Raw genomic sequence first — 56312 nt, 5'->3', positions numbered from 1 at the left:
TGCACCGCCGCCTTCCACAGCTGCCCTGGAAAGCAGTGAAGTTAACTCCAGAGTTCTTGCCTTCATCACTTCCATATTTCCCCCTGAAGTAAAAAAGATATGCCCTAAAATATCATTCAATATCGTTTTCGCTCCTACTTCATCACCATTTTTCACCTTTGTCATCAATTCTTTTTCTTTTTCATAGGGGTAATGACTATGACTTTTTTCTTCCTCTTTCATGTCTTGTAAGCTAAGATTGATATGGGATTGTTGATGCATTCTTTGGTTTCTTTCATATAGTACAAAGCGGTCTTGATCCATCAAACTTAAGGTTACTAAAAAAAGAAGCTTACTTAGATATTTTACTTTTTCAGGCATCACAATAGGGATATCTTCTATATACTTGCGTACACTCTCTCGGTCTTGTTCTTGCAAATCATATTTCCTCATGATTCCTTCCAGAATCATATCATCAGGTTCGTCCAATAGAATGGGACCTGCGATTAAAGCCCCTCGAAGTACCCGATTATAAATTACTGGCGCGGTATAATGAATCAAACCGGCAGGGCAATGAAAAACATAACCCTCTCCAATTTTTTCTGCCTGTTTACTGGCGAATAGGTGAACCTGTGTGCAATGACATCCCTCCTTTGAAGCAGGCGTGAGGTGTGTACAAAGGGTAGGCATTCCCCCACAGGTTTCCAAGATTTTCCCCTGTTCATCTATCATGAAAAGATTGATCCCCGTTGCATAATAATAAGCCTCTAATGTTTCTTTCAACTGTTTAGGGTTCACACCCCTGTCTTCGTCAAAGCTTCTACGTAGATTCACCATTTCCCACCCCATAAAAAAACATATTATTTACAAATAAATCCTGAAAATGCATATCCGTCGAGAGCTCGATATAACTTGTCTTCTTAAGAATTTCTTCTATTCTGTCTCTATTTTTCCTATTTATCAGATAAGCTGCTGCACCACCTAAGGCACTATTGCCTACAGATACAATCTTATCTTTTAATTCTTTTGGAATCAGACCAATGGTAATAGCACTATCAATATTTACGCCACCACCAAAGCCTCCAGCAATGTATACGCGTTCAATCTCTTCGGGGACAATCTCCATTCGCTGCATTAAGATTTCTATGCCTGATCGCAGCGCTGATTTTGCCAGTTGAACTTCTCGAACATCTTTTTGTGTAAAAACAATCGCCTGGTCTTCCACAGTTCTCGCCACTTCAACGACGCCATCCTCATAGCACTCTGAAAATCTTCCTGTCTCATCTATTATACCATTTTTACAGCAGGAAGCCACAATGTCTATTACCCCAGATCCACAGATTCCTATTGGCGGAAGGTCTCCAATCGTACGATAGGATAACTTATCCTTGTCTATCTCTACCCTTGAAATAGCACCTCTGATACTGCCAGTACCATATTGAATATTTCCGCCTTCAAGGGCCGGTCCTGCTGCAGTAGAGAGAGACAAGATTTTATCTTTATTGCCAATAGCCATCTCCCCATTGGTGCCAATATCAATCAACAATGTAGTCTCCTTCTCTTCATGGAATCCACAATAAAGCATTCCAGCAATAATATCTGCACCCACATAAGTCGATACTCCCGGCAATATAATTACCTTACATTCTAAAGACAATTGACCAAATATTTCACTAAAATGAAACTCATGCAGTGCTGTTGTAATTGACTGGAAAGGATGTACAGCTAACGATGTGCAAGATAACCCCAACAGCAGATGAAGCATTGTCGTATTACCCACAATGGCAATCTTAACAATCCTTTCTAAATTAACGGATGTAGTTTGGCAGAGATCATAAATACCCTTTAAAATATCCTCCTGTATACACTTAGAGAGCTTATCCAAATTTCCTTCGTTGCTATACTGGATTCTAGAGATCACGTCTTCTCCATATCCCCGCTGCCTATTTAATAAACTGTGGTTTCCTAAAACCTCGCCCGATATCAGCTCAATCATTTGCATTGCAATCGTTGTTGTGCCAATATCAATTGCAATACCATAAGCCGTTGCTTCTTCGTCTATAAATATATCTATAATACATTGCTCTTCTAAGATACACTCTATTACCGTCTTATGTCCATCTCTAACTGTATTTGGGATAGATTGTTTCTGGTCCATCAAATGAACCAATTTCATTAGACTTCTCTTTGAGTAAGTATAATCTCCGCCAAGTTTTTCATTGAATAGCGTTACTAAGCTTTTATTCTTTTGAAAATCTGACGGCACTATAGCTATCCTAAAACTTTGTATCCAACTATTTTTCTCCATCGGCTTGCCTGAGTAGTCTGATACAATTCTAAATTGATCTTCATTGGCAGCTTCAATGAATACACTGCAGTTTTCTGTGGGATATGCTTGGCATGCCAGCCGATAACCTTTTTCTAATTCATCCTGACTAAAGTACAACTGGTCCTCTGCAGCAGCCGGAATATTCCCCTCTTTAATCTGAACCTTGCATTTTCCACAGACACCCGTTCCTCCACATGGTGCTTTTACAAAAATATCGTGTCTTTGCATCCCACGTAAAAGGTTTTCTCCCTTGTCTATTTCAATGGAATATTCATTCTCATCCTGAACAATCTGTATGTAGAGTTTCTCTGCTTCTCTAAATTTACATGCTGTTTTGCTACAATCTATACATGAGTGATCTGCTTTTCTGAGGGGAAGCTCTGCCGATGCACCATAAAGAAAAGTCATGGATTTTACAGGCTTCAACATATAGGCTTCCGTAATTAATAGGTCTAAAGCAGCACCTTTTTCTTGAAAAAGAGAAAGGATGTCTTTTTGTACACTTAGTGAGGCGTCCTTTTCCCCAGGCTCTATCCTTCCTGTTAATCCTAAGCCAAGACTTTCAGCCTCATCACAAACTTGGCTGTAGAGTTGATTGCTAAAATTAAAGATCAGCTCATCTGCCATAACATCTAACAACATGCCCTCCAGATAATCTCCTTGATGAAAATATCTGCTAATCTCTTCACTGATCGCCTCTCCCAATGTTAAGAAGCAGTAAGCAACATGTGTGTACTTTGAGACTGCTTTTACTTCTGGAAAGGCTTTCTTTTCTTGGAAGCAATAGCCGCCCTCTGGTTTTACAATCTCTTTTAAAACATCCTCCAGTTTCGTATATGATGAACAAAGGATATCATAGGTAGATCCCTTTTCCCTGCAATCCATGGCTCTTAGCACTCTATCTCTTTGCATCACCCAGGAAAACTTATTGATTGTCCTCATGTCAATCACCCTTCTCTGCTTCTTTTAAATATGTTATAGCATATATACTATTTATTCGTCAAATACACAATTAACTTGAGTGCTGCAGTAAAATTATACTGCACTACCCAAGTTAATTGAAAGCTTGCTACAATTCGAAGCTGTTATTCCTTAGACCAAGAATCAATCGTCCAATAAACCGCTTCTGAAAGCTTGTATGTACCCCATACAATACTCATCTCTATCTAATAATGCCTCCGTGGCTACAATCATTTTCATCATTTCTCGATTGCCGGGATCCAGGATTGCCCCATCCAGTCCGGCCATCATGCAAAGGGCTAAAAAGGTGCGGTTTAATAGTCCTCTTTTTGGCAATCCAAAGGATACATTGCTCAGTCCGCACATAAAATGTATGCCAGGATATTCCTTTTTGATTCCTTGTATGGTCTCAATCGCTACTACACCCATATCTGTAGAGGTGCCAATCGGCTGAATCAGCGGATCGATATAGATATCCTCCACAGCCACACCATCCTCCATCAGTCGCTTTACCAGGCCGCATCCAATCTGAATTCTTGTAGCTGCATCATGGGGCATCCCATGGGCATCATCTATTAACAAAGCGATAATTCCCGCTTTGTATTCTTTCACCAATGGAATAATTCCTTGATATCTTCCTTCTTCTGCAGTAATTGAATTAATCAGGGGCTTTCCCCGATGTACTTTCAATCCTGAAGCAATGGCAAGGGGATCAGGACTATCGATACAGCAAGGCAGATCCACAGCCTCCTGCACAGTCTCTACAAGCCAGGCTAAGGCTTCAACCTCCTCCGATACCAACGTTCCACAGTTTACATCTATGTAGTGAGCGCCTTTTTCAGCTTGCTCCCTGGCTCTCTGCTGAATAAAAGCTGCATCTCTATTTCTTACTGCCTCTGTTACTCCCTTTAAACTGGTATTAATCTTTTCACCAACAATAATCATGGTTACCCTCCTTTGTCCTGGACATCTATTTGTTTTATGCCAAGGCAAATTGTTTTGCTAATTCGGCTGCTGATCCTGCATCCGGTGTATAGCCGTCTGCCCCGATTTCCTTAGCAAATTCTGCATTCACCGGAGCACCGCCTACCATAATTTTTACCTGGTCTCTTAATCCTGCTTCTGCAACTGCGTCAATGACTGTTTTTAATTCCGGCATGGTTGTAGTCAATAGGGCTGAAAGCGCAAGGATTTTAGGTTTATATGTTTGAACCGCCTCAACAAACTTTTCTTTGGATACATCTATACCCACATCGATTACTTCTAGACCTGCACCTACCATCATCATACCCACGAGGTTTTTTCCAATATCATGAACATCTCCCTTTACGGTACCCAATACTACTATCCCCACAGGTTTTGTGCCACTTTCAACTAACTTTGGCTGAAGAACATTTAATCCTGCATGCATGGCTCTAGCTGCAATCAATACCTCCGGAACGTATACTTCATTGTTCTTAAATTTCTTTCCAATTACTGACATTCCTGCTAGCAATCCGTCATTCAATATTTCCGCCGGTGCTAATCCTTGATCTAAAGCCTCTTGCGTTTTTTCTCCTACCAGTTTTGCATTTCCCTTTTGCAAGACTTCGGAAATCGTTTGTAATACCTCCATGTTCATTCCTCCATTATAGAAAATTTCAATACAAGTTAAATACTTTTCTCTACTCGACAGCAGACGTCTTATCTTTCTATGGATAGTATAACTTATTTTTTTGCAGAGGACTTGTAATATATATATTTTTTTTGGTATTTTATTTGTTTGTTTTTTATATTCTGAATAATTTTAATTATGCATCAAGTGAATTATCCTTTATCTTTCATATGCTGCTTCGTTCCAAAAAGCTTTTGGTAATTATCATATCTCCATATTTTCAGGGTAAACTAAAGAAAACAATATAGGAGGAACTTATGTGGACGAACCTAATATGAAAACCCTCAATGAAGTCCTTCAAGGTGAATATATGGCCTTTCACGCCTTTGAAGACGTTGCGGATAAAATAGAAGATCCCGCCCTTCGCAGTCAGCTTTATCATATGCAGTCTATTCATCAAGAAAATGTTCTTAAAATTTCCAAACGAATGGAGGAACTCGGTGGCCACCCTCGTGAAAACAGAGGTTTTTCTGGCCTAATCGCAGATGTAATGCTACGCTTAGATACTACACTCCATCATGAACCTCAGTATATTCTCAGAAAGCTTTATGACGGAGAGGATAAAGGCATCGCTGTTGTTGAAAAAATTATAACTGGAGACTTGGATCAGAAAAGTGCCCAACTGGTACAGGAAATTTTGTCAACCGATCATAATAATTTAAAAAACTTGCAAAGTTTAATTCGGAATGCAACGAAATAAAGCCTCGCAAGGAGGCTTTTTATTGTATAGGTTCACTATTTCCTGTTTTGCTTCTTTTTTCTTCGAGTCTTCGATCAATTAATCTCTCTACGGTAATCTTTGCAACAGCAATGACGGGAACTCCTAAAAACATTCCAATAACGCCATACAAACTTCCGCCTAAGATAATTGAAAAGATAATCCACAAGGGCCTTACCCCTACACTATCGCCTAAGATTTTAGGGCCTAATACCATGCCGTCAAATTGTTGTAGAATAAAGATAAACAGAGCAATCCATAAGGCTTTAATAGGGTTATTCAGGGAAGCAATTAAAAAGGCAATCGGTACACCAATCAGCGGGCCAAAATATGGAATCATATTCGTAATCCCTACAATAATACTAATGAGCACAGCATATCGGCTTTTCGCAAATAAGAGTCCTACATAGCAAATACATCCTATAATAAAGGAATCTATGGATTTTCCTACGATAAATTTAACAAATATCTCATCTGCTTCCTTACAAAATTTAATAAGTTTATCAATATGCCTGTCATCAAATAAAGCTCTTAGAAACCTCTGTGTACCATGAATTAAGCTATCTTTATCGATCAAGAAATAAAAAGAAATCATTAGTGCTAGAATTAGGGTCAGTATGCTAGAGGTAAAAGTTACAATACTGGCCACAATATTATTGAGGCTGTTTTGCAAAATCACTGCCAGCCGATTAAAGATACTGTTGATGTTGTCTTCAATGGCGCCTACAATATTGTAGACGTCATTAGCATATACTTGGTTCACCCATTCTACAATTCGGCTTTCATTGTTATAAATAAAAGTAGGCAATTTTGCAATTAAATCCATTATGTTAAGCAGAATTCCCGGAACCACATGGGTGATGGTTAAGGAGATCAGCCCAATTAGAATAATATATACCGTTATCGTACTGAACAATCTATTATATTTGTATACCTTTTTATCCTCAAATATGGGCCCATAAATCTTTCTCTCAAACCATTTTACAATGGGATTGAGTATATAGGCAATAAATATTCCAATTAAAAATGGATTAAGCACTTTTCGAATTGACGCGATCCGTTCTCCGAAGGATTGATAGATCGTACCGATGTTATCAATAAGCTTATAAAATAATATAGCAGCAAAGAGAACAAACAGCAGTTGTAATGAGTTTTTTACATACCTTTTGTATTGTTGCATATTCATCTGTTTATCATCCTAACCTTTTCTGTTCTAGTATGATCTTATTATACATAATACAGCACAAATTTTCTATAGATCTATAAAAAAATCCCCCGAACATATTTGTTTGAGGGAGCTTGCATTCTGTAAATATTATCTCTTTGAGAATTTGCACATTATCATTTATCAGCCTCACACTTCATTTGTTAGTTACATGTTCCTTTCCAATACATTTTAATAGCCTTTTATACACTTCAATCTTTCAAGATATTAACCACTCTTTACACTAATTTAACTATTGAATATACTTTTCACAATTTAATAATGTAACCTAACAGTTGAATGATGCGACATACAGGGGAACACCATAGGGAGTGTTCCATGCATCACATACCGACAGGCTGTTATTTCCTGTAGGGGAGAACATTGTTCTCCCGATGCATATCATTAGCGGGCGCACACTGTGCTCCCCTACATTGTCTCCAACATAAGGATAGCGGCAGGGGCAGACCTGTGTGTCTGACCAAAGAGACGGCAAAATTAACGGGTGGACACATAGGTCCACACTCCACCAATATGACGCATCATTCCTAAAATCCGACATGCTTTGAAGTCGTTTGTAAGAATATACTATCATGTATTAAGACTTTCGCTAAATCTATCTTTAATGAAAGACCTAGGTATTTTATTAAGTTCACAACTTACAAATTTTACATTTGGCTACCAGGTATTTATATGTAATTTTGATTCTAATTGGATTTCTTTTTGGGGAATAATTTTGGCATGAGAAGCCTTATAACCGAATGGGATAATTGCTGCTACTTCCAGCTGTTGTGGAATACTGAAAATCTTTTTTATCCCAGGTGTATTTTTAGGAATAAAAGTAACTCCGAAAACGTCATCTTCAGCTAGACTTAGCAGTATATTTTCTATACAACACCATACTGAAGCCAGGCAGTTTAAATCATATATTTTCTTGCTTTCACTTACTTGCGTCTTTGGTTTATAGACAACAATTAATAATTCCGGTGCTGTTAATATCATTCTTTTTTGTTTTGGTATTGCATCTAAATACATATCTTTTGCAAGATTTTCATAATCTTTAAAAGCTTGCTCTAATTCATTGGTTATTTCCTCTATCATCTCTTCCGTTCTAGTTAAAGCCAGCCTATGTCTGTCCTCCCTTACCAAGATAAAATCCCACTCTTTAAGATGATTATAACTTGGTGCTTTCAATCCAGTTCGCAAAGCTTTTTCAATAATTTTAAAGGGTACTTTATTTTGAGAAAAATCTCTTACAGTTCTTCTTCGGTTTATAACTTCTGACAATTCCATATCACAATCCCCCCATCATCATTATAGAAGTTAGGATAATTTTCCAAACTCAATATATTTCCATCATACAGAACATATGTTTTCCTGTCAAGTTTTTCTCTAAGATAGAGCAAAGTACAGGGTTCTCTTTACGTACAAAAAATAAACAATCCCTCAAACATTTTTGTTTGAGGGATCTGTACCCGGTAAGCATTATCTCTTTGAGAACTGAGGTGCACGTCTTGCTTTCTTTAAACCGTACTTCTTTCTTTCCTTCATTCTTGGATCTCTTGTTAAGAAACCTGCCTTTTTTAACACGCCTCTTAATTCTGCTTCTGCTTTTAACAGCGCTCTTGAGATACCATGTCTTAAAGCACCAGCTTGGCCTGTAAATCCGCCACCCTGTACCTTTGCAATAACATCGTACTTACCATCTGTTTGTGTTAATACCATCGGCATTCTGATGTCTCTTTTTAATGTTTCATAGTCACAGTAATTATCTATATCTCTGCCGTTAATTGTTACTTTTCCTTCACCCGGCACTAATCTAACTCTTGCAATAGAAGTTTTTCTTCTACCTGTTCCGTAATATTGTACTCTAGCCATGATCTTTCCTCCCTTCCTCTACAGCTTATATATCCAGTACTTCCGGTTGTTGAGCTTGATGATTATGCTCAGCACCAGCATATACTTTTAGTTTAGTGAACATTTGTCTTCCTAGACTGTTCTTCGGAAGCATCCCTTTGATCGCCAGCTTTAATGCTTGCTCAGGTTTCTTTGCCATTAATTCTCTAGCCGTTACTTCCTTTAATCCGCCAGGATGTCCAGTATGGTGTCTGTACAATTTCTTATCAAGCTTTCTTCCCGTAAATAATACCTTTTCTGCATTCACGATGATTACATAATCACCTGTGTCTACATGGGGAGTAAAAATAGGTTTTCTTTTTCCTCTTAGAATAGATGCAACTTCAGAAGCCAAACGTCCTAGCGGCTTTCCTTCTGCATCAATTACATACCACTTTCTTTCTATTTCTAGTGGCTTTGCCATAAATGATTTCATTAAATTTCCCTCCTAACACTACCATTTCAATACTCGCTTCTATGTTAAAAAACCCGGGGCTAGTGGATTTTTTAATAAGCACACTCTTTAACCATTTTAATACATGCAGCCGTGTGTGTCAAGGAATATTTGACGGATTTTAGTAAAACACCTCTGCTAAATATAATCCTTGGGCTGGAGCTGTGGGACCCGCGCTTTCCCGAATCCCCGATGCTATGATTTTTTGCATCTCTGTAGGCAGTATTTTTTCTTTTCCGACCTCTACTAATGTCCCTGATATAATTCTCACCATATTGTATAAAAAACCGTTTCCCTCAACTTCTATTTTAATTAGGTTCTCATGAAAATATACATCTAGTTTGTATAAGGTTCTAACCGTATCTTGAACGCAACTGCCGGAAGCCATAAATCCTTTAAAATCATGGCTACCTAAAAAGTATTGTGCCGCCTCCTGCATTCTATTTAAATCTAAAGGATGTGCTACAAAATAGGCATAGTTTCGCAGCAAAGGACTGCGCAAGGGTCCATTATAAATCTGATAAATGTATTTTTTCCCTTTTGCGGAATATCTGGCATGAAAATCTTCTTCAACCTCAGATGCCCCCTTAACGGAGATATCTTCAGGCAAAAGGCTGTTTAAAGCTAAGGGGATTTTGTCCATAGGAACCGTAATGTTTGCTTTAAAACTGGCTACCTGCCCTAGGGCATGTACGCCGGTATCGGTTCTTCCTGAACCATGAATCTTTACAGGCCTTTTTAGGACCTTTTCCAATGCCTTTTCAATTTCTTCCTGTATGGTTCTACCATTATTCTGACGCTGCCAGCCACAAAAGTTAGTACCGTCATATTCAATCAAAAGCTTAATATTTCTCATGGGGCTCCACCTACTTAGTTCTACTACATGATCAATCGATCTAAAATAACTACAGCCAGCATCAGCAAGGTAATCAGAGAAGCAATAAAATCTCTTCCATGTAAGGCCAATTCCTTCATTCTGGTTCGATTTTCTCCGCCACGATAGCACCGTGCTTCCATTGCCATAGCTAATTCATCGGCACGCCTAAAAGCACTGATAAAAAGTGGTACGAGCAGTGGCACGAGACTTTTGGCACGATTAATGATATTCCCGCTTTCAAAATCTGCCCCCCTTGCCATCTGTGCTTTCATAATCTTATCTGTCTCTTCTAATAGGGTTGGAATAAACCGCAGGGCAATGGTCATCATCATTGCCAATTCATGGGCTGGCATACCAAACCGTTTAAAAGGGTTCAGTAGTTTCTCTATGCCATCTGTCAGCTGTATAGGAGAGGTTGTCAAAGTCAGCAGAGAGGTTCCAATGATTAAAAGAATTAGCCTCGTACCCATAAACACTGCCTGGCGAATCCCTTCCTTCGTTATATCTAGGGGTCCTAATTGATAAATCACTTCACCCTTTGTCATAAAAACGTTAATGGCAAAGGTAAGAATGATAATCAGAAATAGTGGTTTTAAGCCACGAATCATATATGAAAAAGGCACTTTAGACAGCAGAACAGAAAATCCCAAGAATAATAGAATATATCCATAGGCAGTAAAATTCTTCACTAGAAATAAAGCAACGATATATACAAAAGTAGCCAGTATCTTTACTCTTGGATCCAGTCTGTGTATGATAGATTCTTGAGGATAGTATTGTCCAATTGTGATATCCCTAAGCATATTACTTTCTCCTTAACCAATTGATAATTTCTGTTTTAGCTTCTTCAATCGTTAGCACATCATCTCGTATAGGTTTTCCCATGGCTTTCAGCCTCCGCATGAGATAGGTGATTTGTGGTATGGCAAGTCCAATACTTTCCAATAGTTCTACATGCTGGAATACTTCCCTTGGCCTACCTTGAAGTGCTACAGTGCCCCTGTGCATAACAACGATTTTATCTACTAATCTTGCAATATCTTCCATACTGTGAGAGACCAAGAGAACTGTCATCTTATAACGATTATGCAGTGCTTTGATTTGATCTAATATCTCATCTCTGCCTTTGGGATCCAACCCTGCTGTAGGCTCATCCAGAATCAGTACCTCCGGTCGCATTGCAACGACACCTGCAATGGCCACCCTTCTTCTTTGTCCACCACTTAATTCAAAAGGGGAACGTTCCTTTACATCCTCAAAGGACAGTCCTACCAGTTGAATAGCTTCTCGAACCCTTCGATCTACTTCCTCTTGAGATAAGTCTAGATTAATGGGTCCAAAAGCCACATCCTTATAAATGGTTTCCTCAAAAAGCTGATGTTCCGGATATTGAAATACTAAACCCACCTTCTGTCGAATCTCTCTAAGCTTTACGTCTTTTTTAGTAATTTCAAAGTCATTCACCAGAATTTTACCGGAAGATGCTTTCAACAGTCCATTTAAATGTTGAATCAATGTAGATTTTCCTGAGCCTGTGTGACCAATCAAACCAACAAAATCTCCTTTATCAATTTGGAAACTTACATCATTTAATGCAGTTGTCTCAAATGGAGTATTCGGATTGTAAATATGTGTTAAATTCTCTACAATAATTGACATAAATGCACCACCATCTCGTCAACAGTCAGTATTTCCGCTGGAAGATTGATACCGCTGCTTTTTAATTGAAAAGCCAATTCTGTAACCTGAGGTACATCTAAGCCTAATTTTTTTAAAATCTCGACCTGCTGAAAGACTTCCTTTGGTGTACCTTCCAATACAATATTACCCTCTTCCATGACAATCACGCGATCAGCCTGCACAGCTTCATCCATAAAGTGGGTAATATGCACAATCGTAATTCCTTCCTCACGATTTAGCTGACGGATCGTCTCCATAACTTCCTTTCTGCCTGAAGGATCCAGCATTGCTGTAGGCTCATCCAGTATAATACATTTCGGTTTCATGGCGATAACGCCCGCAATGGCAATTCTCTGTTTCTGGCCACCGGATAGAAGATGGGGTCCTTTTTTACGAAAAGCATCCATACCTACTGCCTTTAAGGCACCATCTACTCTATTACGGATCTCTTTTGGTTCTATGCCTAGGTTCTCAGGACCAAAAGCTACGTCCTCTTCTACAATCGTAGCTACAATTTGATTATCAGGATTCTGAAACACCATCCCTGCGGTTTGCCGGATCGCCCATGTGTTTTTTTCTTCCGTTGTGTCTAAACCGTTCACATATACCTTTCCGCCGCTAGGCAGTAATAAAGCGTTCATGTGCTTGGCCATCGTAGACTTTCCGGAACCATTATGCCCAATAACCACTAAGAATTCTCCCTCATTAACCTGCAAAGATACCTTTTTTAGCGCAGCAACACCTTCATTTTGCTCATTTTTATATTCATAAACCAGATCTTTTATTTCAATAATCTTCTCCATGGTTGTTCCCTCACAACTTTACAAGTATTTTACCTAATATATTATACCTCTAACCTGGCAGAATACCAATAGATTGTTATATTTTTTTATAAACAAAAGGGACTAAGTATGTCACTTAATCCCTATCCTATTAAACCAATTCTAATATAACCATTTCCGCTGCGTCCCCTCTACGAGGCCCCAGCTTCATAATTCTTGTATATCCACCGTTTCTTTCAGCATACTTAGGTGCTACATCATCAAACAGCTTCTTTACAGTTGTTTCGTCATATACAAAGGCCATTACCTGACGTCTTGCATGAAGGTCGCCTCTTTTTGCAAGGCTAATCATCTTTTCTGCAAGCTTACGGGTTTCTTTTGCTCTTGTTACAGTCGTCTCAATACGACCCTCTCTCAACAAACTTGTAACAAGGTTTCTCAACATTGCCATTCTGTGGTCTGTTGTACGGCCTAATTTACGATGTCCTGCCATGTCTTTCCCTCCTTTAAACCCAATTAGTCTTCACTAGGTCTTAAGCCTAATCCAAGTTCAGCAAGTTTTTGCTGTACTTCTTCAAGGGATTTTTTACCCAGATTTCGAACCTTCATCATATCTTCCTCGGATTTTTCTGTAAGTTCCTCTACCGTATTGATACCGGCACGCTTCAGGCAATTGTAGGATCTTACGGACAACTCCAATTCTTCGATCGTCATCTCTAAAACTTTTTCTTTTTTATCCTCTTCTTTTTCAACCATGATTTCTACATTATCAATGTGGTCTGTTAAGGTAATGAACAGGTTTAAATGTTCATTCATAATTTTGGCACCCAAAGAAGCTGCCTCATCAGGCTTAATGCTCCCATCCGTCCATATTTCCAATGTTAGCTTGTCATAGTCAGTAACTTGCCCAACTCTTGTATTTTCTACACTATAGCTTACTTTTCTTACGGGTGTATAGATAGAATCTACAGGAATAACACCGATCGGCATGTTGTCGTTTTTATTATTTTCTGACGGAACATATCCCCGGCCCTTTGCTAAAGAAATTTCCATAAGCAATTTCGCATCGTCTTCAAGAGTTGCAATATGAAGATCTGGATTTAATATTTCTACGTCTGCATCGGAGATGATATCTCCTGCAGTAACGATTCCCGGACCCTGTGCATCAACTCTAACAATTTTAGGTCCATCGGAGTACATTTTCGCTGCCAGTGATTTTAGATTTAAGATGATTTCTGATACATCTTCTTTAACACCGGGTACTGTTGAAAATTCGTGGAGTACTCCCTCTATTTTAACAGAGGTAACTGCAACACCAGGAAGAGAAGAAAGTAAAATTCTCCGCAAGCTGTTTCCCAATGTCGTACCATATCCTCTTTCCAGGGGTTCTACCACAAACTTTCCATAGGTATTCTCAGCATTTAAATCTACACATTCTATCTTAGGCTTTTCGATTTCAATCATATTTTTGACCCTCCTTATCAATTTTATCTCTATACAATATGAGGGTAACTGATTCTATATATTATTATCTTGAATACAACTCTACGATTAAGTGTTCCGCAATTGGAATGTCTATATCTTCTCTAGTAGGTAGCGCAACTACTTTTCCCTCTAAGTTTTCAAAGCTTACTTGTACCCAGTTTGGTACATTCGCTGCAGCTTCTGCTAATTCTTTGAACTTCGCAGAACTAAAGCTCTTTTCTTTTACCTTAATTACATCACCTACAGATACTAAGAATGATGGAATATCAACCTTCTTACCATTTACTGTAAAGTGACCATGTCTTACTAACTGTCTTGCTTCTTTTCTAGAAGATGCAAAACCCATTCTATATACTACATTATCAAGTCTTGTTTCAAGAATTCTTAATAAGTTTTCACCAGTGATTCCAGGCATCTTCTCCGCCTTCTCGAAGTATGCTCTAAATGGTGTTTCTAATAAGCCATAAAATCTCTTTGCTTTTTGCTTTTCACGAAGCTGTAAACCGTAGTTAGACAATTTTTTTCTTCCTTGCCCGTGTTGTCCCGGTGCATAGCCTCTTCTTGCGATTGCACATTTATCTGTATAGCATCTTTCGCCTTTTAAATACAGTTTTTGTCCTTCTCTTCGACATAGTCTACAAGATGGTCCCGTATATCTTGCCATTATTTCTACACCTCCTAATCCTAATTATACTCTTCTACGTTTTGGCGGTCTGCATCCATTATGAGGTACAGGCGTAACGTCTTTAATTAAATTAATTTCTAATCCTGCTGCTTGTAAGGATCTGATTGCTGCTTCTCTTCCGGAACCAGGTCCCTTTACATATACCTCGATTGTTTTCAAACCGTGCTCCATTGCTGATCTTGCAGCAGTCTCTGCAGCCATTTGTGCTGCAAAAGGAGTAGATTTTCTTGAGCCTTTAAATCCTAATCCGCCCGCACTTGCCCAGGAAATTGCATTTCCTTGCAAATCCGTTAAGGTAACAATTGTATTATTAAATGTTGATTGAATATGCGCTTGACCACGTTCGATATTTTTACGTTCCCGTCTTCTTTTACGAACTTTTTTCGCTGCCTTTTTGGCTACCATCGATTCTAACCTCCTTTAACTATTTCTTCTTTTTACGTCCAACAGTTTTTCTTGGACCTTTTCTTGTTCTTGCATTCGTCTTCGTTCTCTGACCTCTAACCGGAAGATTTCTTCTATGACGGATTCCTCTGTAGCATCCGATCTCCTTTAAACGTTTAATGTTTAAAGAGATATCACGTCGTAAATCTCCTTCTACTTTATGATCACTATCGATAATTTGTCTTAGTCTACCTACTTCATCTTCTGTAAGATCTCTAACTCTTGTATCAGGATTTACACCTGCTTTTGCTAAAATACTGTTAGAAGTTTTTCTGCCAATACCAAAGATATATGTCAATCCGATTTCTACTCTTTTCTCTCTTGGTAAGTCAACGCCTGAAATTCTTGCCATTCTACTTTGCACCTCCCAAATCTGTACTTATTTACTATCATGGTTATTGTAAATTTTAAAATCTATAAATTTAGCATTAAGTAATTCGACTACATTTAGTAGTCAAATTCAGCCGCACTTAAATACTAATAATGCCACAACTTATAATTATACTAAATTACAGCAGGAAATACTAGCTTTTTATTAAATTCAGCTAGTTTAACCTTGTTTTTGCTTATGTTTCGGATTTTCGCAGATAATCATGACTCTGCCTTTTCTTTTAATGATTTTGCATTTTTCGCAAATAGGTTTAACTGATGGTCGAACCTTCACTGTTATCCCTCCTTAATCACTTACCACGCCAGGTTATTCTACCTCTAGTCAAATCATAGGGTGATAATTCAAGTGTAACTTTATCACCTGGTAATATTCTAATAAAATTCATTCTTAGCTTACCGGAAATATGTCCTAATATTTCATGTCCGTTTTCCAACTTTACTTTAAACATGGCATTTGGTAGAGCTTCAACAACAGTTCCTTGAACCTCTATGACATCGCTTTTCGCCATTAGGAAATCAAACCTCCTATTCCTGTGACTATCCCAGTCCCAGTTTTTCCAGTTCTCGCCTTAGAAGTAAATTGGTGATTTTTTCACCACTTTTCAATCGATTCTTCACTTCTTCACAGATGATATTATATTTTGCCAGATGCCGAATTTTCTTCTTTTTAGGCTTATCTAGCTTTCTTAGATCTCCATCGGCAACGAGGACGTATTGCTCATCAACAATATCTATGACAATAAAATTTTGATCCTTATCTCTTCCTGCCTTTGACTTCACCACTTGACCCACAACGATTTCAAGTGTAGTATCCATGTTTTTCACCTCTTTTAAGTTGTTAGAGGACTGTTAATAGGATCGGCTCATCCTTCGTGATCGCTACCGTATGCTCATAATGGGCTGACATCTTACCGTCTGCTGTAACAACGGTCCAATTATCTGTCAACGTTCTAACATGATAAGTACCTGCATTCACCATGGGTTCTATGGCCAAGATCATACCTTCAGCCAAACGGGGGCCTTTTCCTGGAAGACCGTAATTCGGTATCTGAGGGTCTTCATGCATATTCTTGCCAATCCCGTGCCCTACAAAATCCCGGACAACTGAAAAGCCGTGGTTTTCTACATAAGACTGTATCGCATGGGATACATCGGAAAGCCGATATCCCTCCCGACAAAACTGCAAGCCTTCATAAAAGCTTTGTCTTGTCACCTGAATCAGTCGCTCTGCTTCTTCACTCACTTTTCCTACTGGGTGTGTTTTTGCAGCATCTCCATAATAGCCATTATAAATCGCCCCGATATCTACACTTATAATATCGCCATCTTTTAACATTTTTAATCCAGGGATTCCATGTACAACCTCTTCATTAATGGAGGCACAAATACTTCCGGGAAACCCGTTATATCCTTTAAATGCTGGCTCTGCATCATATTTTCGTATTTCACGTTCAGCTATTTCATCAAGCTCCCCCGTGGTAATACCTGGTTTGATCGCATCTCGAAGCACTTCATGGACATAGGCAACAATCTTGCCTGCTTCCCGCATATATACAATTTCTTTACTGGATTTTAGTATAATCATGGTACTACGCTCCCAAAGCCGCTATGATCTCTTGAAACACTTTATCAATAGGCTGTTGGCCATCGATCGTAACCAGCGTTCCTTTTCCTTTATAATAGTCAATCAGTGGTTGTGTCTCGTTCAGATATACTTCGATCCTTTTTGTTACGGTTTCTTCGTTATCATCCGCTCTTTGATAGAGTGTGCTTCCGCATTTATCACAAATGTCGGCCTTTGCAGGAGGATTAAACTGGATATGATAGGTTGCGCCGCAGTCTTTACAAATCCTACGCCCTACAGCTCTTTCAATCAAGATTTCCTTATCTACATTTACATTGATTACCTTATCCAATACACTGTTCATTTTATCCAGCACTTTATCCAATGCTTCAGCCTGGTAAACAGTTCTTGGAAATCCATCCAACAAAAATCCGTTCTTGCAGTCTTCTTCTTTTAAGCGGTCTTCAACGATTGCTACTACTAGATCATCAGGTACAAGCAAACCCTGATCCATATATTCTTTTGCCTTTTTTCCCAATTCCGTACCTTCTTTGATATTCTTTCTGAAAATATCTCCAGTAGAAATATGTGGAATGTGATATCTATCAATAATTCCAGCAGCTTGTGTACCTTTACCTGCTCCTGGAGGTCCTAATAATATTACTCTCATGATACCATCTCCTGGTTATTTATTCGGTGTAGGTCATGGGGAAAAATCCCCATGATCATCCTATCTATTTTAAGAATCCTTGATAATGTCTCATCAGCATTTGCGCTTCTACCTGCTTCATTGTCTCTAATGCTACTGAAACAGCAATCAGGATACTAGTTCCTCCGAACAATAAATTGATACTCGTAAATTTAAGAATCAGCGTTGGAAGCACTGCGATGAAAGCAAGGAACACTGCTCCTGCCAAGGTAATTCTTGTTAACACTTTGTTTAAATAATCAGTTGTAGGCTTACCAGGTCTGATACCAGGAATAAAACCACCATGCTTTTTCATATTCTCAGATACTTCTACTGGGTTGAAAGTAATGGCTGTGTAAAAGTAAGTAAAGAATATAATCAGTAGTACTTCTAAAATAGAGTAGATCCAGATTCCCGGATTACCTCCCGGCGATAAATATCTCTCAACAAAAGTTGAGAATCCGCCTCCACGGAAGAAGTAGGTAATGGTTAATGGGAACTGCAGCAGTGATATCGCAAAGATGATTGGAATAACTCCCGCTTGATTTACCTTTAAAGGAATGTGTGTGCTGTGCCCGCCATACATTTTTCTTCCTACTACTCTCTTTGCATACTGTACTGGAATTTTTCTTGTTCCCTGTTGAATAGCAACAACTCCAGCAATGATTAAAATCGATAAAACAACAAAAGTAATAATTGAGAAGATGGATACTTCTCCAATTCTAAATTTTTGATATGTTTGTGCAACGCCTATAGGCATTCTAGAAACAATACCTGCAAAGATAATTAGGGATATACCGTTTCCGATACCCTTTTCGGTGATCTGCTCGCCCAACCACATCAAAAACGCTGTTCCTGCTGTTAGTGTAATAACCACCACGCTGACCGTCACAAAATCCGTTGATATCAACGCCTGGTTAAACAACCCCACACTTACGCCGGTAGCTTGGATTAACGCCAACACAACCGTTCCATATCTTGTATACTGGGCAATCTTCTTTCTTCCCTCTTCGCCTTCTTTTGCCATCGCTTCCAAACTTGGAATTGCAATGGTTAACAGCTGAAGAATAATGGAAGCAGTAATATATGGAGAGATACTAAGTGCGAAAATTGTAAAGTTTCCAAAGGCACCACCGGAAATCAGGTTAAATAACCCGAAGAGTCCGCTTTCGGCCTGATTAAACAGTTGGGAAAGAGCAGCCCGGTTCATTCCAGGTACCGGGATTGTTGATCCCAATCTGAAGATGATCATCATCATGAGGGTGTATAGCATTCTCTTTCTTAAATCAGGAATTTTCCAAGCATTTTTTAGGGTTGTAAACAACTTAGATCACCTCTGCCTTTCCTCCAGCAGCTTGAATCTTCTCCACAGCTGTCTGGCTGAATTTATGAGCTTGAACAGTTATTTTCTTCTCTAGTTGGCCGTCTCCTAGGATCTTCACACCATCCACTACTTTTTTAATGATTCCGTTCTCTAAAAGAAGTTCCGGTGTTACAACCGTTCCATCTTCAAATCTGTTTAATTCGTCAAGATTGATGATCGTCCACACCTTTTTGAATGGGTTATTGAAACCTCTTTTTGGTAATCTTCTATAGAGAGGCATCTGTCCGCCTTCGAATCCCGGTCTAACACCGCCGCCGCTTCTTGCTTTTTGTCCTTTTTCTCCACGGCCGCCTGTCTTACCTTGCCCGGAGGCTGTACCTCTACCGCGTCTTTTTCTGTCTTTCGTTGAACCTTCAGCAGGTCTTAACTCGTGTAGTTTCATGGTTCCACCTCCTTAAACTAAATTTCTTCTACAGATACAAGATGTCTTACTTGATGGATCATTCCTCTAGTTTGAGGATTATCCGGTTGCTCAACAAATTGATTAATCTTTTTTAATCCTAATGCTTCTACCGTTTTTTTATGTTGAGGCTTCACGCCAATTGTACTTCTTATCAATGTTACTTTTAACATATTAGCCAAGGCTTTTCCCCCCTAACCTAATAGTTCCTCTACGGATTTCCCTCTTAACCTGGCAACTTCTTCTATCGTCTTTAGCTGCCTTAAGCCTTCAATCGTAGCATTCACCATATTTCGCGAGTTATTTGTTCCTAATGATTTTGCTCTTACATCTTTAACGCCTGCCAATTCAAGTACTGCACGTACAGGTCCGCCAGCAATAACTCCTGTACCTTCAGCAGCTGGCATGATCAGTACTCTACCTGCTCCAAAATGTCCTTCGATCGGATGCGGGATCGTTGTTCCAACTCTTGGTACGTAGATTAAGTTCTTCTTCGCATCTTGAATTCCTTTTCGAATCGCATCAGGAATTTCCATTGCTTTACCTGTACCAATTCCCACATATCCGTTTTCGTCTCCTACTACAACAAGTGCACTGAATCGGAATGTTCTACCACCTTTTACAACTTTTGTTACACGTCCTATATTTACAACCGTTTCTTTTAAATCCAGTTTACTGGCATCAATAAGTTGACGTCGCATTCATTTCCCTCCTTCTGTTAGAATTGTAAACCAGCTTCTCTTGCACCTTCTGCCAGTTCCTTCACTCTTCCGTGATAGATATATCCGCCTCTATCAAAGACAACCTTGTCGATTCCTTTATCTAATGCACGCTTTGCTACCATCTCTCCAACAAGTTTTGCAGCCTCTTTGTTTCCTGCGCGCTCTACTTTTCCTTTTAAATCTTTATCTAAAGTTGAAGCAGAAACGAGAGTTGAACCTGTCGTATCATCAATGATTTGAGCATACATGTTGCTTAAACTTTTATATATACTTAGTCTTGGACGTTCAGGAGTTCCGAGCACTTTTCTGCGTACTCTGACGTGTCTAACTTTTCGTTTTGAATTCTTGCTCTCCTTCTTAATCACCTTAATTCACTCCTTTCCTACTTCTTACCTGTTTTTCCTTCCTTACGACGAACCACTTCGTCAGAATATCGAATACCTTTGCCCTTATATGGCTCCGGCTCTCTCCACTCTCTGATCTTTGCAGCGTAATTTCCTACTTGCTGCTTGTCGATTCCCTTTACAAGGATCTCTGTTTGTGTTGGAACTTCTGTTGTGATTCCATCTGGATCGATCATCTCTACTGGATGAGAATATCCTAAGGATAAAGTCAATTTATTTCCTGACTTCGCTGCACGGTATCCAACCCCAACGATTTGCAGTTTCTTCTCGAATCCTTTTGTAACACCTTCAACCATATTATTAATCAAAGAACGACTTAATCCGTGTAGGGATCTGTGTACTTTGTTGTTTGTCGGTCTTTCTACTAAAAGGGTATTCTCTTCAATGGTAAGTTTAATATCTTTGCTAATTTGTTGTTGTAATTGTCCCTTTGGTCCTTTTACGGTAACAAGGTTTTTTTCGTCAATCTTTACCTCAGCTCCTTGAGGTATAGTGATTGGCTGCTTACCTATTCTTGACATTGCTGCACCTCCTATGCCCTAAAATGATCTATTACCATACGTAGCAGATAACTTCTCCACCAACACCTAATTTTCTTGCGTCCTTATCGGTCACAATTCCGTTTGAAGTTGAGAGGATTGCTATACCTAATCCGCCTAGTACCTTTGGTATTTCATCTTTCCTTGCATAAACTCGTAAGCCAGGCTTAGAGATTCTTTTTAAACCACTAATTACCTTCTCACTGTTCTTTCCGTATTTTAACTGTATTCTGATGATTCCTTGCTTTCCGTCCTCGATTACATCATATCCCTTAATAAATCCTTCATTGAGTAATATCTCCGCAATCGACTTCTTCATGTTAGAAGCAGGAATATCAACTGTTTCATGCTTCACAGTATTTGCATTTCTTACACGTGTAATCATATCTGCAATTGGATCTGTCATCGTCATGGTATAAATACCTCCTTCCCTTTATTTCTACCAGCTTGCCTTTTTAACTCCTGGTATTTGACCTTTATAGGCTAATTCTCTAAAACAAATACGGCATACTCCGAATTTTCTTAAATAAGCATGTGGTCTTCCGCAAATGCGACATCTATTGTATTCTCTTGTAGAGAATTTTTGTGTTTTTTGTTGCTTATTGATCATTGCTTTTTTAGCCACTATTTTCCCTCCTCACTATCTGGCAAATGGCATCCCCAACAGTCTTAGCAGTTCACGGGCTTCTTCGTCTGTCTTTGCAGTTGTTACAAAGATGATGTCCATTCCACGAATTTTTTCTACTTTATCGTACTCGATCTCAGGGAATATTAATTGCTCTTTGATACCTAATGCATAATTTCCTCTGCCGTCGAAGGAGTTCGGGTCTACACCTCTGAAGTCCCTAACCCTTGGCAGTGAAACATTAAACAATCTATCTGCAAATTCGTACATTTTTTCGCCTCTGAGGGTAACCTTAGCACCTACCGGCATGCCTGCACGCACTTTAAAGTTCGCTACGGATTTTTTGGCTTTCGTTATTATTGGCTTTTGTCCGGCAATAATTCCTAATTCCTGAACTGCTACTTCCAATAATTTTGTATTGTCTTTTGCATCGCCAAGACCCATGTTGATAACGATCTTTTCTACTTTTGGTATTTCCATTACGCTTTCATAATTAAACTTTTCCATCAGCGTTTTTGCTACTTCATTTATATATCGTTCTTTTAGTCTAGCTGTCACCGCTTAAACCTCCCTTCAAGCCTAAATATTATTCGATGGTTTCGCCACTCTTTTTAGAAACTCTAACCTTTGTTCCATTCTCTAATACTTTGTAACCTACTCTTGTAGGCGCTTTTGCTTTTGCATCCCAAAGCATTACATTAGAAGCATGCACTGGTCCTTCTTGATGAATAATTCCGCCCTGTTGAACCTTTGCGCTTGGTTTTTGATGCTTTGTAACCATATTTACGCCTTCAACGATTACTCTATTTTCTTTAGGCATTGCTTGAAGCACTTTGCCTTTTTTACCCTTATCTTTACCTGAAATAACAACTACTGTATCACCTTTTTTAACGTGCATTCATTACACCTCCTCGAACTATAGTACTTCTGGTGCAAGCGAAACGATTTTCATAAAATCTCTTTCTCGCAGTTCTCTTGCTACAGGTCCGAAAATACGAGTTCCAACCGGGTTTTTATCTTCTTTTATGATTACCGCTGCATTTTCATCAAACTTGATGTAGCTTCCATCAATACGTCTTGCGCCATGCTTACTTCTTACCACAACTGCCTTCACAACCTGACCTCTCTTTACAACTCCGCCAGGTGTTGCCTCTTTAACTGAACAAACGATTATATCACCAATGTTGGCATATCTTCTTTTTGATCCGCCTAGTACACGGATACACAGTAATTCTTTCGCACCTGAATTATCAGCAACTCTTAGGCGTGATTCCTGTTGAATCATGGTAATACCTCCTTCCAGTTATACATTACTTCGCTTTTTCAACGATTCGTACGAGTCTCCATCTTTTATCCTTGCTTAGGGGTCTTGTTTCCATTATTCTTACCTTGTCCCCGATTCTACACTCATTATTTTCATCGTGTGCTTTGAATTTTTTCGTTCTTTTTACCGCTTTTCCGTACAGCGGATGACGCACGAAATCTTCTACAGCCACTACGATTGTCTTTTCCATTTTATCGCTTACAACACGACCTACTCTGGTTTTTCTTCTTGCTCTTTCCACGAGTGAAGCCTCCTTCCTGCATCTTTTTTTATGCATTCACTTGTTTTAATTCTTTTTCTCTAAGGATGGTCTGAATACGTGCAATGTCTTTTCTTACAAACTTTACTCTCATTGGATTATCTAATTGGCCAGTAGCTAATTGGAATCTCAAATTGAAAAGTTCACCCTTTAGTTCCGCTAACTTATTATTTAACTCTTGAACAGTCATATCTTGAAGCTTATTAGCTTTCATTAGCTTCACCACCCTTTTCTCCCATCTCTTGACGTGTTACAAATTTACATTTGATGGGTAGCTTGTGCATAGCAAGTCTCATCGCTTCTCTAGCCTTCTCTTCCGGAACGCCTGCAAGCTCAAACATCACTCTGCCTGGTTTCACTACTGCTACCCAATACTCAGGTGACCCTTTTCCGGCACCCATACGTGTTTCAGCAGGCTTTTGTGTAACCGGCTTATGAGGGAATATTTTTATCCAAACTTTTCCCCCTCTTTTGATATATCTCGTCATTGCAATCCTGGCAGCTTCAATTTGGTTTGAGGTAATCCAAGCAGGCTCCATCGCCATTAAGCCAAATTCACCATAGCTGATTGTGTTACCTCTCTGTGCGGTACCTTTCATTCTGCCTCTATGCACTCTACGACGTTTTACTCTTTTCGGCATTAACATCGTCTGTTTCCTCCTTCCCTTCGTCAAGTACTACTTTTCTTCGTTAGATCTTTCTCTTGTGGTAGGTCTGCTATCACGGTTTTGATTATCTCTGTTTCCGCGGTAGTTATTGTCTCTATTTCCACGATAGTTATTGTCTCTTGGTCCCCGATTGTTGTCTCTTGGTCCTCGATTTTCTCTCGCTGGCTTGGCTTCAGGTGCTTGTGCTCTTAAAGCTCTTCTTAGTTCTTTTACTGCGTCACTCGCTTCTGGAAGAATTTCGCCCTTGTAAATCCAAACCTTTACGCCAATCTTACCATAAGTTGTATTTGCTTCTGCAAATCCATAGTCAATATCCGCTCTAAGTGTATGCAGAGGTACATTGCCCTCACTGTATTTCTCATCTCTTGCCATTTCAGCGCCGCCTAGTCTTCCAGAAACTGCAATCTTAATTCCTTTTGCACCAGCACGCATTGTTCTTTGGATTGCTTGCTTCATCGCTCTTCTAAAAGATACTCTTCGTTCTAGAGAGAATGCTACATTTTCTGCAACCAGTGTCGCTTCCATTTCTGCAACCTTGATTTCAGTAATATTCACAAGCACACCTTTGCCTGTTAATTTCTCTAATTCATTCTTAAGAACATCTACACCTTGTCCGCCCTTACCAATTACCATACCAGGTTTCGCAGTAAAGATATTCACCTTTACCTTGTTGTTTGCTGCTCTCTCAATGGTAATTCTTGCAATACCTGATGTATATAGTTTATTCTTTAAGAATTTACGAATCTTATGATCTTCTATTAAAAGGTCTGCAAAGTCACCTTTTTTTGCATACCACTTCGAATCCCAATCTTTAATGATTCCAACCCTTAAGCCGTGTGGATTAACTTTTTGACCCATACATTTCCCTCCTTCTTACGCTCTTTCTTTTAGAACAACTCCTACATGACTCGTTCTTTTTAAGATTTTTACACCCCGGCCCATTGACGCTGCTCTAAATCTCTTTAATGTAGGTCCTTGGTTTGCATAGATATCTGCTACAAATAATTTGTCAGTATCCATTTCGTGGTTATTTTCAGCATTTGCCTTTGCTGATTCGATTACCTTGATTAGTACAGGCGAACCCGCTCTTGGAGTAAACTTTAATATTGCCAATGCCTCATCGACATTTTTTCCTCTAACCATATCACAAATTGGTTTAAATTTTCTTGGAGATATGCGTACATATTTCGCAATTGCTTTTGCTTCCACTTCAGTAACCTCCTTCCGTAAGAATCTACTTCTTCACTCTTGATGACTTTTCTGTATCCGCATGGCCTCTATAGTTTCTTGTCGGTGCAAATTCACCAAGCTTGTGGCCAACCATATCTTCCGTTACATAAACAGGAACGTGTTTTTTTCCATCATGAACAGCAATTGTATGTCCGATCATTTGTGGAAATATTGTGGACGCACGGGACCATGACTTTAATACTTTCTTTTCATTTTTTTCGTTCATTTCTTCTATTCTCTGTAAAAGCTTAGGCTCAACGTAAGGCCCTTTCTTTAAAGATCTACTCATACCGCTTATATCCTCCCTTCGGCATCTTTCTCTGCTAGACATTGAGAACTACGAGGCCAAGGTCTTAACCATATCCATGACCTCCATATCTCTATTACTTCTGATTTCTTCTCTTAACAATAAACTTATCAGATGCTTTGTTTTTCTTTCTTGTCTTATAGCCAAGAGCTGGTTTACCCCATGGCGTAACCGGCGAAGGTCTTCCCACAGGAGATCTTCCTTCTCCACCACCGTGCGGGTGATCGTTCGGGTTCATTACAGAACCTCTAACAGTCGGTCTGATACCCATGTGTCTCTTTCTTCCAGCCTTACCGATTGTGATATTTTCATGATCAAGGTTTCCAACTTGACCGATGGTTGCCTTGCAATTAATGCTTACTAAACGCACTTCACCGGATGGTAGTCTAACCTGTGCGTATTTGTCTTCTTTCGCCATTAGCTGTGCAGAGTTTCCTGCAGATCTTGCTAACTGGCCACCTTTTCCAGGTTTTAACTCGATGTTGTGAATGACTGTACCTACAGGTATGTGTCTCAATTGTAGCGCATTTCCTACTTTAATATCTGAACCTTCGCCAGAGATTACTGTATCTCCAACATTCAATTTATTCGGTGCGATAATGTATCTTTTTTCACCATCCGCATAAGTTAACAATGCAATATTTGCCGTTCTGTTTGGATCATACTCGATGGCCGTTACCTTTGCTGGTACATTATCTTTATCTCTTTTAAAGTCGATTAATCTATATTTTCTTTTTTGTCCGCCGCCTCTGTGACGAATCGTGATTTTTCCTTGTGCATTCCTTCCAGCATTCTTCTTTAAGCTCACTAATAAAGATTTTTCAGGATCCTTTTTGGTGATTTCTTCAAATGTTGAAACTGTCATTTGTCGGACTGCTGGAGAGGTCGGTTTAAACTTCTTGATTCCCATCGTGTTTTCCCTCCTTCTTTGACTTACATGCTTCCTAGTCTATCTTACATGCCTTCGAAGAACTCGATTTCTTTGCTATCTGCCGTTAATGTTACAATAGCTTTCTTCCAATCAGGTCTCTTTCCAACATGCGCACCCATTCTCTTGTATTTACCTGTTACGTTTTGGGTATTCACTTGTTCTACCTTCACGCCAAAGATTTTTTCGATGGCTTTCTTAATCTCTGTTTTGTTTGCTCTCTTGTCTACTTCGAAAGTGTATTTCTTATCTGCCATATCGTCCATGCTTCGTTCTGAGACAACTGGTCGTTTGATGATATCATATGGTGTCATCATTATGCGTACACCTCCTCTACCTTGTGTACCGCATCCTTCGTAATGATAAATTGATCATGTTTTAAGATGTCATATACATTTAGAGTTGACACAAGGGTTGTTGTAATGCCTGGTATATTGTTCGCTGACTTAACTACGTTTTCATTCTTCTCATCCATTACGATAAGTGCTTTCTTTTCTACGTTAAGGTTTTTTAGCACATTTGCCATTTCCTTCGTCTTTGGCGCATTCATTTCTAAAGCATCTAATACAATAATGCTATTATCTTGAACTTTTGCACTTAAAGCAGACTTCATTGCAAGTCTCTTTACTTTCTTAGGTAATGAATATCTATAATCTCTTGGTTTCGGCGCAAATACAACGCCACCACCAACCCATTGCGGAGATCTGATGCTTCCTTGGCGCGCTCTACCAGTTCCTTTTTGTCTCCATGGTTTTCTGCCGCCGCCTCTTACTTCTGCTCTTGTCTTAGCAGACTGAGTACCTTGTCTTTGGTTTGCCAGGTAATTCTTCACAACATCGTGAAGTACATATTGATTAATTTCAACACCGAAAATATTGTCGTTTAATTCGATTTCTCCCACCTGTTGTCCTGTAATATTTAATAAAGCAACCTTTGGCATTTGAGTTCCTCCCTTCTGTAGCCAGTTTATTATTCAGCCTTAACTGTTTGTTTTATTGTAAGCATTCCGCTCTTTGGTCCTGGAATTGCACCTTTGATCAATAAAAGGTTTCTTTCTGTATCAATCTTTGCAATTTCAAGATTTTGAACTGTTACTTGTTCATTCCCCATTCTTCCAGACATCGTTTGTCCTTTGAAAACTCTTCCTGGAGTCGTACCTGCTCCTAAAGAACCGCTTAATCTATGGCTCTTAGAACCATGTGTCATAGGTCCTCTAGATGCATTATGTCTTTTTATTGTACCTTGTGTACCTTTTCCTTTAGAAATACCTGTAACATCTACTTTGTTTCCTTCTGCGAAGATATCCACTTTGATTTCTTGACCGATTTTATAAGCAGCAGGATCTTCTACGATGAATTCTCTCAAAGTTCTTCTGTACTCGGTACCCGCCTTTTCAAAATGACCTTTCAAAGGCTTTGTTACATTTTTTGACTTAATGTCGTCATATCCAACCTGAATCGCATTGTACCCGTCAGTTTCTTGTGTTTTAATTTGGGTTACAACCATAGGGCCAGCTTCAACAACAGTTACCGGAATCACTCTGCCTTCTTCTGTAAAGATTTGCGTCATCCCGATCTTTTTTCCTAAAATTCCTTTCATTTTTCACACCTCCTGATGTTCTTACAGCGGATTACATTTTGTGTAATCATACTAAGCGAGGTTTATTCCTATATGTCAACCTAAATCTTAGTAGATTTTCCTTCTTATAACTTGATTTCGATATCAACGCCTGCTGGTAAATCTAAACGCATCAAAGCATCTACAGTTTTTGGTGTAGGACTTAAGATATCGATCAATCTTTTGTGGGTTCTCATTTCAAATTGTTCTCTAGAATCCTTATACTTGTGTACTGCTCTTAGGATCGTGATGATTTGTTTTTCAGTAGGTAGTGGTACCGGACCTGAAACCTCTGCACCAGTTCTCTTTGCAGTCTCTACAATTTTTTCTGAGGATTGATCTAAGATTTTGTGATCAAATGCCTTTAATCTGATTCTGATTTTTTGTTTACCTTTACTCATTGTTATTTCCCTCCTTTTCATCGCACGCAACAGTCTTTTACGTACGACTAGAATCACTGTACACTCTCCCGGGTGTTCCCACTTTATTTTTGAAATTTTGGGTTGTACAGTTGTTCTGTCGCCCGATTCTTGAACGGACATTCTCCGCGAAAATTTCCCCCAAATCCTTTTTGGCAACCTTTCACTTCATCGCAGTCCTTACAAACACACTAATATAGTATACAGCACTTTCAAACACGAATCAAGTATTGACTTTTTTCCTTTTTTGTGCGTTCTACAACTTTTTTTCTATAAGCAATAAAGGCACATAATGTTTTATGAATAGCCGAGGTCAATGGCCCGGCTATTCATAAAATGAAAACTTTAATTATTCAACGATAGAAGCAACAACACCCGCACCAACTGTTCTTCCACCTTCACGAATCGCAAATCTTAATCCTTCTTCGATGGCAATTGGGTTGATCAATTCGATGATCATTTGTACGTTGTCTCCAGGCATACACATTTCCATTCCTTCCGGTAATCCAATGGATCCTGTGATGTCTGTTGTTCTGAAATAAAACTGTGGTCTGTATCCGTTAAAGAATGGTGTATGTCTTCCACCTTCTTCTTTCTTTAATACGTATACTTCCGCTTTGAACTTCGTATGCGGTTTAATTGATCCAGGCTTCGCTAATACTTGGCCTCTTTCAATGTCATCCCTTTGCACACCTCTTAATAATGCTCCGATGTTATCTCCAGCTTGTGCTTGATCCAATAACTTTCTGAACATCTCTACTCCTGTTACTACTACTTTTCTTGGCGCTTCTGTTAATCCTACGATTTCTACTTCGTCTTGTACTTTTACTACGCCTCTTTCTACTCTTCCTGTTGCAACTGTTCCTCTTCCTGTGATAGAGAATACGTCCTCTACCGGCATTAGGAACGGCTTATCTGTTTCTCTTACCGGTTCTGGAATGTAGCTGTCTACTGCTTCGAATAATTCAAGGATTTTGTCTCCCCATGGTCCTGCCGGATCATTTAATGCATGTAATGCTGATCCTCTGATGATTGGTGTATCATCTCCCGGGAATTCATATTCGCTTAATAATTCTCTTAATTCCATTTCTACCAAGTCTAATAACTCTTCGTCATCTACCATGTCGCACTTGTTTAAGAATACTACAATGTATGGTACCCCTACCTGTCTGGAAAGCAGGATGTGCTCTCTTGTTTGCGGCATCGGTCCATCTGTTGCTGCACATACTAGGATTGCTCCATCCATTTGTGCTGCTCCTGTAATCATGTTCTTTACATAGTCAGCATGTCCTGGACAGTCTACGTGTGCGTAGTGTCTATTTGGTGTCTCATATTCAACGTGTGCTGTTGAGATTGTGATTCCTCTTTCTCTTTCTTCCGGTGCTTTGTCTATTTGGTCGAATGCTACTGCGTTACCAAATCCATATCTCTTGTTTAATGTTAATGTGATCGCTGCTGTTAATGTTGTCTTTCCGTGGTCTACGTGTCCGATTGTTCCAATGTTAACGTGGGGCTTATTTCTCTCAAATTTAGCCTTTGCCATTTTTTTCTCCTCCTCCTGAAAGTTGGCACAGCAGGAAACTGTGCCTTGCTTTTAGTGTGTTATTTTTGAATGCTTATGGACAGCTGCCAGCTGTACCGGCAGCATATACTTTTACTAGTTAATTATTTACCTGCAATAATTTTTTCTGCTAAGCTTGCTGGAATTGGCTCATAGTGGTCAAATGTCATTGTGTAAGTTCCACGACCTTGTGTTTTTGAACGCAGGTCTGTTGCGTAACCAAACATTTCTGACAATGGAACGAAGCCTCTTACAACTTGAGCACCTGCTCTGGCTTCCATTCCTTCAATTCTACCACGTCTGGAGTTAATATCTCCAATAACGTCTCCCATGTACTCTTCAGGTACAACTACTTCAATTCTGAAGTATGGCTCTAGCAGTACAGGTTTTGCTTTCTTCATCGCTTCTTTGAAAGCCATAGATCCGGCTATTTTAAATGCCATCTCTGAGGAGTCTACCTCATGGTAAGATCCATCGTATAGTTCAACCTTAACATCTACTACTGGATATCCTGCTAATACACCATTTTCCATAGCGCCGCGAATACCAGCATCAACGTGTTGAATATACTCTTTTGGAATCGTTCCACCTACTACAGAGTTTACAAATTCATATCCTGCACCAGGTTCTTGTGGGAACATACGAATCTTAACGTGACCATACTGTCCGCGTCCACCAGACTGACGGGCATATTTCATGTCTACATCTGTAGATGTTGAAACTGTTTCTTTATAAGCAACCTGCGGTTTACCTACATTGGCTTCAACTTTGAACTCCCGCAGCATTCTATCTACGATAATCTCTAAGTGAAGTTCTCCCATACCCGCGATAATCGTTTGACCAGTTTCCTGATTTGTCCATGTTCTAAAGGTCGGGTCTTCTTCAGAAAGCTTCTGTAATGCAACACCCATCTTTTCTTGACCAGCTTTTGTCTTTGGCTCAATGGCGATTTCAATAACTGGCTCTGGGAATTCCATAGACTCAAGAATGATTGGTTTGTCTTGGATACATAGTGTATCCCCTGTAGTCGTATCTTTTAGTCCAACAGCAGCGGCAATATCTCCTGCATATACTTGTTCGATATCTTCTCTATGGTTTGCATGCATTTGCAGGATACGACCGATTCTTTCTTTCTTGCCTTTTGTTGAGTTGTATACATAAGAGCCTGATTGCAGCACCCCTGAATAAACTCTAAAGAATGCCAGTTTTCCTACATATGGATCGGTCATGATTTTGAATGCCAAGGCTGAGAATGGTTCGCTATCATCTGCTTTTCTCTCTGATTCTTCTTGGCTATCTGGCAATACACCTTTGATTGCAGGGATATCCAGCGGAGAAGGCATATAGTCAACGACTGCATCCAACAACATTTGAACACCCTTGTTTCTATAAGAAGATCCACAGCAAACAGGTACCATTGCATTGGCAATTGTCTGCTTTCTAATTCCTCTTTTGATCTCTTCGATCGTTAATTCTTCACCTTCCAGATATTTCATCATTAATTCTTCTTCAGCGTCTGCTACAGCCTCTACAAGACCTAGTCTGAACTCATCAGCCTTTGCCTTTAACTCTTCAGGAATTTCTGTGACCTCAACATCTTTTCCTAAATCATCCTTGTACATGTGTGCTTTCATCTCAATAAGATCAATGATTCCTTTAAAGGTATCCTCCGCCCCAACCGGCATTTGGATTGGCACTGCATTCGCCTTTAAGCGGTCTTTCATCATCTCTACGACTCTAAAGAAGTCTGCACCAATGATATCCATCTTGTTTACATAGGCCATTCTTGGAACTCTGTATTTATCCGCTTGTCGCCATACATTTTCTGATTGTGGCTCTACACCACCCTTTGCACAGAAAACTGCTACAGAGCCATCCAGAACACGCAGTGAACGTTCTACTTCAACGGTAAAGTCCACGTGGCCCGGTGTGTCTATGATATTGATTCTATTATTGTTCCATTGTGCAGTAGTCGCAGCAGAAGTGATTGTAATCCCTCTTTCCTGCTCTTGTTCCATCCAGTCCATGGTAGCTGCACCCTCATGAACTTCACCAATTTTATGGGTTCTACCGGTATAATATAAAATTCTCTCGGTAGTTGTTGTTTTCCCTGCATCGATATGCGCCATGATACCGATATTACGGGTTCTCTCTAATGGAAACTGTCTAGGCACAATTCTTCCTCCTTTCTTGTTCCGGAATTGCTACAGAAAATATTGTCCCCAAAATATTCATAATTAAACCAGCATTAACAAGGTTTGCCTGTAACTACCATCTGTAGTGAGCAAACGCCTTGTTTGCTTCTGCCATTTTGTGTGTATCTTCTCTCTTTTTCACAGAAGCACCGGTGTTATTTGCGGCATCCATAAGTTCTTTTGCTAACCTTTCATCCATGGTTTTTTCTCCACGCTTACGCGTATAGTTTACTAACCATCTTAAACCTAATGTCTGTCTTCTATCCGGTCTTACTTCCACCGGTACTTGGTAGTTGGCACCACCTACACGTCTTGCCCTAACTTCTAGTACAGGCATGATGTTGTTGAGTGCCTTCTCAAATATTTCTATAGGCTCTTCACCAGTTTTTTCTCTGATGATTTCAAAAGCATCGTATACGATTCTTTGAGCAGTTCCCCTTTTTCCATCAAGCATAATGTTGTTGATCAGCTTTGTCACAACCTTGCTTCCGTATACAGGATCTGCTAATACTTCTCTTTTTGGTACATGTCCTTTTCTTGGCACTTCGCTTCCCTCCTTAACAGTGATTTCTCTCATCGGTACTCGGCAACCAAGCGTTGCCGTCGTGCGTCAAAAAGCTGGTCTATATAAAACCCAATCCTAGATCAGGACTGGGTACAGCTTCGCTCGACGTTTAATTATTTTTTAGGTCTCTTCGCACCGTACTTAGATCTAGCTTGATTTCTGTTTTTTACACCTGCAGTATCCAGGGTACCTCTTACAATGTGGTATCTAACCCCAGGTAAGTCTTTTACCCTTCCACCTCTAATTAAAACAACGCTGTGTTCTTGAAGGTTGTGGCCGATTCCAGGTATATAGGCAGTTACCTCGATACCATTTGTCAATCTTACCCTTGCAACCTTTCTAAGAGCGGAGTTTGGCTTCTTTGGTGTAACAGTTTTTACTGATGTACATACCCCTCTTTTTTGCGGCGCGCTGATATCAGTAGCTTTTCTGTGAAGTGAGTTGAATCCTTTTTGTAGGGCTGGAGCTGTTGATTTGTATTCAACTTTTTCTCTTCCTTTTCTTACCAATTGGCTAATTGTAGGCATTCTGTGCACCTCCTTCCACGGTTTCATTTGATTTCAAATATATCTTCATAGGATTGATACAGCCTATGCTGTTGTAAAAAACGCTAAACTACTTTAGAATGACTGCGATGGCAGCTCCTACTTCAATGCCGCATGCCTTTCCTAACTTTTTCATAGAATCAACATACACAATTTGAATTTGTGATTCTTTACCTGCCTCTTCGATGGTTCTTGTCACATGACGTTCCGCATCTTTAGCGATAAACAGGGTTTGCGCACGATCTTCCTTGATTGCCTTGAGACCTTGTTTGCTGCCGACAATCAATTTGTTTTGTTTTTTCAATTCATCTAGCATATATAGTATCCTCCTTTATTAAACACCTGAAAGATTATGTGTATACACATAATCTTTCTAGGTATCTAAAAAGTCAACTATTGTGTTATTTTTACACACTCAAATATTTTATCACTATGAAAATCCACTGTCAACCATGAATTCAAGATTTATTTTAATCTTCAATTTTATGATCGATAGCAATATTCTTGTATCTTCTCATACCTGTACCTGCAGGAATGAGTTTACCAATAATTACATTTTCTTTTAATCCGATCAGATGATCTTCCTTGCCCTTAATAGCTGCTTCTGTTAGAACTCTAGTGGTCTCTTGGAAGGATGCTGCAGATAAGAAGGATTCTGTTGCAAGGGAAGCTTTGGTAATTCCTAGCAACACACGCTTTCCAACCGCAGGCTTACCGCCATTATCTTCGACTGCTTTGTTCTCCGCTTCGAATTCATATACATTGCTAAGTCCACCTGGAAGCAAATCCGTATCTCCTGCATCTTCAATTTTTACCCGCGCTACCATCTGACGTACAATTACCTCAATGTGCTTATCGTTAATATCAACCCCTTGCATTCTGTAAACCCGTTGTACTTCCTTTACAAGGTACTGCTGAACACCACTAACGCCTTTGATGCGCAGGATATCATGGGGATTTACAGATCCCTCTGTTATTTCATCTCCTGCCTCGATTCTTTGGCCTTCCTTTACTTTGATCCTAGAACCATAGGCAATAGAGTAGGTTCGCGCTTCACCATATTCGTCCGTAACGGTCACTTCACGATTTTTCTTCGTTTCATTAATGGACACACTGCCATTAATCTCGGAGATGATCGCTAATCCTTTAGGCTTTCTAGCTTCGAAAAGCTCCTCTACCCTTGGTAGACCCTGTGTGATATCGGCTCCAGCAACCCCTCCAGTATGGAAGGTACGCATGGTCAGCTGGGTTCCCGGTTCTCCGATAGATTGTGCTGCAATAATTCCTACAGCCTCTCCTACGTTTACCGCTTCTCCTGTTGCTAAGTTTCTTCCATAGCAGGTTCCACATACACCATGCTTTGTTCTACAGTGTAGTACGGTTCGAATCTTAACTTTGTTAATGCCCGCATCGATGATTTTACTTGCAATATGTTCTGGAATCATTTTGCTGGCTTCAATAAATAATTCTCCTGTTTCTGGATGTCTTATATCTTCTAGGGCATATCTTCCTACAATTCTATCATATAGAGATTCAATCAATTCATTTCCATCTTTGAAGTCTTCAACTGCAATCCCTTCGTTCGTTCCACAGTCAATTTCTCTGATAATTACATCCTGACTAACATCTACAAGTCTTCTTGTTAAGTATCCAGAGTCTGCGGTTCTTAGGGCTGTATCCGCCAGTCCTTTTCTAGCTCCATGGGTAGAAATGAAATATTCTAGTACCGATAAGCCTTCACGGAAGTTAGACTTAATCGGAATTTCAACTGTATGCCCAGTCGCATTGGCCATCAATCCACGCATACCAGCCAGCTGACGAATCTGATTTTTACTACCCCTCGCTCCGGAGTGTGCCATGATAAATACATTGTTTAATTTACCTAGATTTTTCATTAATGCATCTGTAACTTTTTCTGTTGTTTCCTGCCAAGTTTGAATAACTTTTTCATATCGTTCCTCGTCAGAGATCAGTCCTCTGCGATAAGCCTTTTCATATTTGTCAACAATTTCATTGGCCATTGACAAGAATTCTTCTTTTTCTTTAGGGATCTCCATATCAGATACGCTAATGGTGATCGCCCCGATCGTGGAATAATGGAAGCCCATCTGTTTGATATGGTCTAGCATATGGGCTGTCATTGTATTGCCGTGAACCCTAAAGCACTTATCAATAATTTTTCCTAAAGCCTTCTTATCACAAAGGAAATCTATTTCCAAGGCATATTTGTCTTCCGTCCGATCTACAAACCCTAGATTTTGTGGAATCTTCTCATTAAAAATGAATCTTCCTACGGTGCTCTCAACCAGTTTCCCAGAATCATCCAGAGACAGCTTCCTTCGAACCTTTACCTTTGTATGAAGGGTGACGACTTTATTTTCATAGGCCATCAGCATTTCTTCAAAATCTTTAAAGATCATCCCTTCGCCCGGGGCATTCTCCACTTCTACAGTCATATAGTAGCTGCCCAAAATCATATCCTGGGTTGGCGTAGTAATTGGGGCACCATCTTTCGGTGCCAGGATGTTGTTTACGGAAAGCATCAAGAATCTGGCTTCCGCCTGTGCTTCTACTGACAATGGCACGTGCACCGCCATCTGGTCTCCATCGAAGTCAGCATTGTATGCCGTACAAACCAATGGATGCAGCTTGATCGCCTTACCTTCTACCAGTATGGGTTCAAAAGCCTGAATCCCTAGTCTATGCAAGGTCGGGGCACGATTGAGCAACACAGGATGTTCCTTAATGACCTCTTCCAACACATCCCATACCTCTGGCCGCACTCTTTCCACCATTCTTTTTGCACTTTTAATATTATGCGCATACCCGTCGTTTACAAGGCGTTTCATTACGAAAGGCTTAAATAATTCTAGTGCCATTTTCTTAGGCAATCCGCACTGGTAAAACTTTAATTCCGGCCCTACAACAATAACAGAACGTCCAGAATAGTCAACACGCTTACCCAGCAAGTTTTGTCTAAAACGTCCTTGCTTCCCTTTTAACATGTCAGATAGAGACTTTAACGGTCTGTTTCCAGGTCCAGTTACCGGTCTGCCGCGTCTGCCGTTATCAATCAATGCATCTACTGCTTCCTGAAGCATACGTTTCTCATTTCGCACAATAATATCCGGCGCGCCAAGATCTAACAGCCTCTTGAGTCGATTGTTTCGATTGATTACCCTTCTATATAGATCGTTCAGGTCAGAAGTAGCAAATCTACCACCATCCAACTGTACCATCGGTCTTAGATCCGGCGGAATAACAGGGATAACATCCAGGATCATCCACTCAGGATTATTTTCAGACTTTTTGAAAGCTTCGACAACCTCTAGTCTGCGGATCGTTCGGATTCTTTTTTGCCCCGAACTGTCTCGCAGCTTTACACGCAGATCTTTTGAAAGTTTTTCCAATTCTATTTGGTTTAAGATATCTTTAATCGCTTCAGCTCCCATAGCTGCCTTAAATTGATTGCCGAACTTATCACGGTATTCCCGATATTCTTTTTCGCTCAACAGCTGCTTATAGCTTAAGGAGGTTTCTCCCGGATCTGTAACAATATAAGATGCAAAGTAAAGCACTTTTTCTAAAGCACGAGGGGACATATCCAATAATAGTCCCATTCTGCTTGGAATTCCTTTGAAATACCAAATATGAGATACAGGAGCAGCCAATTCGATATGCCCCATTCTCTCCCTTCGAACTTTTGACTTCGTCACTTCAACGCCACATCGATCACATACAACGCCTTTATATCTTACCCGTTTGTACTTTCCGCAGTGACATTCCCAGTCCTTCGTAGGTCCAAAAATCTTTTCACAAAACAACCCTTCTTTTTCAGGTTTCAGTGTACGATAGTTAATGGTCTCCGGTTTCTTTACTTCTCCCTTTGACCAACTTCTAATTTTTTCTGGTGAAGCTAATCCAATCTTTATAGACTCAAAGTTGTTCAATTCAAACAAGGAGTTTCTCTCCCTTCATTTTGGTATATGTCGCGAAATTATTCGTTCATTTCTTAAAAATCGTCATCCTCATACTCGTCGTAGTCGCTGTATTCCTCATGACTTGCGTAATCTTCATCCTGTACTAGATCCTCTGTGTCAAAATCATCAAGAACATCTGCATCCTCTTTTTCTTCAACTGCATCGTCCTCTTCGTAGACACTGTACTCTTCTCCGTCTAGGATTACATTCAGGTCACTGATATCATCCTCCACCGATTCGCGGATTTCGATTTCTGCATCTTCTTCTGTTAGAACCTTAACATCTAATGCCAAACTCTGAAGTTCTTTAATCAATACTTTAAAGGACTCAGGAACGCCTGGTTCAGGAATATTTTCGCCTTTCACAATAGACTCGTACGTCTTTACACGTCCAACCACATCGTCAGATTTTACCGTTAAGATTTCTTGCAATGTATGGGCAGCACCATAAGCTTCCAGTGCCCAAACCTCCATTTCTCCAAAACGCTGTCCACCGAACTGGGCTTTTCCTCCAAGGGGTTGTTGCGTTACCAAAGAATAAGGTCCTGTACTTCTGGCATGAATCTTATCATCTACCAGATGATGAAGCTTTAGCATGTACATATAGCCTACGGTTACACGGTTATCAAAAGGCATACCGGTTCTACCATCATAAAGCACCAATTTCCCATCTTCTGGATAACCACATTCTTTCAGCACTTCGCGGATATCCTGTTCATCAGCACCATCAAATACAGAGGTAGCTACTAACCAGCCTTTCTTTTTTGCAGCTAAACCTAAATGGATTTCCAGCACCTGACCGATATTCATACGTGATGGTACCCCAAGTGGGTTCAATACTACCTGCAGCGGTGTTCCATCTGCAAGGAAAGGCATATCCTCTTCCGGCAGCACTCTTGAAATAACCCCTTTGTTCCCATGCCGCCCTGCCATCTTATCTCCTACATTGATTTTTCTTTTCTTCGCAATATAACATCTTACAAGTATATTTACACCAGGAGGAAGTTCATCTCCATTCTCCCGGGTGAACACTTTTACATCTACAATAATTCCCGATTCTCCGTGAGGCACTCTTAAAGAAGTATCCCTAACTTCTCTTGCCTTTTCCCCGAAAATTGCACGGAGTAGTCGCTCTTCTGCAGTAAGCTCGGTTTCCCCTTTTGGCGTAACCTTCCCCACCAGAATATCTCCAGAATTAACTTCTGCACCAATTCGAATAATCCCTCGTTCGTCTAAATCTCGAAGAGCTTCTTCTCCTACGTTCGGAATATCTCTGGTAATTTCCTCTGGTCCTAGCTTTGTATCTCTGGCTTCTGCTTCGTATTCCTCAATATGAATAGAGGTAAGGGCATCTTCCATAACCAATCTCTCATTTAATAAGATCGCATCCTCATAGTTATAGCCTTCCCAAGTCATGAAACCGATTAGAAGATTTCTTCCTAATGCAATTTCTCCCTTGTCCGTAGAAGGCCCATCGGCAATCGTCTCTCCTTTTTCTACATGCTCGCCTTTTGATACAATCGGCCTTTGGTTAATACAGGTTCCTTGATTGGAACGCTTAAACTTCAGCAGTTTATATTTGTCACGACCCTGACCGTCATCTCTTTTTACAATAATTTCATCAGCCGATACCCGTTCAATAATTCCTGCATTTTTTGCTAAAATTACGGTTCCGGAATCCTTAGCGGCTACGAACTCCATACCTGTTCCAATAATCGGCGCATCGGTTTGAAGTAATGGTACTGCCTGACGCTGCATGTTCGAACCCATAAGGGCACGGTTGGCATCATCATTTTCAAGGAACGGAATCATAGCTGTAGCTACAGAAACCATCTGCTTCGGTGATACATCCATGTAGTCTACTTCATCCTGAGGAACTACGTCGATATCTCCCTTACGCGTTCTTGAAGTTACTCTACGGTTAACAAATCGTCCTTCTTCATCTAGCGGCTCATTGGCCTGTGCAACAATGAATTTATCTTCTTCATCAGCGGTTAGATAGTCAATCTTCTCCGTTACAACCCCTCTTTTTTTATCTACCTTCCGGTATGGAGATTCAATAAAACCATATTCATTGATTCTTGCGTAAGTTGTTAGAGAACCAATCAAACCGATGTTCGGACCTTCAGGGGTTTCAATTGGACACATACGGCCATAGTGGGAATGGTGAACGTCACGCACCTCAAAACCTGCACGTTCCCTTGAAAGACCGCCCGGTCCAAGAGCAGATAATCTTCTCTTATGGGTCAATTCTGCTAAAGGATTGGTTTGATCCATAAATTGAGACAACTGGCTGCTTCCAAAAAACTCTTTTATAGACGCAGCGACCGGCCTAATATTGATTAATGCCTGCGGTGTAATTACATCAATATCTTGAATGGTCATTCTCTCTTTAACAACTCTTTCCATCCTAGATAGACCTATTCTAAATTGGTTTTGCAAAAGCTCGCCTACAGAACGTAATCTTCTGTTTCCGAGGTGATCGATATCATCAATTTCTCCTACTCCGTGGGCTAAACTGAGAACATAACTAATAGAAGCAACGATATCATCAATAATAATATTCTTAGGTGACAATTCCCTGCTTCTTTCTTTTAGCGCTTCTCTTAGTTCGTTTTCTAGTTTATATGTATCCAGGATTTCTCGTAATACAGGATAGTGAACTTTCGTCTCGATATTTAATCCATCTATATTAAAGGATATGTATTCTCTAATATCTACAAAGTGGTTTCCAATTACTTTAACAATTTTTCCGTCGTCGCCGAGAATATTCACTGCTTTAATGCCTGCATTTTCAATCATGATGGCTGTATCTCGATCAATTTTGTGACCTTCTTCTACGTAAATTTCACCAGTACTAGCGTTTACAACAGCTTCCGCTGCTTTAAATCCTGAGATTCGATTGACTAATCCTAGTTTTTTATTAAACTTATAGCGGCCAACCTTTGCTAAGTCATACCGTTTTGGGTCAAAAAACAAGGAATCCAACAAAGATCTTGCACTTTCCACCGTTGGTGGTTCCCCAGGTCTTAGCTTTTTATAAATCTCCAATAAGCCTTCTTCCTGGGATTTTGTATTGTCTTTATCCAATGTATGGATAAGTCTTTCATCCTCTCCCAATAGCTGCAGTATTTCTGCATCAGTACCGAAGCCCAGAGCTCTTAACAATGCTGTCATTGGCTGTTTTCTTGTTCTGTCTACGCGAACAGAAATGACATCATTCGAATCTGTTTCATACTCTAACCATGCGCCACGATTAGGAATTAATGTGGTAGAATAGAGTCGCTTTCCGGTTCTGTCCACTTGTTCTGCATAATAAGGTCCAGGTGAACGTACCAACTGGCTTACAATTACCCGCTCTGCACCGTTTATAATAAAAGTCCCTGTATCGGTCATGAGTGGGAAATCACCCATAAAAACTTCTTGTTCCTTTACCTCGCCTGTTTCTTTATTAATTAGGCGAACTTTTACTTTCAAAGGAGCAGCATAGGTAACATCACGCTCTTTACTTTCTTCCACCTCGTACTTTGGTTCTCCATCAAGAGAATAGTCAATAAACTCTAAAATTAGATTTCCAGTATAGTCCTGGATTGGTGAAATATCTTCAAAAACCTCCCTTAAACCTTCTCTTAAAAACCATTCATAGGATCTTCTTTGAATTTCAATCAAATTTGGCATATCTAATACTTCGTCGATACTGGAATAACTCATTCTGGTTTTTCTTCCGACCTTAATAGGATGTGGCATTTTTTTCACCCCTTGTAGTATTATAAAAAAGTCTTCTTTAAACATTTTGTAGGAAGACTTTTTTGGAACACATAATGAAAATTATGACTTATCCACAACTTGCAGTGGTTCATAATTTTCCATGTGCTGCAAAAAAGCTTCTTTGCCCTTCTGTCCTACTTAATAATAGGCATGAATAAAAGCTTCCGATTATTAAAAAACCTAAAGCCTTTTAAGTGGATCTTTTTTTATACATTGTTGTGGAATTTTTCTTTCTTTTTGTTTATAATAAGAATATATACACGAAAGTCTTACAGGATAAATATGTATATTATAATATCCTCTATACTATTGCCATATTTTTTATTATTTATACAATGGGCCTAAAACTTTTGACTTGTATGGCATTATATAATGCTATCACAATGATTTTTTATTGTCAAGCCTGTTTTTTCTTTATTTTTTGTTATGTTACGAAAACTCTTTTTTACTATATAAATAAGCGCAAGAAGACCGAAAGGTCTTTTTTTATTGTCTTTTTTCACCGCCCCTTTAATTCTGTAGATTAACTAAAATTTAAAAATCAACTAACAGCAACTTAACATTCGTACTCTACACTAAGAGTGACAGTATCCTCTCGTATTATAAAAATATCTTAACACAATACTTTTATAGATTTGTGACTGAGATGAGAATCTTTATTTATCCACCCAGGTCCTCCCCTACCAGGATCCGGAAATAAAACCAGGTTGAAAGTTAAACTTCTCAGTCATACATCTATACTTGAAAGGAGGTATACATAAATTTTTTGTCCATTCATCATTGCTTTTTATCCTTAGTAAAAAGAAATTATAATTTTTGGGGGTGTATTGCGTGTTCAAGATGAAAAACAGAGTTTTACCTATTCTTGCACTACTACTCGTTTTAACTGTTGCATTATCTGCATTTTTACCCAGTGACACATTTGCTCAAGCTTTTAGCAAAACTAACAATACATATAACGGAAAGACGCCAAAATATGTCTTCTTATTTATTGGCGACGGTACCAGCTTTCCGCAGATTGCTGCTGCAGAGATGTATCTAGGTGCTCAGAAAAAAACGACTGCACCACAAACAAAAGCCTTAGACTTTACAAATTTTCCAGCTACTGGTGTAGCAGCTACTTTTGACAGTGATTCTTTTATTCCTGATTCTGCTTCTACCGGTACTTCTATTGCTTCTGGCATTAAAACCGGCAACGGCATTATCAATATGGATCCGCAAAAGCAAACTAGTGTTGAACCTATCACAAGAAAACTTAAGGATAAGGGTTATAAAATCGGAGTTGTTTCCAGCGTATCCATCGATCATGCTACACCTGCAGTTTTCTATGCAAATGAAGCAAGCAGAAACAACTACTATGAAATTGGTTTACAATTAGCCAACAGCAACTTCGACTATTTCGGAGGCGGTGGCTTTAAAGATCCAGAAGGCAAAAACACAAAGATGCCTAATCCTCAAAATATACTTGACGTCGCAAAGAAAAATGGATTTACAGTTGCAAGTACAAAGGATGAGATTCTTCAATTAAATAATAACTCCGGAAAAGTCATCGCCATCAATCCAGAACTGGATGCCGATAAAGCTATGCCTTATGAAATTGACCGAAAAGATGGAGAGTTAAAGCTCTCTGATTACGTTAGAAAAGGCATTGAAGTATTGGATAATAAAAACGGTTTTTTTATGATGGTTGAATCGGGAAAAATCGACTGGGCAAACCACGCCAATGACGCAGCTGCTTCTATCCATGATACTATTGAATTCAATAACGCTGTAATGGAAGCTTACAAGGTATATGAAAAATATCCGAACGATACACTCATTATCGTAACCGGAGATCATGAATGCGGTGGATTAACGATCGGTTTTGCCGGAACAGAATATGAAACCTTCTTTAATAAACTTGAAAAACAGACCCTGTCTTATATCGGTTTTGACAAGATTATCAATGACTATAAAAAGAGTACAAAGCCTGAAAACTACAAATTTGAAGATTTACTGCCACAAATCAAAACTGCATTCGGCTTAACTGCATCTGCTGATGGTACCTCCGGTTTAGTACTGACAGCTTCTGAATACTCACGTTTACAAGAGGCTTTTAAGCGCAGCATGGAAGCAAAAGCAGATAGAAACTATACCGATCATGAAAAAATTATCTACGGTACTTATGAACCATTAACCGTTACATTAACGCATATTCTAAATAACAAAGCAGGATTAAGCTTTACCACATACTCCCATACCGGTCTTCCAGTCCCTGTATATGCAGTAGGACTTGGTCATGAGTTATTTAACGGCTCCTATGACAATACGGATATCTACAAAAAAATGGCAGCCATCACAAAAGCAGACCAGAAATAGCTTCTATTATAGCAAAATGATTTTTAGTAAGCATAACGAGATTATATTTTTGCCAGATAGAGGTCCATTTCGGCCTCTATCTATTTTATCTATCCAGAAAGGAATGAACGCTGCATGCGTAAATATTTCTGCAATTCTGATGCAATATCCGCACTTGTGGTAACTGCCCTTGTCATCCTGCTGGCCTTTGTGCCTACCGGTTTTCCCACCAATCAATATCCTGATAGTGTACGTGCAGCTGCCCTTGTTCTAGATACCAATGATTCAACTATGTACAGTACCGGAATCATACGGCAAGGCGCGCAAATCTGCACCCTTCAGGTTTTAAATGGTCCCTACAAGGGCCAAATAATAGAAGGCACCAACCGGTTTATCGGAAAAATGGAAATGGATAAAGTATTTGTACAGGGCGATAAAGCCCTCGTTGTCCTAGATACCTACCAAGGGAAAATTCAATTCGCAAATATCATTGATCACTACCGCATTAACCTTGAATTAATTCTTTTCGGCGCTTTTGTGCTTCTACTGATCGGATACGCCGGTTGGACAGGTGTAAAGGCTTTACTTTCCTTTGTATTGACCATACTGATGATTTGGAAAGTTCTCATCCCTACCCTTTTAAAGGGCTGGAACCCCATTATTGTATCCATGGGTGTTGTGGTACTGTTAACCTTAGTAATTATTGTACTGGTAGGGGGATACAACCGAAAATCTCTCGTAGCCATTATCGGGTCTTTAGCCGGTACTTTTCTAACGTGTTTCCTAGCCATCATTTTTGGTGCTCAATTTAAGGTACATGGCGCCATCATGCCATTTTCAGAAAGCCTTTTGTACGCTGGCTATGATTATTTAAATTTAACGGATATCTTTATTGCGGCAATCTTCATCGCATCCTCCGGTGCTTTAATGGATTTGGCCATGGATATATCTGCTGCCATGTATGAAATCATACAAAATAATCCTTACATCACCACGAAAGAAGCGATAAAATCCGGCTTGAATATTGGCCGCGCAGTCATCGGCACTATGACTACCACGCTGTTGCTGGCCTACTCTGGCGGCTATATTGCTCTTATGATGGTCTTTATGGCACAGGGAACACCCACCATAAATATATTTAATCTAAAATATGTTTCTGCAGAAATTCTCCATACCATCGTAGGAAGCTTCGGACTTGTTACTGTAGCACCCTTTACAACAATTGTAGCAGGCTTTGTATTTACCCAACCTTCCTTTGTTAATCAATTGAAACAGCAGTTTATACCGCCGCAGCATCAACCAGTTATTACAAAAGCGTCATTACAGAAAGAAATCTAATATCTAATCGTTAATGAATTCATCTGCTTATCGCATTCACAACTTTATTGTCTGAATGACCTAAAAGTTAAACGATAGAAAAAGGTATTGTGATTACTCACAATACCTTTTTCTATCGTTTATTACTTCACTTCTACAGAAGCGCCTACTTCAGTTAATTTTGCTTTGATTTCTTCAGCTTCTTGCTTAGAAACGCCTTCTTTTAATGTCTTAGGAGCGCCATCAACTAAGTCTTTTGCTTCTTTTAATCCTAAGCCTGTTAATTCTCTTACTACTTTAATAACTTTGATCTTTTCAGCACCAGCACTTGCTAATACTACATCGAACTCAGTTTTTTCTTCAACTGGAGCTGCTGCTGCTCCTGGAGCTCCGCCCATCATTACTGGAGCTGCTGCAGATACACCAAACTCTTCTTCACATGCTTTTACTAATTCATTTAATTCTAATACTGTCATGCCTTTAATCGCTTCAATAATTTGATCCTTTGTCATTTTATATACACCTCCGAATTATTTTCCCAAAATGATTATTACGCTTCCGCACCATCTTGCTTATCAGCAATTGCTTGTAATAAGTATGCAAGATTTGATAATGGTGACTTAATGCTTCCAAGGAATTGTGCAAGTAATACTTCTCTTGATGGGATATTGGCAATTGCCTTTACCTTTTCTACATCACAGTATTGACCTTCTACAAGTCCTGCTTTTAACTCAAGTTTCTTATGATCCTTTGCAAAGTCACTTAAAATCTTTGCAGGTGTTACAGGATCATTGTATCCGAATGCGATGGCATTTGGACCTGTTAAGTCGCCTAGCAATGCTTCAAATCCAGTTTCTTGAGCAGCCATTCTTGTCATCGTGTTTTTATATACCTTGTACTCTACGCCGGCTTCTCTCATTTTGCTTCGAAGTTCTGTAACCTCTTCTACTTTTAAACCACGATAGTCAACAATAATCGCTGATTGTGCTTTGCTAAACTTCCCTTTGATTTCTTCTACGATCTGCTTTTTTGCATCCAATTTGCTTGACATTTAGATGTCCACCTCCTCTGCAATTTTACTATTGCTGGGTCCGTTCTGTTAAAAATAACAGAACCTCTCTGCCGTAGACATAGAGAGGTTCAATAATTTCCTTAAATCTATAGAAAATTACCTCGGCAGGCTTTCTTTAAACCCATTGGGTACCTACTGTCTACGGTTTATATTCATATTTCATTTACAACTATGCAATTGTATCATTGTAAACTATATATGTCAATACTGCTTTATTGGTATATTAACCCACTACACGAACAGGATTTATTTTAACACCAGGGCCCATTGTACTCGCAACAACTACACTTCTTAAGTATTGTCCTTTTGCTGCCGCTGGTTTTGCTTTAATGATTGCTTCCAATAAGGTTTGGAAGTTATCTGTTAACTTATCTACACCGAAAGATACTTTACCAATCGGTACGTGGATAATATTTGTTTTATCTAGACGATATTCTACCTTACCGGCTTTAATCTCGTTAATGGCCCTTTCAACTTCAAAGGTAACCGTTCCAGATTTTGGATTCGGCATTAATCCCTTTGGTCCAAGTACTCTACCAAGTCTACCTACGAGTCCCATCATGTCAGGTGTTGCTACAACAACATCGAATTCAAACCAATTCTCGTTTTGAATTTTTTGTACTAAATCTTCTGCACCTACATAATCTGCTCCGGCAACTTCTGCTTCTTTCGCTTTGTCACCTTTTGCAAATACAAGTACTCTTCTCGTTTTTCCTGTACCATGGGGCAATACGATGGCACCTCTTACTTGTTGATCTGCGTGTCTTGAGTCAACGCCCAGTTTCACGTGTACTTCAACAGTTTCATCAAACTTTGCTTTTGCAGTTGTTAATACTAGGTTAAAAGCTTCGTTTGGATCATATAAATGCATTCTGTCAATTGTTTTAAAGCTTTCTTGATATTTCTTACCTCTTTTTGGCATTTGGTTCCCTCCCTGTGGTTTTAACGGTGTTGAGAATACCTCCCACGCGATTTGCTATCTGCGAATTACTCTTCTACAACAATTCCCATACTTCTAGCAGTACCTTTCACCATACTAATGGCCGCTTCGATACTACCAGCATTTAGGTCTGGCATTTTTTGTTCAGCAATTTCTTTTACCTGATTCATTGAAACTTTAGCAACCTTTGTTTTGTTAGGTGTACCAGATCCACTCTCGATTTTTGCTGCTTTCTTTAATAGAACAGCTGCCGGTGGCGTTTTAGTAATAAAGGTAAAAGATCTGTCCTGATAAACAGTAATAACAACTGGTATAATTAAACCAGCTTGATCTGCAGTTCTAGCATTGAATTCTTTACAGAATTGCATTATATTAACACCCTGTTGTCCTAGAGCAGGACCAACTGGTGGTGCTGGAGTAGCTTTTCCTGCAGGAATTTGCAATTTTACTAATCCTGTAACTTTTTTAGCCATGACTACACCTCCTCATTTATCTATGTGTATTCCTATTCTCATACAATTCTATTAAATTGTATGTTTATCTTAAAAAAGCAGTTCTTGCTTTTTAAAAGCAAACTATAACTTCTCTACTTGTACAAAATCAAGTTCTACAGGTGTTTCCCTGCCAAACATAGAAATCAGAACTTTGAGCGTATGTTTTTCCAAATTAATTTCCTTCACATTTCCAATAAAGCTTTCAAAAGGTCCAGATATCACTTTAATCGTATCTCCCACGGCCATATCAATTTCAGGGACAGCTTCCTCAATACCCATGTTTCTAACTTCTTCATCAGACAATGGAATTGGTTTCGATCCCGGACCAACAAAACCAGTTACGCCTCTGGTATTTCTCACAAGATACCAAGACTCATCAGTCATGATCATTTTTACGATAACATAGCCTGGAAAGATTTTCTTCTGTTTAACCTTTTTCTTTCCGTTCTTAATTTCTACCTTGTCTTCTGTGGGCACTGCAACTTCATGAACTACATCTTCCATGCCTCTATTTTCTACAAGCTTTTCGATGTTTGCCTTTACTTTATTTTCATGCCCAGAATAGGTATGCACTACATACCATTTCGCTTTTTCCGACATACTAGAGAGTATCTATAGAATGCTATAGAATACTCTTCCCTCCCTCACTATTTAATGATCCACTTAAGGATCTGTCCAAATGCACTGTCTACGAACCATATTCCTAATGCAGCGACTCCGCATGTAATGAATACAATTCCCGTGTATGAGGTTAGTTCTTTTTTGTTTGGCCAGTTGACTTTTTTCAATTCTGATTTAACACCTTTTAAAAACTTGCCGAAATCTCGTGTTTTTCCCAAATTATTTGTATTCGTTTGTGTTGCCATACTCAATTCACATCCTTATATATTAATATGGAAAACATACATACAAAGGGTAAGGATTACTTTGTTTCTTTGTGAGAAGTATGAGCTTTGCAAAACTTGCAATATTTCTTCATTTCTAATCTGTCCGGGTCATTCTTTTTATTCTTCATTGTGTGATAATTCCTTTGTTTACACTCTGAACAAGCAAGGGTAATTTTTACTCTCATTTCTACACCTCCTAAAACTTGTGTCTATCTCAAGTACCTTTGCAAATCGACGCAGATATCTCATTATAATACCATTACTTAATAAAGCTATCATAATTTTTAGCGGATGTCAATAAGGTTTTTATGTGTTCAAACTTGGAGAAGACAGCATCTACAAGCATTCAGTCTCTGTTTATTGATGATAAACACAGAGAAAAAAATACCAGCTTTTCTTGTATTTTCTTCTCTGTGTTTATATTCACAATTCCAACTTAGTATAACCAGTATTTGTTATGTTTATTACCTTATTCCTTAGATTCCTCTATGAAAATTATGATCATTTAAAAGGACTAGGCTTGGCTTACAAACCTAGTCCCTCTATATCTTTATGAATTATTCAACGATAGAAGCAACAACACCCGCACCAACTGTTCTTCCACCTTCACGAATCGCAAATCTTAATCCTTCTTCGATGGCAATTGGGTTGATCAATTCGATGATCATTTGTACGTTGTCTCCAGGCATACACATTTCCATTCCTTCCGGTAATCCAATGGATCCTGTGATGTCTGTTGTTCTGAAATAAAACTGTGGTCTGTATCCGTTAAAGAATGGTGTATGTCTTCCACCTTCTTCTTTCTTTAATACGTATACTTCCGCTTTGAACTTCGTATGCGGTTTAATTGATCCAGGCTTCGCTAATACTTGGCCTCTTTCAATGTCATCCCTTTGCACACCTCTTAATAATGCTCCGATGTTATCTCCAGCTTGTGCTTGATCCAATAACTTTCTGAACATCTCTACTCCTGTTACTACTACTTTTCTTGGCGCTTCTGTTAATCCTACGATTTCTACTTCGTCTTGTACTTTTACTACGCCTCTTTCTACTCTTCCTGTTGCAACTGTTCCTCTTCCTGTGATAGAGAATACGTCCTCTACCGGCATTAGGAACGGCTTATCTGTTTCTCTTACCGGTTCTGGAATGTAGCTGTCTACTGCTTCGAATAATTCAAGGATTTTGTCTCCCCATGGTCCTGCCGGATCATTTAATGCATGTAATGCTGATCCTCTGATGATTGGTGTATCATCTCCCGGGAATTCATATTCGCTTAATAATTCTCTTAATTCCATTTCTACCAAGTCTAATAACTCTTCGTCATCTACCATGTCGCACTTGTTTAAGAATACTACAATGTATGGTACCCCTACCTGTCTGGAAAGCAGGATGTGCTCTCTTGTTTGCGGCATCGGTCCATCTGTTGCTGCACATACTAGGATTGCTCCATCCATTTGTGCTGCTCCTGTAATCATGTTCTTTACATAGTCAGCATGTCCTGGACAGTCTACGTGTGCGTAGTGTCTATTTGGTGTCTCATATTCAACGTGTGCTGTTGAGATTGTGATTCCTCTTTCTCTTTCTTCCGGTGCTTTGTCTATTTGGTCGAATGCTACTGCGTTACCAAATCCATATCTCTTGTTTAATGTTAATGTGATCGCTGCTGTTAATGTTGTCTTTCCGTGGTCTACGTGTCCGATTGTTCCAATGTTAACGTGGGGCTTATTTCTCTCAAATTTAGCCTTTGCCATTTTTTTCTCCTCCTATACACTCTTAATATTGTACACATGCTTTAAAAGTATATTTTAAAAATAATTCACAGTAAACTCATCCGGGTGTATCTATATGTATGAAATAAATTATGGAGCCCATGAGCGGATTCGAACCGCCGATCTCCGCCTTACCAAGGCGACGCTCTAACCTACTGAGCCACATGGGCATTCACTGTTTAATATTTTACTATCTTCTACTATACATGTCAACTCTTTTTAACAGAAAACATTTTCCAATTTTTAACTGCTGCGTACTTCCAAATATCGCTCTAGCTTACGCTTTACCCGCTGAAGGGCATTGTCAATAGACTTTACATGCCGGTCTAAATCCTCTGCAATTTCCTGATAAGATTTCCCTTGTAAATAAGACATCAATACCTTCCATTCCAAATCACTAAGAATCTCACCAATCTTTGATTCGATATGACCTAGTTCTTCTCTGGATATAATTAATTCTTCAGGATCAGAAATCTTCGCGCCGGACAAGACGTCCAACAACGTTCGATCGGATTCTTCATCGTAAATAGGCTTGTTTAAGGAAACATAAGAGTTCAAAGGAATATGTTTTTGTCGGGTCGCAGTTTTTATTGCTGTAATGATTTGTCTTGTAATGCACAGTTCTGCAAAGGCTCTGAAGGAAGACAGCTTGTCCGAACGAAAATCTCGAATTGCCTTAAATAAACCAATCATCCCTTCTTGGATGATATCCTCTCTGTCTGCACCAATCAAAAAATAAGACCTTGCTTTAGCACGGACAAAGTTCTTGTACTTCTTTATTAGATATTCCTGGGCCTTAGCATCTCCATTTCTTGCATCCTCAACAACTTCTTCATCAATCATACGTTCATAGCTGTCCAATACTTCCTTTTGTGCTCCTATTCCCACCAATATCGCCTCCAGCACTGTATTCAATTTGTGCTTTTCTTTTGTATAGAACAAAAAGCCTTTGCTATCCTGCCAAATATCACAGCACTTCTCTCAGGAGAAACCATGGTTTTTGACTACTCCTTGTATATCAAAAGCACAAAAACTGTATTTTTATTATATCGCAACCAGATTATGTAGTCAAGCTGATTTACTGTTTTCTTCGCCATTTTTCAAGGATTTGAACAGTTTCATCATCTAACCGATCCGCTAAAGCGGAACGATTCTGACGAATTTCCTCTGCTTTTTTTCGAATATTCTTCTTCACCAGGTCCATCTCAATCCGCAGCTCCCTGGCAGAAATCCTGGTAGCACCGCTGCCAAGCACAAACTGTTGCTCTGCCCAATCAGAAGTAGCAACTCGAACCCTATTTCTTTGATTTCGGGTCAACTGTTCTACTTGTCTCTCAATATAGGAGTCTGCCGTTTGATGCTCTTTCGTAAATACCACTTCAACACCGCTAATGGTTTCATTTTTTTGGTTACTCCCCTTTACCAAATGTGCATCAAATACAATAGTCACCCGTTCTCCTACAAAGGATTGATATTCTATCATTTGCTCTATCAGATTTTCCCGAGCCTGCTGCAGATTGGCTCCACTTGCTTCTTTCAACTCTGGCCAAGCATTGATAATATTATACCCATCAACAAAAAGATAATTGCGCAAGAACGATTCACCCTATTTCCTTCGATCTCTTTGCCGCATAACCTCATACATCAGCAGGGAAGCAGCTACAGAGGCATTTAAAGAGCTTAATTGTCCCTTCATTGGTATGCGTACAATAAAATCACATTTTTCTTTTATAAGCCTGCCAATGCCTTGTCCTTCACTACCGATTACCAAGGCTACATTTCCGGTTAAATCCTGCTCATAATAGGTGCTCTGCCCATCCATATCTGCTCCAACTACCCACAATCCCTTTTCCTTTAAATACTCGATGGTCTGTGAAATGTTAGAGACCTTTGCAACAGGGACGTATTCAATAGCACCAGCAGAGGTTTTTGCTACAACTGCCGTCAATCCCACTGCCCTACGTTTTGGTATGATTACACCATGTACACCAGCCGCATTTGCCGTACGGAGAATAGATCCTAGATTATGGGGATCTGTAATCTCATCTAAAATAACAATAAAGGGTGATTCTTCCTTCCGGGCCGCGCTTTCTAATATCTCATCAACTTCTACATATCGATAAGCTGCCACGAAGGCTATAATCCCTTGATGGGCATGGGATTCTGAAATTTGATCGAGCTTTTGTCGCTCCACATATTGTATAGGGATTCCTCGATCCTTTGCCACTCCTACTATTTTTTGAACAGATCCTTGCTCGGCTCCCTTTGCAATGAATATTTTGTCAATTTCTCTTTCTGCTTTTAGTGCTTCTAAGACTGGATTTCTTCCTTCAATCTTATCTGATTGCGTCATTGATTGGCACCTCACTTATTTTTTCTAATAGCTTTCCCATAGGTTTATCTGCTTATGTAAATCTGCAGCCTCGCCTTATGACAATGCTGCAGATTATATAGTTTATCCTAAGCGGAACGGCACAGGGGCCATTCCCTACAACTAGTTCTATCCTATCAATAAAAAGTTCATCTTCCCGATTCTAAATCTATATATCCTATAGGCTTTTAAAGAATTCTCTTACCTCAAGGGTTTTTCCACAGGTCATACTGCCTTCAGGACATGGATCATTCAGGCAGTTCGGGCCGCTATACTTAAACAGGCTAGGGGCTACTGCTTTTACCAGTTTTAACATTTCTGTAGCCAGCTGGCGAATTTCCCACTGTGCTCTTTCGCAGCATCGATGATGGAAAAAGTTCATCAGGGTTCTAGCGTTCATCGTATAAACAATTTTTGTTTCACAAGCATTTGGGAATACATATCGTGCATCCTCAATAGACATCTTTTCTGCTGCCATTTTTGCCTGTTTTTCTGTTTTTCCTTCCTGGATCAACTGGTCAAAATGTTTTTTATAGAGGAGCTCTACTAATTCATTATAATGCTTCTGATCTGCTTCCATTGCCTGAATGAATTTTTCCTTCGCCTCAGGGATTTCTGCGATACTTGGTGGGATAATATACTCAAATTGTTCCAGCTTTACATATCGCTGCGACTGCTGGGAAAAAGATGCAATTCTATGTCTTACCAACTGATGGGTAAGTACCCGGCTAACACCCTCTGCTGCAAAAGTAAATGATACGTGCTCTATGGGAGATTCGTGGCCCATACCCATCAACATCCCGACAAATTTCTCCGCTTTCTCCTCAGTCAAGTCCTCCATAATCTTGTCTACACCTACGGGGGAATAACAGAGTTTTGCAGCTGCAGCGACCACCTTTTCAGGTTGCGGTGTATATTGAAGCAGTTCTACCTTCATTTTCCATCCTCCTCATCATGATGTTTTTTCCTTTTATCCAAAATTATACCACAGGTCTATAGGATTTAAAAAACAAAAAGGCCAGTAATCTGACCCTATTTTTCTATTCTCGGCTAAGCACCCGGATTTCCTTGTAAGGAATCAGGTATAGAAAATATCCTCTGACTTTCGCCCTATATTGGCCCTGAATTGTTCCTTGTATATATTCCTTTCCCTGCTCGTCCAAATATTCAATCCGGGAAATCCCTTCTTGGCTAATCTGCTCTATCGACACTACTCTATATTTTACGATATTATTTCGCTTCAAGAACCCTTCCACTTTTTCATCAACGGCTTTTTCTACAAACTGTTTGAATTTCAACTCTTCCTCTGTCTTAGTTTTTGCTTCATCTAAAAAGAATGACTTAGAAAACAGTACTGCCACCAGTAATAGGGTAACCAACGATAAAATTTTTTCCTTCTTATTCATGAATTGTCTCCTTTTGTTCTATAATTTCTAAGGCATACTTAATGACTTCTTCTAACCGAAGGTACTGCTCTGTAAGGTACAGGTAGCCGATCAAGGTTTCAAAGCCAGTAGCATATCGATAATCCCCTACATTCGCATTTTTAGGTGTCGTGCCGGATTTTTGATTTCTTCCCCGTTTAATAATACTCCATTCTTCCTCCGTCAATCGTGGCTCCAACAGGTGTACAATTTCTGCTTGCGCCGCTGCCTTTACAAACTTAGTGGCCAGCTTATGTAGTCCATTTACGTTTCCACCATATTGGTGAAGGATATAGATTCTGACAAAAACTTCATATACCGCATCTCCTATATAGGCTAACACCAATGGATGAGTAAACTGGATCTCTTCTTTTGTTTTTGCTGTCAATCCCATTTCCTTTAGAAAATCTATATTCATGAAAAAACCTGCCTTTTTCAATTGCTATATTGCATTTTAACACAATTCACTTTCTTTCACAAGGTATTCTATTTGGAGGGCACGGAGACCCTCCTCTGCAATCTTCATTCTACTACAAATTACTTTTTTATAATCCGTACCCCTTGTGGAGTATCTTCTATGGTAATACCTCTTTCCTTCAATTGGTCCCTGATTTGATCTGCTAAAGCAAAGTTTTTTTCCTTTCTTGCCTTTTGCCGCAGTTGTACCAGCTCCTCAACCTCAGTGTCGATCGTATCTTCTTTTTTTGTTAAGAGTCCTAAAACGCCGGTCAGTTCTATAAGTAAGTCAAGGCTGCCTTTGATAAGCTGTTTACTATGCTCGATTCTAACGGTAGCATTCATCTCTTTGACGAGTTCGAAAATAGCCGCGATGGCATCAGCAGTATTGATATCGTCTTCCATTGCTTCGATGAACTTTTGGCGATATTTCTCAAATCTATGGTATAAATCTTTTTCAATCGCATCCAATTCTTTTTCTACTGCATTTTCCAATAAGTGCTCTAGATTTTTCTTTGCGTTATAGAATCGCTCTAATGCATTTTTTGACTGCTCCATTAGTTCACGACTAAAATTGATGGGATTTCGATACTGCGCCGATAACAAAAAGAATCTCACTGTTTCTGCGTCATATTCTTTCAAAATATCTCTTACAGTAAAGAAGTTTCCCTTTGATTTAGACATTTTTTCATTGTCTATATTAATATATCCATTGTGGATCCAGTACCTTGCAAAAGGGTGTCCACTGCAGGCTTCACTTTGTGCAATTTCATTTTCGTGATGAGGGAAGATCAAATCTTGTCCGCCTGCATGGATATCAATGGTTTCTCCTAAATACCTTGTAGACATTACAGAGCATTCAATATGCCAACCGGGCCTTCCCTTTCCCCAAGGACTATTCCATGCCAATTCATCAGATTTTTGTGCTTTCCATAAGGCAAAATCCATAGGGTTTTTCTTGATTTCATTTACTTCAATTCTAGCACCAGCCTCTAAATCTTCCAGATTCTGTTTTGACAGTTTCCCATAGTCTTCAAAGCGTGCTGTATCAAAATAAACATCTCCATTTACTTCATAAGCATAACCCTTCTTAATCAGTTTTTCTACAAAAGCAATAATCTCTTGAATATTCTCTGTAACCTTTGGATGAATATCTGCCCTCTTAACACCCAAAGCCTCTGCATCCTTAAAATATTCTTGAATATATTTTTTACTAACCTCTTCAGGACTGATACCCTCTTCTTCTGCTCTGTTGATAATTTTGTCATCTACATCCGTAAAGTTTTGTACATAGGTTACCTTATAGCCTCGATACTCTAAATATCTTCTAAGGGTATCAAATACCACAAAGGGTCTGGCATTTCCAATATGAAAATAGTTATATACGGTGGGACCGCAAACATACATCTTCACCTCACCAGGTATCATAGATATAAATTCTTCTTTTTTTCTTGTTAAGGTATTAAATAATCTCATATTATCGCTCCTTTTCTATTGTCTTTTTTTCCAGCTCTACAATTCGTTTTCTCAAGCACTCCAGTTCTTCAGCAACAGGATCTGGCAGCCGCACCTGATCTAAATCGATTTCTTCCTTATGCATATTTTTCAGTTTTTTATTATCTTTAATTACAATATGCCCCGGTACACCTACAACTGTACAATTTGGCGGTACTTCCCTTAGCACCACTGAACCTGCACCAATCTTTGAATTATCTCCAACCTTAAAAGGCCCTAATATTTTTGCACCACTGCTAATAACTACATTATCCCCAATAGTAGGATGTCTTTTTCCTTTTTCTTTACCTGTTCCCCCCAAGGTAGCTCCTTGATAGATGGTTACATCATTCCCAATTTCCGCGGTTTCTCCAATGACTACGCCCATCCCGTGATCAATAAACAATCTTCTCCCAATTTTAGCACCAGGGTGAATTTCAATACCTGTAAAAAATCTGCTGATCTGAGAAACTACCCGGGCTAAAACTGCAAATCCTCTATTATTCAAACCATGAGCGATACG

At 39.4% G+C, this 56312-nt stretch carries 70 protein-coding genes, 1 tRNA gene and 1 other annotated feature (2 of these 72 running past the window's edge); of the genes, 3 read left to right on the top strand and 68 right to left on the bottom strand.

Annotated features, from left to right (window positions below; all coding sequences use genetic code 11):
* The 4 genes from Gferi_RS17610 to Gferi_RS17595 all read right to left on the bottom strand — a co-directional run.
* Positions 1-816 carry the 5' portion of a PocR ligand-binding domain-containing protein gene (locus Gferi_RS17610; protein ID WP_169833011.1) on the bottom strand. 462 nt of this gene lie to the left of the window's left edge, so the window shows 816 of its 1278 coding nt (coding positions 1-816); the start codon lies at positions 814-816; its stop codon lies beyond the left edge, outside the window.
* Positions 800-3250: an ASKHA domain-containing protein gene (locus Gferi_RS17605; RefSeq protein ID WP_083273618.1), complete on the bottom strand. Its 2451-nt coding sequence runs from the start codon at positions 3248-3250 to the stop codon at positions 800-802. The genes Gferi_RS17610 and Gferi_RS17605 overlap by 17 nt, the downstream gene beginning before the upstream one ends.
* Before the next feature lie 162 nt (positions 3251-3412).
* Complete coding sequence (locus Gferi_RS17600) at positions 3413-4213, bottom strand: methyltetrahydrofolate cobalamin methyltransferase (RefSeq protein ID WP_069978801.1); 801 nt, start codon at positions 4211-4213, stop codon at positions 3413-3415.
* A gap of 34 nt (positions 4214-4247) precedes the next feature.
* Positions 4248-4883, bottom strand: coding sequence for a corrinoid protein (locus tag Gferi_RS17595; RefSeq protein ID WP_069978799.1), 636 nt, complete (start codon positions 4881-4883; stop codon positions 4248-4250).
* Positions 4884-5181: 298 nt separating this feature from the next.
* Between Gferi_RS17595 and Gferi_RS17590 the strand changes: the two genes are divergently transcribed.
* On the top strand, positions 5182-5622 hold the full coding sequence (locus Gferi_RS17590) for a DUF2383 domain-containing protein (protein WP_069978797.1): 441 nt from the start codon (positions 5182-5184) through the stop codon (positions 5620-5622).
* Between the two features lie 19 nt (positions 5623-5641).
* On the opposite strand, the gene Gferi_RS17585 is transcribed toward Gferi_RS17590, so the two are convergent.
* From Gferi_RS17585 to rpoB, 47 genes are all read right to left on the bottom strand, one after another.
* Complete coding sequence (locus Gferi_RS17585; protein ID WP_069978787.1) at positions 5642-6826, bottom strand: AI-2E family transporter; 1185 nt, start codon at positions 6824-6826, stop codon at positions 5642-5644.
* A gap of 696 nt (positions 6827-7522) precedes the next feature.
* Positions 7523-8137, bottom strand: a complete 615-nt coding sequence (locus Gferi_RS17580) for a nitroreductase family protein (protein WP_069978783.1) — start codon at positions 8135-8137, stop codon at positions 7523-7525.
* Positions 8138-8329: 192 nt separating this feature from the next.
* Complete coding sequence (gene rpsI / locus Gferi_RS17575) at positions 8330-8722, bottom strand: 30S ribosomal protein S9 (protein ID WP_069978782.1); 393 nt, start codon at positions 8720-8722, stop codon at positions 8330-8332.
* Positions 8723-8747: 25 nt separating this feature from the next.
* Positions 8748-9176 carry a 50S ribosomal protein L13 gene (gene rplM, locus Gferi_RS17570; protein WP_069978781.1) on the bottom strand — a complete coding sequence of 143 codons (429 nt, stop codon included), beginning with the start codon at positions 9174-9176 and terminating at the stop codon, positions 8748-8750.
* Positions 9177-9315: 139 nt separating this feature from the next.
* Complete coding sequence (gene truA / locus Gferi_RS17565; RefSeq protein WP_069978780.1) at positions 9316-10050, bottom strand: tRNA pseudouridine(38-40) synthase TruA; 735 nt, start codon at positions 10048-10050, stop codon at positions 9316-9318.
* A 23-nt stretch (positions 10051-10073) separates the two neighbouring features.
* Complete coding sequence (locus tag Gferi_RS17560; RefSeq protein WP_069978779.1) at positions 10074-10874, bottom strand: energy-coupling factor transporter transmembrane component T family protein; 801 nt, start codon at positions 10872-10874, stop codon at positions 10074-10076.
* 1 nt (position 10875) lies between these two features.
* Positions 10876-11730, bottom strand: a complete 855-nt coding sequence (locus tag Gferi_RS17555) for an energy-coupling factor transporter ATPase (protein ID WP_069978777.1) — start codon at positions 11728-11730, stop codon at positions 10876-10878.
* The gene (locus tag Gferi_RS17550) at positions 11715-12554 is read right to left on the bottom strand and encodes an energy-coupling factor transporter ATPase (RefSeq protein ID WP_069978775.1); all 840 of its coding nucleotides are present in this window, start codon (positions 12552-12554) and stop codon (positions 11715-11717) included. The genes Gferi_RS17555 and Gferi_RS17550 overlap by 16 nt, the downstream gene beginning before the upstream one ends.
* A 130-nt stretch (positions 12555-12684) precedes the next feature.
* Positions 12685-13026, bottom strand: a complete 342-nt coding sequence (rplQ, locus tag Gferi_RS17545; protein WP_069978773.1) for a 50S ribosomal protein L17 — start codon at positions 13024-13026, stop codon at positions 12685-12687.
* Positions 13027-13049: 23 nt separating this feature from the next.
* Complete coding sequence (locus Gferi_RS17540; RefSeq protein ID WP_069978771.1) at positions 13050-13997, bottom strand: DNA-directed RNA polymerase subunit alpha; 948 nt, start codon at positions 13995-13997, stop codon at positions 13050-13052.
* Between the two features lie 64 nt (positions 13998-14061).
* Positions 14062-14682: a 30S ribosomal protein S4 gene (gene rpsD, locus Gferi_RS17535; protein WP_069978770.1), complete on the bottom strand. Its 621-nt coding sequence runs from the start codon at positions 14680-14682 to the stop codon at positions 14062-14064.
* Between the two features lie 24 nt (positions 14683-14706).
* A complete protein-coding gene (gene rpsK, locus Gferi_RS17530; RefSeq protein WP_069978768.1) occupies positions 14707-15108 on the bottom strand; it encodes a 30S ribosomal protein S11 in 402 nt (133 codons plus the stop codon).
* Positions 15109-15127: 19 nt separating this feature from the next.
* The gene (gene rpsM / locus Gferi_RS17525) at positions 15128-15499 is read right to left on the bottom strand and encodes a 30S ribosomal protein S13 (RefSeq protein WP_069978766.1); all 372 of its coding nucleotides are present in this window, start codon (positions 15497-15499) and stop codon (positions 15128-15130) included.
* Between the two features lie 198 nt (positions 15500-15697).
* Positions 15698-15811 (bottom strand): 50S ribosomal protein L36, encoded by a 114-nt coding sequence (gene rpmJ / locus Gferi_RS17520; RefSeq protein ID WP_069978764.1) that lies wholly within the window; start codon positions 15809-15811, stop codon positions 15698-15700.
* Between the two features lie 16 nt (positions 15812-15827).
* Positions 15828-16046, bottom strand: coding sequence for a translation initiation factor IF-1 (gene infA, locus Gferi_RS17515; protein WP_069978762.1), 219 nt, complete (start codon positions 16044-16046; stop codon positions 15828-15830).
* 28 nt (positions 16047-16074) lie between these two features.
* Complete coding sequence (locus tag Gferi_RS17510; protein ID WP_069978760.1) at positions 16075-16353, bottom strand: KOW domain-containing RNA-binding protein; 279 nt, start codon at positions 16351-16353, stop codon at positions 16075-16077.
* Positions 16354-16375: 22 nt separating this feature from the next.
* Positions 16376-17122 (bottom strand): type I methionyl aminopeptidase, encoded by a 747-nt coding sequence (gene map / locus Gferi_RS17505; RefSeq protein ID WP_069978758.1) that lies wholly within the window; start codon positions 17120-17122, stop codon positions 16376-16378.
* A gap of 4 nt (positions 17123-17126) precedes the next feature.
* Positions 17127-17771 carry an adenylate kinase gene (locus Gferi_RS17500; protein WP_069978756.1) on the bottom strand — a complete coding sequence of 215 codons (645 nt, stop codon included), beginning with the start codon at positions 17769-17771 and terminating at the stop codon, positions 17127-17129.
* Between the two features lie 64 nt (positions 17772-17835).
* Positions 17836-19113: a preprotein translocase subunit SecY gene (secY, locus tag Gferi_RS17495; RefSeq protein WP_069978754.1), complete on the bottom strand. Its 1278-nt coding sequence runs from the start codon at positions 19111-19113 to the stop codon at positions 17836-17838.
* A 1-nt stretch (position 19114) separates the two neighbouring features.
* Complete coding sequence (rplO, locus tag Gferi_RS17490; protein WP_069978752.1) at positions 19115-19555, bottom strand: 50S ribosomal protein L15; 441 nt, start codon at positions 19553-19555, stop codon at positions 19115-19117.
* Positions 19556-19572: 17 nt separating this feature from the next.
* Positions 19573-19746 (bottom strand): 50S ribosomal protein L30, encoded by a 174-nt coding sequence (gene rpmD, locus Gferi_RS17485; protein ID WP_330389698.1) that lies wholly within the window; start codon positions 19744-19746, stop codon positions 19573-19575.
* A gap of 21 nt (positions 19747-19767) precedes the next feature.
* Complete coding sequence (gene rpsE / locus Gferi_RS17480) at positions 19768-20274, bottom strand: 30S ribosomal protein S5 (RefSeq protein WP_069978748.1); 507 nt, start codon at positions 20272-20274, stop codon at positions 19768-19770.
* Positions 20275-20291: 17 nt separating this feature from the next.
* Positions 20292-20660, bottom strand: coding sequence for a 50S ribosomal protein L18 (rplR, locus tag Gferi_RS17475; RefSeq protein ID WP_083273617.1), 369 nt, complete (start codon positions 20658-20660; stop codon positions 20292-20294).
* 17 nt (positions 20661-20677) lie between these two features.
* A complete protein-coding gene (gene rplF / locus Gferi_RS17470; protein ID WP_069978741.1) occupies positions 20678-21220 on the bottom strand; it encodes a 50S ribosomal protein L6 in 543 nt (180 codons plus the stop codon).
* Between the two features lie 31 nt (positions 21221-21251).
* Positions 21252-21650 (bottom strand): 30S ribosomal protein S8, encoded by a 399-nt coding sequence (gene rpsH, locus Gferi_RS17465; protein WP_069978738.1) that lies wholly within the window; start codon positions 21648-21650, stop codon positions 21252-21254.
* Positions 21651-21677: 27 nt separating this feature from the next.
* A complete protein-coding gene (locus tag Gferi_RS17460) occupies positions 21678-21863 on the bottom strand; it encodes a type Z 30S ribosomal protein S14 (protein ID WP_069978736.1) in 186 nt (61 codons plus the stop codon).
* A 15-nt stretch (positions 21864-21878) separates the two neighbouring features.
* The gene (gene rplE / locus Gferi_RS17455; protein WP_083273616.1) at positions 21879-22421 is read right to left on the bottom strand and encodes a 50S ribosomal protein L5; all 543 of its coding nucleotides are present in this window, start codon (positions 22419-22421) and stop codon (positions 21879-21881) included.
* A gap of 28 nt (positions 22422-22449) precedes the next feature.
* Entirely contained in the window at positions 22450-22761 is a 312-nt protein-coding gene (rplX, locus tag Gferi_RS17450; RefSeq protein WP_069978734.1) for a 50S ribosomal protein L24, read from the bottom strand.
* 18 nt (positions 22762-22779) lie between these two features.
* On the bottom strand, positions 22780-23148 hold the full coding sequence (rplN, locus tag Gferi_RS17445) for a 50S ribosomal protein L14 (RefSeq protein WP_069978732.1): 369 nt from the start codon (positions 23146-23148) through the stop codon (positions 22780-22782).
* Positions 23149-23173: 25 nt separating this feature from the next.
* On the bottom strand, positions 23174-23428 hold the full coding sequence (rpsQ, locus tag Gferi_RS17440) for a 30S ribosomal protein S17 (protein ID WP_069978730.1): 255 nt from the start codon (positions 23426-23428) through the stop codon (positions 23174-23176).
* Positions 23429-23456: 28 nt separating this feature from the next.
* Positions 23457-23660 (bottom strand): 50S ribosomal protein L29, encoded by a 204-nt coding sequence (gene rpmC, locus Gferi_RS17435; protein ID WP_069978727.1) that lies wholly within the window; start codon positions 23658-23660, stop codon positions 23457-23459.
* The gene (rplP, locus tag Gferi_RS17430) at positions 23650-24093 is read right to left on the bottom strand and encodes a 50S ribosomal protein L16 (protein WP_069978726.1); all 444 of its coding nucleotides are present in this window, start codon (positions 24091-24093) and stop codon (positions 23650-23652) included. Before rplP ends, rpmC begins: the two co-directional genes overlap by 11 nt.
* 30 nt (positions 24094-24123) lie before the next feature.
* On the bottom strand, positions 24124-24972 hold the full coding sequence (gene rpsC, locus Gferi_RS17425; RefSeq protein WP_069978724.1) for a 30S ribosomal protein S3: 849 nt from the start codon (positions 24970-24972) through the stop codon (positions 24124-24126).
* A 15-nt stretch (positions 24973-24987) separates the two neighbouring features.
* Positions 24988-25323 (bottom strand): 50S ribosomal protein L22, encoded by a 336-nt coding sequence (gene rplV, locus Gferi_RS17420; protein ID WP_069978722.1) that lies wholly within the window; start codon positions 25321-25323, stop codon positions 24988-24990.
* A 25-nt stretch (positions 25324-25348) separates the two neighbouring features.
* Positions 25349-25633, bottom strand: coding sequence for a 30S ribosomal protein S19 (gene rpsS / locus Gferi_RS17415; RefSeq protein WP_069978720.1), 285 nt, complete (start codon positions 25631-25633; stop codon positions 25349-25351).
* A 94-nt stretch (positions 25634-25727) separates the two neighbouring features.
* Entirely contained in the window at positions 25728-26561 is an 834-nt protein-coding gene (rplB, locus tag Gferi_RS17410) for a 50S ribosomal protein L2 (RefSeq protein WP_069978718.1), read from the bottom strand.
* Between the two features lie 44 nt (positions 26562-26605).
* Positions 26606-26896, bottom strand: coding sequence for a 50S ribosomal protein L23 (gene rplW / locus Gferi_RS17405; protein ID WP_069978716.1), 291 nt, complete (start codon positions 26894-26896; stop codon positions 26606-26608).
* The gene (rplD, locus tag Gferi_RS17400; RefSeq protein ID WP_069978707.1) at positions 26896-27519 is read right to left on the bottom strand and encodes a 50S ribosomal protein L4; all 624 of its coding nucleotides are present in this window, start codon (positions 27517-27519) and stop codon (positions 26896-26898) included. Before rplD ends, rplW begins: the two co-directional genes overlap by 1 nt.
* A 29-nt stretch (positions 27520-27548) precedes the next feature.
* Positions 27549-28178 (bottom strand): 50S ribosomal protein L3, encoded by a 630-nt coding sequence (gene rplC, locus Gferi_RS17395; RefSeq protein WP_069978705.1) that lies wholly within the window; start codon positions 28176-28178, stop codon positions 27549-27551.
* A 104-nt stretch (positions 28179-28282) separates the two neighbouring features.
* Complete coding sequence (gene rpsJ, locus Gferi_RS17390) at positions 28283-28597, bottom strand: 30S ribosomal protein S10 (protein WP_069978703.1); 315 nt, start codon at positions 28595-28597, stop codon at positions 28283-28285.
* Between the two features lie 367 nt (positions 28598-28964).
* Positions 28965-30158 (bottom strand): elongation factor Tu, encoded by a 1194-nt coding sequence (tuf, locus tag Gferi_RS17385; RefSeq protein WP_069978673.1) that lies wholly within the window; start codon positions 30156-30158, stop codon positions 28965-28967.
* 122 nt (positions 30159-30280) lie between these two features.
* Entirely contained in the window at positions 30281-32350 is a 2070-nt protein-coding gene (gene fusA / locus Gferi_RS17380; protein WP_069978701.1) for an elongation factor G, read from the bottom strand.
* Between the two features lie 94 nt (positions 32351-32444).
* Positions 32445-32915, bottom strand: a complete 471-nt coding sequence (rpsG, locus tag Gferi_RS17375; protein ID WP_069978699.1) for a 30S ribosomal protein S7 — start codon at positions 32913-32915, stop codon at positions 32445-32447.
* Positions 32916-33049: 134 nt separating this feature from the next.
* Positions 33050-33463 (bottom strand): 30S ribosomal protein S12, encoded by a 414-nt coding sequence (rpsL, locus tag Gferi_RS17370; protein WP_069978698.1) that lies wholly within the window; start codon positions 33461-33463, stop codon positions 33050-33052.
* 88 nt (positions 33464-33551) lie between these two features.
* Positions 33552-33797 carry a ribosomal L7Ae/L30e/S12e/Gadd45 family protein gene (locus Gferi_RS17365; protein WP_069978696.1) on the bottom strand — a complete coding sequence of 82 codons (246 nt, stop codon included), beginning with the start codon at positions 33795-33797 and terminating at the stop codon, positions 33552-33554.
* Positions 33798-33951: 154 nt separating this feature from the next.
* Positions 33952-37440, bottom strand: a complete 3489-nt coding sequence (rpoC, locus tag Gferi_RS17360) for a DNA-directed RNA polymerase subunit beta' (protein ID WP_069978694.1) — start codon at positions 37438-37440, stop codon at positions 33952-33954.
* 53 nt (positions 37441-37493) lie between these two features.
* Positions 37494-41207 (bottom strand): DNA-directed RNA polymerase subunit beta, encoded by a 3714-nt coding sequence (gene rpoB, locus Gferi_RS17355; RefSeq protein WP_069978692.1) that lies wholly within the window; start codon positions 41205-41207, stop codon positions 37494-37496.
* Between the two features lie 861 nt (positions 41208-42068).
* Between rpoB and Gferi_RS17350 the strand changes: the two genes are divergently transcribed.
* Both Gferi_RS17350 and Gferi_RS17345 read left to right on the top strand, forming a co-directional pair.
* Complete coding sequence (locus Gferi_RS17350; protein ID WP_069981493.1) at positions 42069-43586, top strand: alkaline phosphatase; 1518 nt, start codon at positions 42069-42071, stop codon at positions 43584-43586.
* A gap of 114 nt (positions 43587-43700) precedes the next feature.
* Entirely contained in the window at positions 43701-44903 is a 1203-nt protein-coding gene (locus Gferi_RS17345) for a YibE/F family protein (RefSeq protein ID WP_069978690.1), read from the top strand.
* A 122-nt stretch (positions 44904-45025) separates the two neighbouring features.
* Here the strand turns inward: Gferi_RS17345 and rplL are convergent, their stop codons facing one another.
* From rplL to cysE, 17 genes are all read right to left on the bottom strand, one after another.
* Entirely contained in the window at positions 45026-45394 is a 369-nt protein-coding gene (rplL, locus tag Gferi_RS17340; protein ID WP_069978688.1) for a 50S ribosomal protein L7/L12, read from the bottom strand.
* Positions 45395-45432: 38 nt separating this feature from the next.
* Positions 45433-45933: a 50S ribosomal protein L10 gene (gene rplJ, locus Gferi_RS17335; protein ID WP_069978686.1), complete on the bottom strand. Its 501-nt coding sequence runs from the start codon at positions 45931-45933 to the stop codon at positions 45433-45435.
* 47 nt (positions 45934-45980) lie between these two features.
* Positions 45981-46117 (bottom strand) — a sequence feature (ribosomal protein L10 leader region).
* 60 nt (positions 46118-46177) lie between these two features.
* Complete coding sequence (rplA, locus tag Gferi_RS17330) at positions 46178-46876, bottom strand: 50S ribosomal protein L1 (protein ID WP_069978684.1); 699 nt, start codon at positions 46874-46876, stop codon at positions 46178-46180.
* Between the two features lie 65 nt (positions 46877-46941).
* Positions 46942-47367, bottom strand: a complete 426-nt coding sequence (gene rplK, locus Gferi_RS17325) for a 50S ribosomal protein L11 (protein WP_069978682.1) — start codon at positions 47365-47367, stop codon at positions 46942-46944.
* 102 nt (positions 47368-47469) lie between these two features.
* Positions 47470-47988 carry a transcription termination/antitermination protein NusG gene (gene nusG / locus Gferi_RS17320; protein ID WP_069978680.1) on the bottom strand — a complete coding sequence of 173 codons (519 nt, stop codon included), beginning with the start codon at positions 47986-47988 and terminating at the stop codon, positions 47470-47472.
* Between the two features lie 47 nt (positions 47989-48035).
* Complete coding sequence (secE, locus tag Gferi_RS17315; RefSeq protein WP_069978678.1) at positions 48036-48254, bottom strand: preprotein translocase subunit SecE; 219 nt, start codon at positions 48252-48254, stop codon at positions 48036-48038.
* A 56-nt stretch (positions 48255-48310) separates the two neighbouring features.
* Complete coding sequence (rpmG, locus tag Gferi_RS17310) at positions 48311-48460, bottom strand: 50S ribosomal protein L33 (RefSeq protein ID WP_069978675.1); 150 nt, start codon at positions 48458-48460, stop codon at positions 48311-48313.
* Positions 48461-48832: 372 nt separating this feature from the next.
* Positions 48833-50026 (bottom strand): elongation factor Tu, encoded by a 1194-nt coding sequence (gene tuf / locus Gferi_RS17305; RefSeq protein WP_069978673.1) that lies wholly within the window; start codon positions 50024-50026, stop codon positions 48833-48835.
* Positions 50027-50137: 111 nt separating this feature from the next.
* Positions 50138-50214 (bottom strand) — tRNA-Thr (locus tag Gferi_RS17300).
* Between the two features lie 73 nt (positions 50215-50287).
* The gene (sigH, locus tag Gferi_RS17295; protein WP_334292703.1) at positions 50288-50887 is read right to left on the bottom strand and encodes an RNA polymerase sporulation sigma factor SigH; all 600 of its coding nucleotides are present in this window, start codon (positions 50885-50887) and stop codon (positions 50288-50290) included.
* 235 nt (positions 50888-51122) lie between these two features.
* Positions 51123-51638, bottom strand: coding sequence for an NYN domain-containing protein (locus Gferi_RS17290; protein ID WP_069978670.1), 516 nt, complete (start codon positions 51636-51638; stop codon positions 51123-51125).
* Between the two features lie 12 nt (positions 51639-51650).
* Positions 51651-52397 (bottom strand): 23S rRNA (guanosine(2251)-2'-O)-methyltransferase RlmB, encoded by a 747-nt coding sequence (gene rlmB / locus Gferi_RS17285; protein ID WP_069978669.1) that lies wholly within the window; start codon positions 52395-52397, stop codon positions 51651-51653.
* 196 nt (positions 52398-52593) lie between these two features.
* On the bottom strand, positions 52594-53352 hold the full coding sequence (thyX, locus tag Gferi_RS17280; RefSeq protein WP_069978667.1) for an FAD-dependent thymidylate synthase: 759 nt from the start codon (positions 53350-53352) through the stop codon (positions 52594-52596).
* A 103-nt stretch (positions 53353-53455) separates the two neighbouring features.
* Positions 53456-53821 (bottom strand): hypothetical protein, encoded by a 366-nt coding sequence (locus tag Gferi_RS17275; protein ID WP_069978664.1) that lies wholly within the window; start codon positions 53819-53821, stop codon positions 53456-53458.
* Positions 53814-54257, bottom strand: a complete 444-nt coding sequence (locus Gferi_RS17270; protein ID WP_069978662.1) for a Mini-ribonuclease 3 — start codon at positions 54255-54257, stop codon at positions 53814-53816. The genes Gferi_RS17275 and Gferi_RS17270 overlap by 8 nt, the downstream gene beginning before the upstream one ends.
* 119 nt (positions 54258-54376) lie before the next feature.
* Positions 54377-55771 (bottom strand): cysteine--tRNA ligase, encoded by a 1395-nt coding sequence (gene cysS, locus Gferi_RS17265; protein WP_069978660.1) that lies wholly within the window; start codon positions 55769-55771, stop codon positions 54377-54379.
* Between the two features lies 1 nt (position 55772).
* On the bottom strand, positions 55773-56312 hold the 3' portion of the coding sequence (cysE, locus tag Gferi_RS17260) for a serine O-acetyltransferase (protein ID WP_456297970.1). Its footprint extends 123 nt past the window's final position; only the last 540 of its 663 coding nucleotides appear in the window; the start codon falls outside the window, past its right edge; its stop codon occupies positions 55773-55775.

Origin of the sequence: Geosporobacter ferrireducens (assembly GCF_001750685.1) — a bacterium.
GTDB classification, from domain to species: domain Bacteria; phylum Bacillota; class Clostridia; order Peptostreptococcales; family Thermotaleaceae; genus Geosporobacter; species Geosporobacter ferrireducens.
Note: the sequence above shows the minus strand (reverse complement) of the source record. Positions and strands in the feature narration are given on the sequence as shown.

Excerpts from the sequence above, each read along its gene's own strand:
- Gferi_RS17600 (WP_069978801.1), bottom strand. The coding sequence starts at position 4,213 with ATGATTATTGTTGGTGAAAAGATTAATACCAGTTTAAAGGGAGTAACA.
- Gferi_RS17585 (WP_069978787.1), bottom strand. The coding sequence starts at position 6,826 with ATGAATATGCAACAATACAAAAGGTATGTAAAAAACTCATTACAACTG.
- Gferi_RS17580 (WP_069978783.1), bottom strand. The coding sequence starts at position 8,137 with ATGGAATTGTCAGAAGTTATAAACCGAAGAAGAACTGTAAGAGATTTT.
- tuf (WP_069978673.1), bottom strand. The coding sequence starts at position 50,026 with ATGGCAAAGGCTAAATTTGAGAGAAATAAGCCCCACGTTAACATTGGA.
- Gferi_RS17500 (WP_069978756.1), bottom strand. The coding sequence starts at position 17,771 with ATGAGAGTAATATTATTAGGACCTCCAGGAGCAGGTAAAGGTACACAA.
- rpsC (WP_069978724.1), bottom strand. The coding sequence starts at position 24,972 with ATGGGTCAAAAAGTTAATCCACACGGCTTAAGGGTTGGAATCATTAAA.
- rplD (WP_069978707.1), bottom strand. The coding sequence starts at position 27,519 with ATGCCAAAGGTTGCTTTATTAAATATTACAGGACAACAGGTGGGAGAA.
- sigH (WP_334292703.1), bottom strand. The coding sequence starts at position 50,887 with ATGATTGATGAAGAAGTTGTTGAGGATGCAAGAAATGGAGATGCTAAG.
- Gferi_RS17540 (WP_069978771.1), bottom strand. The coding sequence starts at position 13,997 with ATGATTGAAATCGAAAAGCCTAAGATAGAATGTGTAGATTTAAATGCT.
- Gferi_RS17275 (WP_069978664.1), bottom strand. The coding sequence starts at position 53,821 with ATGAATAAGAAGGAAAAAATTTTATCGTTGGTTACCCTATTACTGGTG.
- tuf (WP_069978673.1), bottom strand. The coding sequence starts at position 30,158 with ATGGCAAAGGCTAAATTTGAGAGAAATAAGCCCCACGTTAACATTGGA.
- Gferi_RS17510 (WP_069978760.1), bottom strand. The coding sequence starts at position 16,353 with ATGGATACTACACTTGAAATCGTTGTGGGTCAAGTGGTGAAGTCAAAG.
- rpsI (WP_069978782.1), bottom strand. The coding sequence starts at position 8,722 with ATGGCTAGAGTACAATATTACGGAACAGGTAGAAGAAAAACTTCTATT.
- Gferi_RS17605 (WP_083273618.1), bottom strand. The coding sequence starts at position 3,250 with ATGAGGACAATCAATAAGTTTTCCTGGGTGATGCAAAGAGATAGAGTG.
- rpsH (WP_069978738.1), bottom strand. The coding sequence starts at position 21,650 with ATGACGATGACAGATCCAATTGCAGATATGATTACACGTGTAAGAAAT.
- Gferi_RS17560 (WP_069978779.1), bottom strand. The coding sequence starts at position 10,874 with ATGCTTAGGGATATCACAATTGGACAATACTATCCTCAAGAATCTATC.
- Gferi_RS17350 (WP_069981493.1), top strand. The coding sequence starts at position 42,069 with ATGAAAAACAGAGTTTTACCTATTCTTGCACTACTACTCGTTTTAACT.
- rplN (WP_069978732.1), bottom strand. The coding sequence starts at position 23,148 with ATGATTCAACAGGAATCACGCCTAAGAGTTGCTGATAATTCAGGTGCG.
- rpsL (WP_069978698.1), bottom strand. The coding sequence starts at position 33,463 with ATGCCTACAATTAGCCAATTGGTAAGAAAAGGAAGAGAAAAAGTTGAA.
- Gferi_RS17345 (WP_069978690.1), top strand. The coding sequence starts at position 43,701 with ATGCGTAAATATTTCTGCAATTCTGATGCAATATCCGCACTTGTGGTA.
- rplW (WP_069978716.1), bottom strand. The coding sequence starts at position 26,896 with ATGATGACACCATATGATATCATCAAACGACCAGTTGTCTCAGAACGA.
- rpsK (WP_069978768.1), bottom strand. The coding sequence starts at position 15,108 with ATGGTAGCCAAAAAGGCAGCGAAAAAAGTTCGTAAAAGAAGACGGGAA.
- rpsE (WP_069978748.1), bottom strand. The coding sequence starts at position 20,274 with ATGCGACGTCAACTTATTGATGCCAGTAAACTGGATTTAAAAGAAACG.
- rplA (WP_069978684.1), bottom strand. The coding sequence starts at position 46,876 with ATGCCAAAAAGAGGTAAGAAATATCAAGAAAGCTTTAAAACAATTGAC.
- rpmG (WP_069978675.1), bottom strand. The coding sequence starts at position 48,460 with ATGAGAGTAAAAATTACCCTTGCTTGTTCAGAGTGTAAACAAAGGAAT.
- rplX (WP_069978734.1), bottom strand. The coding sequence starts at position 22,761 with ATGCACGTTAAAAAAGGTGATACAGTAGTTGTTATTTCAGGTAAAGAT.
- rplP (WP_069978726.1), bottom strand. The coding sequence starts at position 24,093 with ATGTTAATGCCGAAAAGAGTAAAACGTCGTAGAGTGCATAGAGGCAGA.
- rpsD (WP_069978770.1), bottom strand. The coding sequence starts at position 14,682 with ATGGCAAGATATACGGGACCATCTTGTAGACTATGTCGAAGAGAAGGA.
- rpmD (WP_330389698.1), bottom strand. The coding sequence starts at position 19,746 with ATGTTAAAAGTAACATTGATAAGAAGTACAATTGGCGTGAAGCCTCAA.
- rplK (WP_069978682.1), bottom strand. The coding sequence starts at position 47,367 with ATGGCTAAAAAAGTTACAGGATTAGTAAAATTGCAAATTCCTGCAGGA.
- truA (WP_069978780.1), bottom strand. The coding sequence starts at position 10,050 with ATGAGAAATATTAAGCTTTTGATTGAATATGACGGTACTAACTTTTGT.
- rpsJ (WP_069978703.1), bottom strand. The coding sequence starts at position 28,597 with ATGAGTAAAGGTAAACAAAAAATCAGAATCAGATTAAAGGCATTTGAT.
- rplQ (WP_069978773.1), bottom strand. The coding sequence starts at position 13,026 with ATGGCAGGACATCGTAAATTAGGCCGTACAACAGACCACAGAATGGCA.
- secE (WP_069978678.1), bottom strand. The coding sequence starts at position 48,254 with ATGGCAACACAAACGAATACAAATAATTTGGGAAAAACACGAGATTTC.
- rlmB (WP_069978669.1), bottom strand. The coding sequence starts at position 52,397 with ATGACGCAATCAGATAAGATTGAAGGAAGAAATCCAGTCTTAGAAGCA.
- rplJ (WP_069978686.1), bottom strand. The coding sequence starts at position 45,933 with ATGTCAAGCAAATTGGATGCAAAAAAGCAGATCGTAGAAGAAATCAAA.
- rpsS (WP_069978720.1), bottom strand. The coding sequence starts at position 25,633 with ATGAGTAGATCTTTAAAGAAAGGGCCTTACGTTGAGCCTAAGCTTTTA.
- map (WP_069978758.1), bottom strand. The coding sequence starts at position 17,122 with ATGATTATACTAAAATCCAGTAAAGAAATTGTATATATGCGGGAAGCA.
- rpsM (WP_069978766.1), bottom strand. The coding sequence starts at position 15,499 with ATGGCAAGAATTTCAGGCGTTGACTTACCAAGAGAGAAAAGAGTAGAA.
- Gferi_RS17555 (WP_069978777.1), bottom strand. The coding sequence starts at position 11,730 with ATGTCAATTATTGTAGAGAATTTAACACATATTTACAATCCGAATACT.
- rpmC (WP_069978727.1), bottom strand. The coding sequence starts at position 23,660 with ATGAAAGCTAATAAGCTTCAAGATATGACTGTTCAAGAGTTAAATAAT.
- infA (WP_069978762.1), bottom strand. The coding sequence starts at position 16,046 with ATGGCGAAAAGCGATGTCATAGAGGTTCAAGGAACTGTTGTTGAAGCT.
- rplB (WP_069978718.1), bottom strand. The coding sequence starts at position 26,561 with ATGGGAATCAAGAAGTTTAAACCGACCTCTCCAGCAGTCCGACAAATG.
- rplC (WP_069978705.1), bottom strand. The coding sequence starts at position 28,178 with ATGAAAGGAATTTTAGGAAAAAAGATCGGGATGACGCAAATCTTTACA.
- Gferi_RS17595 (WP_069978799.1), bottom strand. The coding sequence starts at position 4,883 with ATGGAGGTATTACAAACGATTTCCGAAGTCTTGCAAAAGGGAAATGCA.
- rplO (WP_069978752.1), bottom strand. The coding sequence starts at position 19,555 with ATGAAACTACACGAGTTAAGACCTGCTGAAGGTTCAACGAAAGACAGA.
- rplL (WP_069978688.1), bottom strand. The coding sequence starts at position 45,394 with ATGACAAAGGATCAAATTATTGAAGCGATTAAAGGCATGACAGTATTA.
- Gferi_RS17270 (WP_069978662.1), bottom strand. The coding sequence starts at position 54,257 with ATGAATATAGATTTTCTAAAGGAAATGGGATTGACAGCAAAAACAAAA.
- rplF (WP_069978741.1), bottom strand. The coding sequence starts at position 21,220 with ATGTCAAGAATAGGTAAGCAGCCAATCACTATACCTCAAGGAGCTGAG.
- thyX (WP_069978667.1), bottom strand. The coding sequence starts at position 53,352 with ATGAAGGTAGAACTGCTTCAATATACACCGCAACCTGAAAAGGTGGTC.
- rpoB (WP_069978692.1), bottom strand. The coding sequence starts at position 41,207 with ATGCCACATCCTATTAAGGTCGGAAGAAAAACCAGAATGAGTTATTCC.
- nusG (WP_069978680.1), bottom strand. The coding sequence starts at position 47,988 with ATGTCGGAAAAAGCGAAATGGTATGTAGTGCATACCTATTCTGGGCAT.
- cysS (WP_069978660.1), bottom strand. The coding sequence starts at position 55,771 with ATGAGATTATTTAATACCTTAACAAGAAAAAAAGAAGAATTTATATCT.
- rplM (WP_069978781.1), bottom strand. The coding sequence starts at position 9,176 with ATGAAATCATTTATGGCAAAGCCACTAGAAATAGAAAGAAAGTGGTAT.
- Gferi_RS17365 (WP_069978696.1), bottom strand. The coding sequence starts at position 33,797 with ATGCTAGATGAATTGAAAAAACAAAACAAATTGATTGTCGGCAGCAAA.
- Gferi_RS17550 (WP_069978775.1), bottom strand. The coding sequence starts at position 12,554 with ATGGAGAAGATTATTGAAATAAAAGATCTGGTTTATGAATATAAAAAT.